The following is a 57,671-nucleotide window of genomic DNA, read 5'->3' on the forward strand; positions in this document are numbered from 1 at the left end:
ATATTAAATTATTTATTGTTATTTAACAATATTTTGACATTCTTTGCCTTCTGAAATTTGGGCAATATTATTTAATGTTGTATCCGAAATATTTAACAATGCTTCTTGGGTTAAAAATGCTTGATGACCAGTGAATAGCACGTTATGACATGATGATAAACGACGGAATACATCATCTAAAATAACATCATTGGATTTATCTTCGAAAAATAGATCACGTTCGTTTTCATACACATCCATTCCTAATGCACCAATTTTAGTTTGTTTTAACGCTTCAATGGCTGCTGTTGCATCTAATAAACCACCACGGCTGGTATTAATAATCATCACACCTTTTTTCATTTTGTTAAATGACTCTTTATTGAGCAAATGATAATTTTCTGGCGACATCGGACAGTGTAAAGTAATCACATCTGATTTAGCATACAGTTCATCTAACTGAACATACTGCGCACCTAACTCAACAACGATATCATTTGGATAAGGATCATAAGCTAAAATATTCATGCCAAATCCTTTTAGAATACGAATAACGGCTTGACCTATTTTACCTGTGCCAATAACGCCAGCGGTACGATTATGCATATTAAAACCAGTCAATCCTTCTAAAGAAAAGTTGGCATCACGTGTACGTTGATAAGCTTTATGTGTTCTACGATTTAATGTCATCATTAATGCAACAGCATGTTCAGCCACTGCTTCTGGCGAATAAGCAGGAACACGAACTACAGTGATACCTAATTTCTTAGCTTCAGCCAGATCGACATTATCAAAACCAGCACAGCGTAAGGCTAATATTTTAATCCCATAATGAGCTAATTTTTGTAATACTTGTTTATCCACTTCATCATTTACAAACACACATACAGCATCATATCCTTCAGCAGTAACCACTGTTTTATGACTTAATTTATGCTCATAATATTCAATTTCAAATCCAAAATGCTTATTTGCGATTTCTAGATGTTCTTTGTCGTAATGTTTACTGCTAAAAACAGCAACTTTCACAGTTTTCTTCATAATGGCTACTCCCTTTAAGATAAATTGATGTATTGTTTTGATTTTAAATGATGATTGAAACACATTGTCACATGCTAATTTTGACAACATTGAATGCTGAGTTTTGATTTATTTTGATTTAATTGGCTATTTTAGCCTTGAAAACTGGGCATCAACAAATCTATATATAGTAAAACGTTTTATGATGGCTTTAGCAATTACTTTTTTTATTATTATGCTATGATAGCACTTCACTAAAAACTCACCAATAATGTTATGTAATGAATAACCCGCAAAATTCTATTTTCAAAACTATTTTTAATACAAAAATGCTAATCTGCATTTTCACAGGTTTTGCGTCAGGATTGCCTTTTTATTTATTGATACAACTATTACCTGCATGGCTGGCTAGTGAAGATATCAACATAAAAACCATTGGCATTTTCTCTTTAACCCAGATGCCATATATTTTCAAATTTGTCTGGGCGCCATTTATGGATAATATTTCTCTATTCAAACTTGGGCGACGTCGAGGTTGGATGTTTATTTCACAACTAGTTTTACTCTTTTCGATTGCGATTTTAGGTTTTTTCTCCCCAACGTTAGATATTTGGTTAATCGCTAATATCTGTTTTATTATCGCACTCTTTTCTGCAACCCAAGATATTGCTTTAGACGCTTTTCGGCGTGAATTATTACTCGATAATGAACTTGGATTAGGTAATAGTATTCATACTAATGCTTATCGTATTGCCGGATTGGTACCTGGTTCACTATCATTAATACTATCAAGTTATTTACCTTGGAACAGTGTTTTTCTCATTACCGCATTATTTATGTTACCAGCGATTATTATGACATTACTGGTTAAAGAACCAATCAATCAAACTCCCAAGAATCATAGTTTAGATGAAATTATTATTAAACCTTTTAGTGAATTTATTACACGCCAAGGTGTTAAAAGTGCCGTATTGATTTTAGCTTTTATCTTTTTATATAAATTAGGGGACAGCATGGCAACGTCCTTAGCTACTCCATTTTACCTGAAAATGGGATTCAGCCGTTTTGATGTGGGTTGGATTGCTAAAAATGCATCGTTATGGCCAAGTGTATTGGGAGCTCTATTTGGCGGTATATTAATGATAAAAATAGGAATTAATCGCGCTTTATGGTGTTTTGGTTTTGTCCAGGTTATCTCTATTTTAGGTTTTGCTTGGTTATCGATCGAAGGCCCTTTTGATGAGATTAATACTCATCAAAAAATTTTATTAGCATTAGTAATAGGATTTGAAGCATTAGGTGTTGGCCTTGGCTCAGCAGCTTTTGTTGCCTTTATCGCTAAGACCACAAATCCATTATATACCGCAACACAGTTTGCGTTATTTACCAGTATTGCCTCTATTCCTCGAACACTTATTAATTCGACAACAGGAATTATGGTTGATTATTTAGGCTGGACAAGCTTTTTCGGTTTATGTACGATGTTAGCGATACCTGGTATGGTGTTATTATTAAAAGTAGCGCCATGGAATTTAAAATCTTAGGAGACTTTATGGACAAACTATCTCTAGCATTCGAGTTTAGACATGCTTGTAAACGATTCGATGAATCAAAAAAAATTAATCATACAGATCTTGAAACAATTTTAGAGGCTGGTCGTTTATCTCCTTCATCATTTGGGATGGAGCCTTGGCATTTTATAGTTGTCGATAATGCAGATATTAAAACTGAATTACGTGCTGCTTGTTATAACCAAGAGCAAGTTACTAGTTGTTCACACTATGTAATTGTACTTTACCGTAAAGCCAATAACTTTACTTCACAAAGTCATTATTTACGTCAAGCGGTAGCAAGAACGTTACCTGATCAAAATGATCAAACCGCCATTGATATTGCTTGCCAAGATTTTATTAATTTTACTAAATTTGGCTTAGCAAATGGCTTAACGGTAAATCATTGGTCAGAAATGCAAGATTACTTAGCGGCAGCAAATATGATGACTGCAGCGGCTTATCATGGTATTGATTCTTGTGCTATTGGTGGATTTGAACATGATAAAGTCATCCAGATTTTAGAAAAACATATTCCACAGTTTAGTGGTGAAACTTTTGGAGTTGGACTCTGTTTAGCATTTGGTTATCGAGTTAATGAGCAACAATCGCATATTCGTTGGTCACTTCAAGATGTGACGACTTATTTATCATAATCAATAACAAAATCTCTTCTGTCGCCAATTGGCTGCATGAAGATCAAGGCCTAAAAACTCATCATTAACGTATACAGTATTTCAACATCAGTTGATAACGACTGCAAAATAAATTCAATACTAGATAAAATATTACCTATTTGCGGATCACTAATATTTTTTAGGTAGAATTTAAAATTTTTTAACTCACCTTATTTTAGCAAGCAGAGCTTCCACAGTTTATTGTGAGAGTGTGATCTCATTATTTAATAAAAAATAATTTTTAAGATCTAATTGAAAACTTTAAAAAATCAAAATAAATAATATAAAACGTTTAAAAGTTAAAATTGATTTAAAAAATTGAAAATATGAAGAAACAAAAAACATTCAACAATAACTCGAATTATCAATGCTACCTATTGCTATGATAACCAATTTTTTTGCACGATATTGCTTGATAATGTTAGACTTATCAACTATAAATTGCGCTAACCGTATTTAAATTAGCCAGAATATCAGAACAAAGAAGGATATAACATGAACACCAAACATGCCCGTTTATTGATACTAGGGTCAGGACCTGCTGGCTACACAGCTGCTGTTTATGCTGCACGAGCAAATTTATCACCAGTATTAATTACTGGTACACAACAAGGTGGACAACTGACTACAACCACCGAAATAGAAAACTGGCCTGCTGGCGATCCAGAACTTACCGGACCAGAATTAATGATAAAAATGCAGCAACAAGCAGAACGATTTAATACAGAAATCATTTTAGATCATATTGATCGTGTTGACTTTAGCCAAAAACCATTCAAACTTTTTGGTAGTGATACCGAATATAGTTGTGATGCATTAATCATAGCTACAGGCGCATCAGCACAATATCTTGGTTTACCATCGGAAGAAGCGTTTAAAAGTAAAGGTGTGTCAGCTTGTGCTACTTGTGACGGTTTTTTCTATCGTAACCAAAAAGTTGCTGTTGTCGGTGGTGGTAATACTGCTGTTGAAGAAACCCTCTATTTAGCCAATATCGCTAGCAAAGTTCATTTGATCCATCGTCGTGATAGTTTTAGGGCTGAAAAAATATTAATGGATCGTTTAGCTGAAAAAGTGCAAGAAGGTAAAGTTATACTGCATACTCATCAAATTATTGATGAAATTCTAGGTGATAATATGGGAGTGACAGGTATTAGAATTCGTAGTAGCCAAGATCCCAATATTAGCGAAAAAATTAATGTAATGGGCGTTTTTATTGCTATAGGTCACAAACCTAATACTGCTATTTTTGAAGGCCAACTTGAACTAAATAATGGCTATATAAAAGTGCAATCAGGCACTCAAGGTAATGCAACTCAAACTAGCATTGAGGGTATTTTTGCTGCGGGTGATGTTATGGATCATATTTATCGACAAGCAATTACATCGGCTGGAACGGGATGTATGGCAGCGTTAGATGTTGAACATTATTTAGATAATTTAAAATAGAATCAACTAAATAATATGTCTTTAGATAAACAACGCCAAACTTATTTACTTAACTGGTTAAAACAACACACCAAAATACACAAGTCAGATTTACGTGCTTCGGTTTTGACTGGATTTATGTTAAGTATTTTAATGATTGCTCAAGCAGCTTTTTTGGCGATTATTTTACAAAGATTGATTATTGAACAGCAGTCTTTTTTGACTGTTATTCCTTACTTTTTATCTTTAATTTTCATTTTACTGGTTCGAGGATCGTTAATTTATTTTCGTGAAAAGATTAACTTTGCTTTAGGTCAAAAGATCCGTAAGCAAATTAGACAAAAATTAATCGATCAGTTTGAATTATTTGGTCCAGCTTATTTAAATCAAAGCACTACCGGAGCATGGAGTACGTTAGTTATTGAACAAGTCGATAATTTACATGATTTTTTTGCTCGTTATTTACCGCAAATGCGTTTAGCCAGCATGGTACCAATATTAATTTGTATTGCTATCTTCCCTTTCAACTGGGCTGCGGCCGTTATTTTGCTTTGCACAGCCCCCCTGATCCCTATTTTTATGATTTTAGTGGGAATGGGAGCAGCTGATATTAATCGACGCCATTTTAAAGCGTTAGCTTATTTAAGTGGCCATTTCTTAGATCGATTAAAAGGACTTAATACCATTCGTTTATTCAATCAAGGTGAACAACAAACGGAAGAAATCGCTCGTGCATCTGAAGATTTCCGAGTTAAAACCATGCAAGTGTTAAAAATGGCCTTTTTATCCTCTGCTGTGTTAGAGTTTTTTACCTCAATTTCAATTGCTATTGTGGCTGTCTATTTTGGTTTTTCTTATTTAGGCGAATTTGATTTTGGCGCCTATAATGGAACTGTTACTTTATTTGCTGGTTTTTTTGCATTAATTTTAGCACCTGAGTATTTTCAACCCTTACGAGATCTTGGAGTCTATTATCATGCTAAAGCCGAAGCTATTGCTGCTGCTGATAATATCGAAACTTTTTTAAATAAAAGTTTACCGCAACAAGTTGATAATGCTCAGCCAAAAACTAACTTGAATCAATTGCAAGCAAACAATTATCTAGATATTGGGGTTTTAAAAACAATTGAAGCCAAAGATCTGATCATACTATCCAATGAAGCTCTGCCGATTGTTGGGCCACTTAGCTTTTCATTACATGCGCCCTTTAAACTAGCCTTAATTGGCACTAGTGGTGAAGGAAAAAGCTCGCTCATGCAAGTATTACTTGGATTTTTGCCTTATCAAGGTTCACTCAAAATTAATGGTATTGAATTTAATCATTTAGATTTAAAAAGTTGGCAACAACAAATAAGTTGGATTGGCCAAAATCCTTATCTCATTAACGGTTCAATTCGTGAAAATATTCTACTTGGTAAACCCACAGCAACCACTAGTGAGCTTGATGAAGTGATAGCCAAAGCACAATTATCTGATGTTATCGCTAAACTGCCTGAAGGAGTGGAGACACAGGTCGGTGAAGATGCGGTACGATTATCAGTAGGACAAGCCCAACGTGTAGCACTTGCCAGAGCAATGCTAAAACCTTGCCAATTACTAATCCTAGATGAACCAACCGCAAGTTTAGATAAACAGACAGTAGAATTGTTAGCACCATATGATATTGCCACTAACAGTATGACCATAACTCATCAACATGATGATATGCATGATTTTGAGCTAGTTTGGAAACTGTCAAAAGGACAAATTAATGCCATTAAGGAGAGTTCATGCTAACGCTATTACGCCCTTATATTGCTCTTTATAAGCACTACTTTTGGCAAATCGTTATTGGACTTAGTTTATCTATTCTTACGCTATTTGCCAGTGTCTTTTTGCTCTCATTATCGGGATGGTTTTTAGCCTCTACAGCCGTTGTTGGTGTTGCCGGTTTATATACCTTTAATTACATGTTACCTGCAGCTGGAGTACGAGCAGCAGCAATTACCCGAACAGCATCACGCTATGTTGAGCGCTTAGTTGATCACAACACTACTTTTAAAATTTTAGCTTATTTAAGAACGTTAGCATTTAGAAAGATTTTACCACTCAGTGCTAACCAATTAGCTCAATATCAAAAAGCTGATTTACTTAACCGTTTTATAGTCGATATTGATGCACTTGATCATCTCTACTTAAAACTATTTTCACCAATTGTTACAGCATTAGTCATGATTTTGTTGCTGTTTGTCGGGCTAAGTTATATCAATTTACCCATTGCCTTAATTATTACTATCGTGTTAACAATTACCTTACTTGCTATACCTATCATTTTTTATCATGCAGGTAAACAGTTAGGAGAAACATTAGCTAAACAACAAAGTGAATATAGGGCGTTATTAATTAATTATTTACAAGGTCAAGCTGAACTAACGTTATTTAATGCGCAACATCGTTACCGTAAAAAACTAGATAAACTTGAATCAGACTGGCTTTTTCATCAACAACGCCAATCAACATTAATGGCACTATCAAGTGCACTCGTCGTATTGATTGCTGGTTTTTTAACTTTATTGGTACTGTGGTTAATCACTCAATATACATTATCTCCTTTAGTTGCCTTATTTGTTTTTGTTTGCTTGGCTAGTAGTGAAATTCTAGCGCCCATACCAGGAGCATTTATCTTTTTAGGACAGGTATTAACATCCGCAACACGCACAACAACCTTATTTAACCAAACACCTGATATCAAATTTATTGAACAAGGCAAAACTATCGATTTATCTATTGCTAAACTACAATTCGATGACATTAGTTTTAGTTATCCCAATCAACCTTTTGCTATTTTAAGTCACTTTTCATTAACCATAAATTCCGGTCAACATGTTGGTTTAATAGGTAAAACTGGCTGCGGCAAATCAACACTACTTAATTTAGTTACTCGCACATGGGATGCTAATTCTGGAAAAATTTTGATCAATGATATTCCAATTGATCAACTTGATGAAGCTACACTCCGCCAAATCATTGCGGTTGTACCTCAGGTTATTACTATTTTTAGTGATACACTTAAACAGAATTTGCTAATTGGTAACCGACAGGCATCTGACCAACAGTTGATCGATGTATTACATCAAGTTGAACTATCAAAATTGTTAGCGACCGATCAAGGTTTAAATTTACCATTAGGACAAGGTGGGCGCGCTCTATCAGGCGGCGAAATTCGTCGTATCGGCATTGCTCGAGCATTACTACATAACTCACCACTAATCCTAATGGACGAACCAACTGAAAGCCTTGACCAACAAACCGAACAACAGATCATCGAGCTGATTAAACAAATCTGTAAAAATAAAACATTACTAATGGTCACCCATAGATTAACCAATAATCCGTTGTTTGATCGAGTGATTGAATTGTAAGTTTTAGATTTAGATAACCGATTATTAATTAATATAGTAAAAGTTTATCTTCAAAATGACTTTTAATTAACTAATTGTGATTATTAAATACACCCCATACCATCTTTGGATGATATGGGGTGGTTTATTCCTATATAATCTATATTATTTTTTACTAAAGTGTATTTATTATGGCAATTAGCTAATCAATACATAATTAACATTAAGGTGTAACACAGACGGCCAAAGTTTTTGTAGCAATATCTTTACGATTAACATCTGCATCATCTGAATATACCACAAACCCAGTTCTTGAACTTTGTAAATCAACTGTCCAATAAAAAGTATTAGAAAAATTAGCGCCAACATAGTAAGTCATAAATCCCCACTCCGAGAAAAAACCAGCATTGATTGTGCGTTGATAAAGATTATTCGGTGATGATAGTGTTGCACCGACAGCACCTACACAACGATCGTCAGATAAAGTGCCTTGACAAGAAGCATTGGTTAAATCTTTAACTTGTGCAAGACGATAACCAATATTTTTGCACCAGTACAATGCTTGAGAATACGTACTATCAATACCACGCTGGACAAACCACTGTCGTAAAACAAAACCATATTTTACCACTTCTTTACCATTACTATCTTTACCAAATAATTCAAAAGTTTGTGGTCAATCAGATTGAGTTATCGGGTTAGGAAGACTTGTGTTCCATTGAGAAGTGGAAGCTACAGGGCCGGTTAATGTATGTAACACGAACACTAGTATTGTTTGAATTAGGTTTCATAGTTGCCGTAATGCCACTTCGCGTAACGGGTGTCCATGTCAAAGGCCCATTATAACCGCCAATGTCTAAATCAAAATATAGATGATCAGCACCAGTTGTAGGAAAATTTAAATGATAAGATGAAGGTGTCGTTGACTGGGTTAAAAAACCTTTATAGGTATTACACATCCATTCTGGACCTCGATAGTCTACAATATCACCATTAACCCTATCCTTTTCTCCACCATATTTTAAGTTAGGTTTAGCAAAACAAACGGATGGTGATGCTTTATTAGGATTAATATAATAGTCGACACTACCAGTACTAAAACTACTTCGATTAGGAATATCATAACGTGTAGTTAAATAACCAGCAGAACTACTCAATGATAGTTTATACGGAGAATTACAAATTGTTGGTATTTCATTACGAGGCACAGATTTATTATTTTTATCAACAATGGTTAAAGTTAAATCGCCGGTAGCTGAAATATTATTACTTCCTTGACCATCACCATCGCCCCAATAGTTATAAGGTGCACCAATAAGTGTATTCATTGCAATTTTATTAATATTGGTCGGAACTAACATACCTATATCAGCAAAACTATCACCAACACGGGGTAATTCAATTGGCGTTATCAATGAATCATTTGTTTCAGGTGTAATTCTTCTACCATCAGATAAGGTTATTGCCAATAGATTATTTGTATCAGTAATACGAGTACGACCTTTATCAAAAGTTAAATATGGTGCACTACCATGAATAACGTTAGATGTATATGCTGATAATGCATAACTACGTTGTGAAAAGGATAAAACTAAAACAACTGCTATAACTAAAAAAACGGTAAGAATAAAATAAATCTTATAAATTGAGGAAAAATTAAAATATTGAGAAATATAAAATTCTGATTCAATAATGAAATAAATTTAAATTATAGGTTGGGCAGATTTGGTCTTATAATGCATGGCGGCAATCCTGTCAATTAATATTATGTTTTATTTGTTTTTTTTAATTCCGTTCGACTAAATACTCGTCGAGTATTCCCTTTAAAATTACATAAAAGTATAGTGACTGAAGAATATCTATGCAAATTTTATTAAAAGCTAAATTTTTAACTTTTGTAAATATTATTAGTGAGATAAGCTGTTAAATCATATTTTCAACCGGTTAAAAACTCCGCTCCTCAACTTTTTTTGATTAAAATAGCTCTCCATAAAATTATTTTTGTGACTTTTTAAATATAAAGGGTTATTGCTGAGACACACTATTTTCAAGGCGATTTAGAAAAAATATGCTATACTACTGCTTTATTTAAAATAGTAGAGAGATTATTTTGCAACAATCATTACAAGATTTTATTATTGATAAAATTGATGACCTTAAAGGCAAAGATATTGTTACCCTTGATGTTCGTGGTAAATCAAGTATTACCGATTATATGATTATCTGTACAGGCACATCTAACCGTCATGTTGCATCAATAGCAGGACACTTACTTGATGAAGCAAAAAAACAAGGCCATCTTGTATTAGGAAGTGAAGGCCAAAATGATGCTGATTGGGTGGTAGTTGATATGGATTCTGTCATTGTACATATCATGCAAGAACAGAGCCGACAACTTTACGAACTCGAGAAACTTTGGAGTTAGTGACGTGAAAATACAGCTTATTGCTGTTGGCAATAAAATGCCCAATTGGGTAAACACTGCTTTTAATGATTACCAATCCCGTTTTCCCAAAGATATGCCTTTAGAACTAATTGAAATACCAGCTGGAAAACGGACTAAAAATGCCGATATTGTGCGAATTTTAGATAAAGAAGGCGAATTAATGCTAGCTGCATGTGGCAAAGGTAATCGCATTGTCACATTAGATATTCCAGGCAAACCTTATACGACCCACGATTTAGCAAAACAACTTGAACGTTGGAAAACCGATGGTCGTGATGTCAGTTTGTTAATTGGCGGTCCTGAAGGTTTGTCGCCAGCATGTAAAGTGGCGGCGGAACAAAGTTGGTCATTATCACCTTTAACATTGCCACATCCATTAGTACGAGTCATTGTTTCTGAAAGCCTTTATCGAGCATGGAGCTTAACCACTAACCATCCTTATCATCGTGAATAAATAAATTAGGTAAACACAGTAAAATGAGTGCAATTATTTTAGATTTGCAAATAGCTACAGACGATAACCAAAATTTGCCAACTGAAGAACAAATTATGCAATGGTTAAACGTGATTTTGCCTCAATTTATGGATAATGCTGAAATCACTATCCGAATTGTGGATGAACAAGAAAGCCAGCAGTTAAATAATACATACCGCCACAAAGATAAACCCACCAATGTACTCTCTTTTCCATTTGAATCACCGATTGAAATTGAGGTACCACTGTTGGGTGATTTGATTATTTGCAAACAAGTGGTGGAAGCCGAAGCCAAAGAACAACATAAATCGTTAACTTCACATTGGGCACATATGATCGTGCATGGTTGTTTGCATCTATTAGGATATGATCATATTCTTGACGAAGAAGCCGAAGAAATGGAAAATATCGAAATTGATATAATGCAACAGCTAGGATTTAATAATCCATATCAACCGATTGACGAATAACTGTGTTTAGTTATCATCATTGATGATAACTAAACTGAAGTAAAAATACTTAAATACAATAAATTAGTAAAGGAAAAAGCAAATGAGCGATGATAATCCCCGGAGATCCAAAAAAGGGTTTACATTATGGTTAAGTCAATTATTCAATTCAGAACCAAAAGATAAAGAAGAACTGATCGAAGTTATTCGTGAGGCTGAAGAAAACCAACTCATTGATCCTGATACCCTTGATATGATCGAAGGCGTAATGGATATAGCCGATCAACGCGTTCGTGATATCATGATACCCCGCTCTCAAATTGTAACAATCAAAGATAATTTCACCCTTGATGAATGTTTAGATATTATTTCTGAACATGGCCATTCACGTTATCCAGTAATTAGTGAAGATCGAGACCATATCGAAGGAGTACTATTAGCCAAAGATTTACTCATTTATATTCGACAAGGTGTCAACGATTTTGATTTGAAAAAGATCCTAAGACCAACTGTTGTCGTTCCTGAAAGTAAACGAGTTGACCATATGTTAAAAGAATTCCGCATGCAACGCTATCATATGGCGATGGCGATTGACGAGTTTGGGGGAGTTTCAGGCTTAATCACTATCGAGGATATTTTGGAACTTATTGTTGGGGATATCGAGGATGAATACGATGAAGTTGAAGATCGTGATATTCGCCGTTTATCACCATCAATTTATTCTGTCCGAGCTCTTACTTCAGTAGAAGATTTTAATGAAATTTTTGCTACCACGTTTAGTGATGATGAAATGGATACTATTGGCGGACTAGTCATGCAACATTTTGGCCGTTTACCAATTCGTGGCGAAACGATTACTATCGATGGTTATCAATTTAAGGTAACGATTGTTGATCGTAGAAGAATTATTCAACTACATGTCACCATTCCTGAAGATGCAACTATACCAAATCTAGAGCAGCAAGAAAATGCTTAAGCAAATTGTATTAAGTCTACTTTTTGGTGGAGTTGCGGTTTTTAGTTACGCACCCTTTCACATTTGGCCTCTTGCCTTTGTATCATTTGCTGGTTTTTTATGGTTAATTACTGATAAATCAAAAAAACGAGCCTTATTGATTGGCATTAGCTGGGGCGTTGGTTACTTTTTGTCTGGCATTCATTGGGTTTATATTAGTATTAAGCAGTATGGTGAAGTGCCAACATCAGTTGCTATAATTATTTTAGGGCTGTTAGTTACCTATTTAGCGCTATACCCAATGCTATTTGCTTGGCTATTGAGAGCCAGTGATCGCTTTGCAACTAGATTTTCGATAAAACAGCTTGTTTTACTAGCGCCGATTTTATGGCAGCTTACTGAATTTTTACGTGGTTATATCTTAACTGGTTTTGCTTGGTTAGAATTAGGATATAGTCAACTTGATAGTCCTTTACGCGGTTATTTCCCTCTCGTCGGAATTAACGGGGTAACGTTAATGCTGACAATGTGTTGTGGATTGTGTGTTTATTGTTTATACAATATCAAACGTTTTTCGTATAATAAGCACATATTTGGTGCTATTATCGCACTATTTTCGATCATTATTGCACCAATTCCATTCAATTTAATTAATTGGACTACCATTGATCACTCCCGCTCAGCTCATTTTACTTTGATTCAAGGCAATATTTTGCAATCAATTCGCTGGACTACCGAACAGTTGAATAAGACTTTACAAACTTATGCTTCATTAACTGAAAAGAACTTGGGCAAAGATAATATTATTATATGGTCTGAAGCCAGTATTACTGATTATGAGATAAATCAACAACCCTTTTTACAGTATTTAGATAATGAAGCAAGAGCTAATGGTAGTGAAATTGCGGTAGGTATTATTGATTATCGTATAGGTGATAATGGTTATCAAACCAATGCGGATATTTATAATACCTTGCTAGTTTTAGGTGAAAAGACGCCATATAAATATCCTAATACAAACCGATACCAAAAACACCATTTGGTACCTTTTGGTGAGTTTACACCGTTTGAATCTTTGTTAGAACCTATAGCTGATGTGCTTGATATCCCTATGTCTTCATTGCAAGCTGGTGCAGAAAAACAACCTCAACTTAAGATGAAGGGTTTTAAGTTTACTACTGCAATTTGTTATGAGGTAATTTTATCTAATTTGATACATAAAAATTTTACGTCTGATACAGACTTTTTATTGACCGTTTCGAATGATGCATGGTTTGGTGATAGTATTGGACCTAAACAACATTTACAAATGGCTCAAGCTAGAGCGTTAGAATTTGGTAGACCAATGATTCGTAGTACCAACACTGGCATTACTGCGATTATTGATCATCATGGTAAAGTTTTGGTGAAACTACCTCAATTCGAAACCAATATTTTAAATTATACATTATCCCCAACAATTGGTTTAACTCCTTATGCAAAGTTTGGCAATCTGCCTTACTATCTTATCATTTCGTTGCTATTTATTTCGTTTTTTATAAAAAAACGTCGTTAATTAACTTTTTTGGCATAAATATTGCTTATATATAATTGAAATTCAAAAAATTGTCTGTATTAAAATTTCATGAAAATCTAGTCAAAACTAGGTCTCGACTTGTTCTTTTAAACGATAAATATACGGTAAAAAGTACTTTTATGATGAAAAATAAGTTATAATATAAATCCTTTGTAAAAATATTAAATTTATTTAATATGATACAAATTAAACAGTAGGAGATGAGTATGAACAAAAAGACAAAATTAACCAAATTAGTGTTATCATTAGCAATGTTCGGCCTAATGAGTAGTACTGCCGTTGCTGAAGAATTAAGTGGTACATTAGCGAAAATTAAAGATAGTGGTGTGATTGTTGTTGGTCATCGAGAATCTTCTATTCCATTTTCCTATTATGGCGAGAAACAAGAAGTTATTGGCTATTCACAAGATTATTCTAATTTAATTGTAGATGCAGTTAAAAAAGAATTAAATATGCCAGATCTTAAAGTTAAATATTTACCGGTTACTTCTAAGACTCGTATTCAATTACTTAATAATTATACTTATGATTTCGAATGTGGTTCAACCACCAACAATCTTGAACGCCAAAAAACAGTAAGTTTTTCTGATAGTATCTTTATTGTTGGAACTCGATTCTTAGTAAAAGCAGATAGTGACATTAAAAGTATCGAAGATTTAAAAGGTAAAAATGTGGTAACCACAGCTGGTACTACATCTGAAGTGCGTTTAAATCAAATTAACAACAAAGATAATTTAGATATTCGTATTATTACGCCTAAAGATCATGGGGATGCATTTAATGCCCTTGAAACAGGTCGTGCTGCTGCATTTTTAATGGATGATGCACTTTTAGCTGGAGAACGTTCTCGTGCTATCAATCCTGCTGAGTGGAAAATTGTTGGTGAACCTTTATCTTATGAATCTTATGGTTGTATGTTAAGAAAAGATGATAATCAATTTAAACAATTAATGGATAAAACCATTGCTGATGCACAAAAATCAGGTAAAGCTTTAGAATCTTATAACAAATGGTTTACTCAACCAGTTCCACCTAAAGGTGCAAATATGGCTCTTGAGATTTCACCAAAAATGGTTGAGCTTTTTGCAAATCCAAATGATAAAGCGTTAGATTAATACTTTTCTTATCTTTCTAATCCTATGTACTAAATGTTTTTATATTTAGTACATAATCTAATTTAGTGAAATAAATATATTATGAGTTTTAATTGGACACTATTTTTTGAATCCACCCCTTATGGTGATGAAATTTACTTAAACTGGCTTTTTGACGGTATTATTATTACCGTTTCATTGGCAGTGACAGCTTGGATTATCGCATTCCTACTAGGATCAATAGTAGGAATTTGTAGAACTTTGGAAAATAAATTTTTAAATGGTTTTGCAGCAGGTTATATCCAACTTTTTCGTAATATTCCATTACTTGTTCAGATGTTTTTATGGTATATGCTTTTTCCAGAAATTTTATCTGGTAGCTTAAAAATATGGTTTATTTCTGGCATTTCACCTAATGTCAGCGCATTTATTACTGCGGCAATCGCTTTAGGTCTATTTACTTCTGCGCGTATTGCAGAACAAGTTAGAACTGGTATTCAAACTTTACCTATTGGTCAACGTTATGCTGCAATTGCGCTTGGTTTAACTAACCGACAAGCATATATGTATGTTTTATTACCAAATGCTTATCGCCGTATTATTCCACCACTAACGTCTGAAATGACCAATATCATTAAAAATTCATCAGTTGCCTCTACTATTGGATTGATAGATTTGATTGGCCAAATAGATCGCATTAACGATGCAACTAACAGCATTGTTGAAATATTATGTGGAGTAACGATTGCATTTATGTTGATAAACTATGCCGTACTAACCATTATGCGTTTTGTTGAAAAACAAACCCGCTTACCTAACATGAACCATGGAGGTTGATATGCAGATTTTGAGTTGGATTGCAGATATACCTTCATTGGTTTTAAACAATTACCATTTATTATTATCTGGATTATGGCTAACGACTAAGATTACCTTTACCGCTGTTGTATTCGGTATTTTTTGGGGTACAGTGCTAGCTTTAATGCGTTTATCAAATAATAAAATATTGAATATTTTTGCTAAGTGTTATGTCAATTTATTTCGTTCCATTCCATTATTATTAGTGTTGTTATGGTTCTATTTGGCATTACCTCAAGTTATTAAACATGTGTTTAATTTGCCACCTTATGCTGATGTTAGAGTTGTTTCAGCAATGATTGCATTTGCTTTATTTGAGGCAGCCTATTACTCAGAAATTATTCGTGCCGGTATTAATGCTGTTGCTAAAGGTCAGTATCATGCTGCTTATGCATTAGGTATGACCAAAAGTCAGGCAATGCATTTGATAATATTACCGCAAGCATTTAGATCAATGGTGCCGTTGTTATTAACACAAGGTATTATCTTATTCCAAGATACTTCATTAGTTTATGTTATGAGTTTAATTGATTTATTTGGTGCAAGTGTAACACAAATTGGTGTTGTCCAAGGTGGTACAGTTAAGTATTCAATGATTATTTTTGCAGCAATAAGTTACTTTATAATTTGTTATACTGCTTCTCGTTTAGTTAATTATTTCAAGAAAGGGATAAATCGATGATCTCCTTAGAAAATGTATCAAAATGGTACGGAAAATTTCAAGTGTTAAAAAACTGTACTACTAAAGTCGGTAAAGGTGAAGTTGTTGTGGTATGTGGACCATCTGGTTCGGGTAAATCTACACTAATTAAAACTGTAAATGGTTTAGAACCTATTCAGAAAGGTAAAATTATTATTGATCGAACTGAGATTACTAATCCATCGACTAATTTAGCAAAACTACGTTCAAAAGTAGGTATGGTGTTTCAGCACTTTGAACTTTTCCCACATTTAACAATTTTGAAAAATTTGACACTGGCTCAAGTTAAAGTACTTGGCCGTTCAAATGAAGAAGCTCGAGAAAAAGCACTTTCTCTTCTAGATCGTGTTGGTTTGTTAGCGCATGCGGATAAATATCCTGCTCAACTATCTGGTGGTCAACAACAACGTGTTGCAATTGCTCGTGCACTTTGTATGGATCCGATTGTTATGTTATTCGATGAACCAACTTCTGCACTTGATCCAGAAATGGTTAACGAAGTATTAGATGTTATGGTTGAGCTAGCCTATGAAGGAATGACAATGATGGTTGTTACCCATGAAATGGGCTTTGCTCGCAAAGTTGCACATCGAGTTATCTTTATGGATGCCGGTGAGATTATTGAGGATACATCTAAAGAGCAATTCTTTACTAATCCACAATCTGATCGTGCGAAAGATTTTTTAGCAAAGATAATCCATTAATAAATAAAAAGCACCAGCTATTGTGTTGGTGCTTACTTAATGCACTCGTTAATTCTATTACTATTTTGAATAATTTTTTATTTGTTGAACTAACCCGCTTTCTCGATGTATTTGACTTTTCACTACACGATCTAAAATTTTAGCATCAGCATAAATTGAAACTGTTTTTTTAGCCCTTGTTATTGCAGTATAGAGCAATGATCGATTAAGTAATGGTGAAAATTCTGTTGGTAGAATAATATTGACATGATCAAATTCAGAACCTTGGGATTTGTGGATCGTCATTGCATAGGCAGTTTCATGCTCCGGTAATCGATAGGGAGAAAAACCTTTAATAGAACCATCAGAAAAAGGAAAATAAACCCGTAATTTTGAGTGATCATTTTCAGCCGTAAGAGTGATACCAATATCACCATTATATAAACCTAATGAGGTACTATTACGTAAGATCATAATTGGTCGACCAATATACCATTGATCCCGATTATTTAATTTAATCAATTTGTGTTTGGCTAATAATAATTCAATTTGCTTATTTAACCCTCCTACCCCAAACTTACCTTCTCGTACAGCACAAAGTAAACGACACTCAGCAAATTTACTTAAAACATTGGCAATATCATTATTTTGATGATGTTTAATAGCATTTAGGTAATTTTTATAATGCGTTACACAATCATCTAAAACAGCTTGGTAAGTTTGACTTGAAGATAATTCATAATAACAAGCATCTGGTAAAGCTTTATTGGCTAACAGTTTTTTAACCGCTTGCAATTGACCTTCTTTAACGGCATTAGCCAACAAGCCTATTCCTGAAGACTCGTTAAAACGATAACTTTTTTTCAATAAACAGATACTATCGGTAATCATGCTTGCTGGTTGGTCTGCGATTGGAATAGTATAGCCAGTTAATTGACTTAGTTCATCAGCCCTAGATTGACTATATCCATTTAAAATAAAGTCACATAAGTCACCAAATACTGCACCTGCTTCAACAGAAGATAGCTGATCTTTATCGCCCAATAAGATTAAACGAGCACAATTAGGCAGAGCCTCAATAATTCTTGCCATCATATTCAGATCAACCATTGACGCTTCATCAACCACAAGAACATCAATATGTAATTTATTGTTTTTATTATAATCAAATGAGCGATTATCAGTTTTTGCACCTAATAAACGGTGCAGAGTCACGGCTTCAGTTTGAATATTTAATGATTCAAAAGATAACTGTTCAATTGCTCGACTGAGAGATTCGGTTAACCTTGATGCTGCTTTGCCAGTTGGTGCTGCTGCCACGATTCGCGTTGTAGGATCATTTAACACTATTCCTGCTAAGATTTTAGCTACAGTAGTTGTTTTACCTGTACCTGGGCCACCTGAAATAATGGCAATTTTACGAGTTAGCGCCACCGCAACCGCAATTTTTTGCCAATCAATAGTTGTATTATTATCAACAAATAGTTGGTCGAGAATATTTTTTAAGTCGATCGATTTACTTGATGTAACATTCAACTGTGGTTGATTAAAATACTGAGCAACATGACGTTCATCTAGCCACATACGTTGAAAATAAAGTTTATTTTCAATAAAAATAAGTGGTGCAAGTTTTTCTCCATCACTTACAACCTGTTTATTTGAAGCTACACTGAGTACATTAACCCAATCTTCAACGGTTGGAGTATTGAGTTCCTGCCAAAGTTGCGGATCGATAACTTGTTGATTAAGGTGAGTAATATCAAGGCATACATGACCTGACCTGACTTCTTGACTTAATGATATAATTAAAAAAGCAAAACGTTTACTAATAATTTCATCGTTGCCATCAACTTTATTGACCAAAAATTGTGCCAAATGAATATCGAGTAAACTGATCTGACTGTTTTGCTTAAATTGCTCGAACCAATTAGTTAACATAGTTTATACTTTGTTTTATGAGGTTTATAAACCATATATATCTTTTTCTTTATCATTTGGATAAGTGAGTTTAAAACCTAAATTAAGATCTTTAGTTTCATTTGGATTTAAAGTAAATCGCCAAGTTAATAATCCAGTTTGTTTATCATATTGAGCACCATCATATTTGTCATTATCTAGTATTACTAGTTTTATTTAAAATTACATGTAGCTGATCATTAACTACATTATCAATTGGCAATGTTTTGTTATTTTGACATCAATAGTATAAGCATACTTTTGTGAAAGATCATTACTAAATAACGAAGTAGTTGAAGTTTTTTTAACATTACGGTTGCAGATAGTGAAATTAATCTTATAAAAAATAATCATCTACAGTTTTTATGATAAATCATTATTCATTCAGTATTAGAATTAAATTAGAAATTAAAAATATTTATTTTTTGTTTAGTATATTGAACATTTATAAAAAATAATGTAAATTTTGTTACAGATAAGAAACAAATAGGAGGCGGTATGGATGGTTTCAATTATTTAAAAGCAGCCATAAAACGCAAAAATTTATCATTACAGATTGTTGCTGATGCATGTCAAATGACTAAAGGTTATTTGAGTCAATTGATTAATAATAAAATCAAAAATCCAAGCGCACAGAAATTACAATCACTTCATCATTATTTACAAATAGACTTAGCCAGTAAAAACAAAAAAGTAGGGGTGATTTTTGGAAAATTTTATCCACTGCATACAGGCCATATTTATTTGATTCAACGTGCAATTAGCCAAGTTGATGAACTATATATTATTCTTTGTTCCGATACCATCCGTGATATGGCGTTATTTGAAGAAAGTGCTATGTCACGCCAACCAACGATCAATGATAGGATTCGTTGGTTGTTACAAACATTCAAATATCAAAAAAATATCCATATTGAACTTTTAGAAGAAGATGGTATTCCGACTTACCCAAATGGTTGGAATGAATGGAGTGATCGAGTCAAAAAATTATTTAAAGAAAAAGGCATTAATCCTAGTTGCGTCTATTCAAGTGAACCACAAGATGTAACCATGTACAAAGATTTATTCGATTTAGACACAGTACTTATCGATCCTACTCGGCAATTTATGCAAGTTAGTGGTACTCAAATTCGTCAAGCCCCATTAAAAAATTGGCAATATATACCAACAGAAGTGAGACCATTTTTTGTGAGAACGGTAGCCATTCTTGGTGGTGAATCAAGCGGTAAATCGACATTAGTAAATAAATTAGCCAATATGTTTAATACCACTAGTGCTTGGGAATATGGCCGTGATTATGTATTTTCTCATCTTGGTGGCGATGAACGTGCATTGCAATATGCTGACTATGATAAAATTGCATTAGGGCATGCTCAATATATTGATTTTGCTATCAAACATGCTAACAAAGTGTCATTTATTGATACTGATTTTATTACCACTCAAGCATTTTGTAAAAAATATGAAGGTAAAGAACATCCTTTTTTACAAGCTATGATCAATAATTATCGATTCGATTTAGTTATCTTATTAGGTAATAACACACCGTGGGTTGCTGACGGATTAAGAAGTTTAGGCAGTCCCAAACAACGAAAAGATTTTCAACAATTACTGATCTCATTGTTAGAAAAAAATCATATCAAATACATCCAAATTGATTCACCAGATTATGAAGAGCGTTATTTGCGAAGTATTGAACTAGTCAATCAACTTATTAATGATGAAGAGTAATAATTATGAATAAATTAAGCCATTTTGCCATAGCTATTGGCCGCAATAAATTTTATCCATTGTTTTGTATTATCTGTGTCACCGGAGCATATATATATACCGATCCAATTAATGATTTCAATATACGCTATGCAGTATCATACGCTGGTGCATTTTTAGGATTGTTATGTGTAATCTTATTAGCTAAACGCAAAAATTTAGGTAATGTACTTGGTATGTTAGCGGTAATCGCTGAATGTTGTGCAAATTTCCTTGGTGGCAATATTGGAGCAGGTTTACCAACGTTTTACTATTTTGGCTCACATATTTATGGCATATTAACTTGGCAAAAAAATCTAGATAATAATAAAAGCGTTAAAGTTCGTACTTTAAGTGAAAATGCCTTTTTATATGCGTTAATATTCCTCATTGCGGCTGCTTTTTTCAATATTTATTTAACTAATGAAATCGGCGCAATAAATACCTCCTACCAACTTATTACTAACTGCTTTATATTCGGTCTAGGCGTAGTTGCTCAACTTTTATTAATGATGAGATATGCTTTCAATTGGTATTTATGGGTCTTATTAAATGTATTGGTTATTAGTTTAAATATTTATACTGACAATATTGTTATCGCAACTCAGTATTTAATTTATCTGTTTAATGCAGTATACGGTATTTGTGAGTGGAAACTTTCCGAACAAAAAGAAAAAGAGAAGAAAAATTAATTTTCGATAAATGAAAGAGAATAGTTAAATAGAAAAAGGAGCAAATAATCAAATTATTCGCTCCTTTTTCATTATTCTATATCACCATCAACAAGGGGAACAAATTTCACTTCACCTATATTCTGAGTAATAAAATTATCACCATCTCGCTCAATTAATTGTAACGTTTGCTGGTTTTTACCTACAGGTAACACTAGTCGCCCTTTGTCGGCTAGTTGTGTCAGCAGACTAGAAGGTACTTCGATTGCTGCTGCAGTTACAATTATGCCATCAAATGGCCCACGTTCTGGCCAACCTTGCCAACCATTACCATGCCGAGTTGAAATATTATGGATATCAAGTAACTTTAATCGTCGTTTTGTATTCCATTGTAAGCTTTTTATTCTTTCTACTGAAAAAACATGATTAACTAGTTTGGCTAAAACTGCTGTTTGATATCCTGAACCAGTACCTATTTCAAGTACCCTTGCATTAGGCGTTAAATTTAATAATTCGGTCATTTTAGCAACAATATAAGGTTGAGAAATAGTTTGACCACTACCAATAGGTAACGAGCGATCATCATAAGCTTGATGTGAAAGCGCTTCATCAACAAAATTTTCACGTGGTATTGAAGCTATAGCATCTAAGACACGATCATCTTTTATTCCCTGCTGGCGTAATAAGTCAATCAACTGCTGCCTTTTTAAACTTTGCATTTAAGTTACTCATTTCCAATAATCAATTCACGTAAAACACTTGTTGCATAACAACCCGAAGGTAAATAAAAACTGATGTCTAAGTTATTTTCATCTCGCCATTGCCACTCTAGTTGCTCAGGACGTAACAATATTGAGCGTCGCATCGTTTCAACCCGTTCCTTTCTAAATAACTCAGTAAAACAAGACCAATTTTCCAAACAACTTTGTTCGAATGTTAAAGCAATAGATTCAGTACCTAATCCTGAATCTCCCACCAAAGGAGCGGTAATATTAATCTCACCATTTTGTAAACGTTGTTGTAAAAGTGATAATTCCTCTATTTTGGACAAAAACCAACTATTACTTTTTGATAATTGTAATATATCCCCATCAATAACTGTATGCTGAATCTGGCGTTGAATTCTTTGACTGACTATATCATTAAAAATAGCACTACGTGCAGCAGAAAGATAAAAGCTTCTTTTTTTACGGTCTTTAACTGAAATTTCACCATTAGCCCACTTTATTGCTTGATTAATATTATTTTGTTCACGTCCAAATCGTTGTTCGCCAAAATAATTAGGGACACCATGCTGTTTAATTAAGTCTAATTTTAATTCAACTTCTTGTTTATCAGTCAAATTTCTTAAAACAATTTTAAATCGGTTACCTTTTAAGGCCCCTATTTTCAATTTTTTATTATGCCGAGTAACGCGTAATATTTGACAGCCAGTTAAATCAAATTGTGAAAAATCTGGGGTATTTTGCCCTGGCATATGCAAACTAAACCATTGTTGGGTAACAGCATGGCGATCTTTAAGGCCTGCATAACTGACATTTTTCGCTGAAATGCCAACATATTTAGCTAACTGTTCAGCCACAAAGACAGTATTACAATCTTTCTTTTCGAGATAAACTAAAACATGTTCACCTTCACCAGTTAAATCAAAACCTAGCTCTTCGATAACAATAAAATCTTCATATTGTTGCTTATATAAACCATGGCTTGTTGGTTTACCATAAAAATAATTGAGTTGTGCTAACACGTAATCGCCTATTGTCTAATTTGTCTCTATTTCTTTGCTAATAACACTACGGCTTCACAAGCTATACCTTCTTTACGGCCAGTAAAACCCAATTGTTCAGTCGTCGTTGCTTTGACACTAATCTGATCAAAATGTACTTGCAAATCTTCAGCAAGATTAACCCGCATTTGATCTACATGAGGTCTCATTTTCGGTTCTTGTGCAATAATGGTCGCATCTAAATTAATTAATTTATAACCTTTAGATTGGATAATACCATACACTTCTTTCAATAATAATCGGCTATCTATACCTTTGTATTTAGGATCTGTATCTGGAAATAATTTACCAATGTCTCCTAAAGCCAATGCACCAATTAATGCATCAGTAATAGCATGTAATACCACATCACCATCAGAATGAGCAACAAGACCAAACTGATAAGGGATTTTCACTCCAGCTAATGTAATTGGCCCTTCACCACCAAATTTATGGACATCAAACCCATGACCGATTCGCATAATCTACCTATATTAATTTTGATTAGTTAAATAAAATGATGCTAAGTTTAAATCTTCTGGTCGAGTAATTTTTATATTATCTCGACGACATTCCACCAATAATGGATGACCACCACAATACTCTATAGCCGATGCTTCATCAGTAATTGCAATATTATTTTTTAAAGCTTTATTTAAACATGTTTTAAGTTCACCCGCGTTGAACAACTGAGGAGTCGCAGCTCCCCATAAATAAGTGCGATCAACGGAATGATTAATGATATTTGGATTATCAGTATAAGCTTGCTTGATTGTATCACTGAGAGGAGTTGCTAATATTCCGCCTTTATTTTCCAGTAATACTCGATTAATTAATTTTGTAATATCTTCATGAGTCACACATGGCCTTGCGGCATCATGAACTAAGGCCCATTGGTTATCATTAACTAAATTTAAACCTGCTAAAACAGAATCAGCTCGAGTTTTACCCCCATAAGCCACTTTAACATTATCTTGAGAAGCGAGTTCAAGTGTATTAAAAAATTTATCCTCAGGGCTGATGACCACTACTACGCAGGAAATATTGGGATGAGTTAATAATTTTTGTAAAGTGTGTTCTAAAATGGTCAATTGACCAATTTTCAAATACTGTTTGGGTAATTGACTATCCATGCGACAACCTATTCCTGCGGCAGGAACAATTGCGATAATATTATTATATGTCACGTAATGCCTTATTGTTGTGAGTTGGAATCAACAATTATTCGATAAAAATATTCATTTGGTTTAACCATACCCAAATGACTTCGAGCTCTTTCTTCTATTGCCTCATAACCTTTTTGCAAATCGTCGACTTCCGCAAACATCTGTTCGTTACGAGCTTTCAACATATCATTTTCTCGATGCAGATTCTGTAACATTTGCACATTTTCTTGATAGTCATAAATGTTATTCTTCCCATACCACAATGAGTACTGTAAATAACCCAGCACTAGTAGTAATAAAAATGGAATTTTCCACCTAATCATAAGTTTAATTTATCTCTTAACTTAAATACATTTAACAGGTTTTGGTAAGCCTGCAAGTTTAGTTGCTTGTTTAGCTGGACCATCAGGAAATAACTTATATAAATACCTACTATTGCCCTTTTCTGGACCAAATTTTTTTTCCATTGCTTTAACCAATGCACGAATTGCCGGTGAAGTTTTATATTCTATGTAAAAATCACGAACAAAAAAAATCACTTCCCAATGAGCATCAGTTAACTCTATAGATTCTAAAGTAGCTAATTCAGGTACTAAATCAACAGTCCAATCCTGCCAATTTTTTAAATACCCTTTATCATCAGTGTCTATTTGATTTAACATTTTTCAAAACATAACTTAATATTTGCTGCGTATTATACTCGATTAATAAGATTGCAACACTAGTTTTGGCGAGTAAACAATCTAGTTTTGTTGAATTTCGCCTGAATTTGGCGAAAATTAAAGCAGTTGATGAAAAATATTAAATTAGCTATTTACAAATAAGTCCGTCTCCTTTAATATTCACAGCCATTGCGGAAGTGTGGCTGAGCGGTTGAAAGCACCGGTCTTGAAAACCGGCGAGGGGCGACCCTCCCAGAGTTCGAATCTCTGCGCTTCCGCCATCTTCTTCAAATATTATCTAAAAATCAAAAAGTTGAAATAGAATTTTTTTCAGTCTGCCATCTAGTATACCACTTTAGTTAAATAATCTTACAATCTTAAATAAGTTCTCATCTGCCAATATTTTAAGCCAATACGCACTAACTTATGGCTAAAACGGCTAAATTAGCCGAATTAGCAAAAAAATAATGAAATTTTTTTAAATTTAAAACACTAATTAAAAAAGTAAGTTTAGAGTAAAGCCTAACTCCTTTTTTATTCGGAATTTTATTGGTTTTTATTTAGCAATACATGTAATTTGTTATGTTGAGCGTAAAACTCTAAGTAATCACACTTCATGCTTATCTGGATACTTTTTTTGATCACCAGCCATAATTAAACCTGGTAGCTGATTCATTGCTCTTGGTGTAAACAACCGCATACTATCTGATCGTCTAGGCCAGACGTCTCCTATACGTTCATCTCTTTCTAATATAAGAACTGTGATATTTTTTTAGTCAGAAATGATGCTAAACACAGTCCAACTTGTCCAACACCAATAATTACACAGTCATAAGTCATGAATTATATCCTCTAATAGATATATGTTGGGTGAGCATGCATATATCAATTCAATGGTTATTTAATTGAATAAACTAGCTATATTAAATCTCTCATTCTTTTTTTTAAATGAAAATAATTGTCAAAGAATAAATAACTATTTGAAATATAGAAAGTTAAATAAATGAATAATTTTTTTTTATAAAATGAAGTCAGCTTATTTGTTCAAGACAATATTACTCACCCATTTATATAATGCCATTAACTTTTCACAATCTAATAACCAAACAAGAGATGGAGTAACACAATGGAAAATAATAAGGAAGTGGCTATGTCTGTGAATTTTTTACTCGGTTGTGGGGTAATTATACTACAGGTCAAACTCTAGTTATTGATGGTGGAATGTCTGCTTAATGAAACAGCATTTTGTGATGCTGTTCATAGAAGCAATGATTAAAATAAAAGATGTAAATGGAGTGTACGATGGAAAACAACACCGATGGCCGACAATTCAATGGTTTAACACGATATAAAAAATTGATTATTTTATCTGTTATTTTCCTGGTTTCAGGGATAGGATACTTCATTTTTTGGTACATGTTTACTCGGTTTACAGAATCTACAGATAATGCGTATGTTATGGGAAATCAAATTCCAATTCATACTCAAATAAGCGGAGGAATCTCCTCCATTTACGTTGATGATAATGACTTTGTGAGAAAAAAAGATGTTATCGCTCAATTAGAATCAATTGATGCTGAAAATAATTTTAGTTATGCAAAAAATGAATTAGCCAAGGTAATAAGAGAAATTCAACAGATCAAACTGACAACTGAAAAATTGTCAGCAAGTATTCAATTAAAACAAGCGACATTAGATAAATTAGAAAAAGATTTAGCTCGGAGAGAAGGCCTTTGGTCTCGTAATGCTATTTCAAAAGAAGAAATAGAGCATGCTAGGCAAGATGTATTAATTGCGTTAAATGACTTAAAAATTTCCAAGCAAGAGTTAGAAATTAATAATGCCCTATTAATGCAGAATTCATTATTAGAACAACCACGTATTCAGCAAGCCATTTCTAAACTAAAGGAAGCTTGGCTTAACTTAAAACGAGTAACAATTGTTTCCCCTGTCACTGGATATGTTTCGAGGCGCCAAGTCCAAGTTGGAACACAGGTTAATAGAGGAGAACGATTATTAGTTATTGTTCCTTTGGATCAAGTTTGGGTAGAAGCTAACTTTAAAGAAGTTCAATTAAAACACATTCGAATAGGACAAAAAGTTAAGTTAACTAGTGATTTTTATGGAGATGATATTAAATTCGACGGGGTGATTACAGGAATTGCTATGGGTACGGGAAGTGCATTTTCGTTATTACCAGCACAAAATGCAACAGGAAATTGGATTAAAGTAGTTCAGCGTTTACCTGTTCGTATTGAATTGAATAAAGAGCAAATTAAGGAATATCCATTACGAGTAGGGTTATCTATGTATGTAACAGTGGATACCAGTGATGTAAGTGGAAAATTACTTACTGATATTTCACCTCAAGAAATTAAATATCAAACAGATGTACTTGCTTACGACTTAGATGAATTCGAGCAACTAGTACGAGAAATTATGCAAAATAACTTAATTTTAGAGAGTAATATTCAGTGAATCATAAAATGTCACCATTATATCTATCAGGTGCAAAATTAATTGGGCTTATTGTTGCATTGGCAACAGTGGCCTTCTTACAAATTTTAGATTTAACAATTGCCAATGTAGCACTCTCTACTATTGCTGGAAACCTAGGAACATCAAGTAGCCAAGCAACATGGGTAATTACATCATTTGCCGTATCCAATGCCATTTCAATTCCTTTATCTGGATGGCTAGCTAAGTACTTTGGGGAAGTTAAGTTATTTTTATTTTCAATTTTTTTGTTTGTTTTAGCCTCTTGGTTATGTGGTGTCTCCAACAGCCTTGAAATGTTAATTATTTCACGAGTACTACAAGGTGCGGTTTCTGGACCAATTATTCCTCTTTCTCAAAGCTTATTATTAGCTAACTCTCCAGATTCCAAAAAAAATATGTCTTTAGCAATATGGTCGATGACTATTATTATTGCTCCCGTCTGCGGACCTATTTTGGGTGGATGGATAAGTGACAATTTATTTTGGGGCTGGATTTTTTTACTAAATGTGCCAATTGGTCTAATAGCATGGATAAGTATTAGAATATTATTAAAAGGACGAGAAACAGAAATAAGTAAATCTCGAATAGATACTATCGGGCTTGCTTTATTAATATTTGGTGTTGGTAGTTTACAGCTTATTTTAGATAGAGGAAAAGAACTGGATTGGTTTAATTCATCTGAAATTATTATTTTATCTGTGATAGCGTTAGTAACACTTTCTTTTTTTGTTCTTTGGGAAATGACATCGAATCATCCTATTGTTGATCTATCTTTATTTAGATCAAGAAATTTTACAGTAGGGACGATTTGCATAAGTTTGGCATTTTTGCTACATATAGGAACATTAGTTATGCAACCACAGCTATTACAACGAGTTTTTGGTTATACTGCAACGTGGGCAGGATTAGCATTGTCTCCCATCGGTTTAGTTCCTATCGTTCTTGCTCCAATAGTCGGTCGTTTTGTTCCTTATTTAGATATGAGGAAGCTTGTGACTTTTGGTTTCATTGTTTTTGCTTTGTGCTTTTTTTGGAGAGCTTACTCGTTTGAGCCTAATATGGATTTTTCGAGTTCTGCATGGCCCCAATTCTTTCAAGGATTTGCGATAGCTTGCTTTGTTATGCCTTTGAATATAATAATTTTAACTGATATACCTTCTCACAAGTTAGCGGCTGCAGGAAGTTTATTTAATTTTTTTAGAACATTATCTACTTCCATTGGTACTTCTTTAACAAATTCATTATGGGAACATCGTGAAGCAATTCATCACAACCAACTAACTGATCTAATGAATCAAAATATACAAACGCTAGAATACACATATCAGCAGTTTCAGTTGCAAGGTTTTTCTGAAACTCAAGCTTCGGCCAAACTAGCACAAAATATTACTAATCAGGGGCTGGTAATCGCAACCAACGAAATTTTTTGGCTATATGGAATTATTTTTATACTATTAATCATAGTTGTTTGGTTTGCAAAATCAACCATTACATCAAAGAATGAAATAGAAAAATAGTTGGTTAGATAAGTACGTAAGTCATAACAAGATTATAATATTTTGAAAAATAAATCGGATTAGCTACATGTAATGTACATGTTTTTTTCTTTGTTTATACCTATGCAAAAAATATCTTCATATGAAAGTGTAATACCAATTGAGCTAAACGCCTTATATAAACTCTCTTGGGCTGAAAATACTAAAGTAATGTAATGTGTTATGTCCATTATCATGTCACTGGGTGTAGGGCATTTTAGGATCGTTTGACTTAAATCAATTGCTTTTTGAGTGGACATCATTTTTTCTATATCCACTCCTATGCTTTCAACCTCATTTGAGAGTTTTATTGTAACCGCAGTTACAAAATTATTAGAGTGAGATATTGAACCTGCTATGTTTTTAGTCCATAAAACAGCTCCGTTGGAACTTTTTAGTCTCCAGTAATATTCTCCATCACGCAATAAGTTTTCTAATGCCGTAGCAGAACACACTCTACCAGCTAAGAACTCTATTTTTCTTCTTACTGGAAATTATTGAATATCTTTTTTTAATTTTAATGGTAAATCATCAAAATTATTAATATTAAAATTATCTACTGAAAATGGCTAAAAGATTGCGAAATATTTTGAGATCCTATAATAAAGTTTTTGGTGATAGGTTTAAAATAGCCAAAAATACGTTTGTATTGTTCTTGATTAACTTTATATATGATGTGTGTTATCCTTTAGTTAGTTTTAGTTAATCGAATTACGTATATATAGTCTTTACATATGGTTTATGTTACTGTTTTTGATGGCAAGGATGTTTATTTAGCAAGGATAAAATATCATGTTAGACAATGATTTGTTAGTTAAAGTGCACCGACAAAATTTATCTACATTGCTTTTTATAAACAATATCACGACGGATTGGCATCGTCACCCTTCTCTTCAATTGACAATATCATTGCACAATATGTCTTTTGAGCTAGAAACACCAGATGAAAAAAAAGAGGTGTTTGGTTTTATTATTCATTCAAATGTTCCCCATAAACTGCGCGCACCAGATGTCTGTTGTATTAATTTGCTTATTGACCCAGAAGATCCCTATTATCACTTATTATCGCATTTTACTGAAACTAATCCTGTTTATTTTCTTACTAAAGAAGAAGCATTAAAAATTGCCAGTTATTTTATGAAGTCTGTTACTATTAGCCAACCATTTGAGCTTTATCACGTCTATAAGTTATTATGTGAGTCAGATCCTAGTTGTTCATGTGATCAAGATAACCGCATTAATAAAGCAATCTCTATTATTTCATCATTACCCATAAAGCAAATTTCATCGAGGGAAATCGCCGAAAAAATACACCTTTCTGAAAGTCGCTTTCTTCATCTTTTTCGTTCTGAGTTGGGTATTAATTTCAGGGGTTACCTATTGTGGAAAAGATTGCAGGATGTAATTGATACACTCGACTCCCATACAACGCTGACAAAATTAGCCAATGATATGGGATTTTCTGATTCGGCTCATTTTAGCAGAACATGTTTATCTAGTTTGGGGCTGAGACCATCACAACTCAAACGAGCTTTAATAATTGATAATAAAGACACTATATGCGGAAAACATTACTGTTTGTACAGCGTATTTCAGGCATTACATACCTAAAATACACTGTATTATCGTTTATATACTACTAACTGAATATAAGATTCTTCGTTTCAGAAATATTGACCAAAGATTGCATTTGATTAATCGCAATACCATTGAGTTGTATCAAGCGTTCGGAAGCACTTATACTTTGATGAATTAAGACTGAGTTAATACTTTGCAGATTAGATAAAACGACTAATTACTCTAATGTAGCAACATTACGTATGTTTCCTTTTTGATAAGACACTCAAAATTTAGGTTTAACTTTGATTAAAAATAATATTATTTTACTCAAAATAAGTTCTATATTTGAACGTCCAATGGGATTTTATGGAGATTTTTACCGTGTAAATATTCTTAAGAATCAATATCATATATTTAGTGACAGGTAGCTTTTATTTTTTCTGCGCTTCCGCCATTTATTTTTATGGTAGAATCCACTGCAACGTAATAGAATCGACTAAAATCATGATAGTCATGAGGTTGCGTGTTTTTTTATTTCCACTTTTTCATTAATCTTATACTCATCCAGAGTAATTCATTTCATCCACGCTTAAAATGTATGCCAAAACGTCCACCGAAAAATACTCTAACTGTCTTGTATTTTTTTATTAAATTGGGTTATCTCCCTCTGCATAATTCAACGTATTATAAAAGTTTGGAGTTTGCTGATGTTCCCCTAAATTTTATATTTTAGGGGGAACAATCTTTGATGCATGATTGTTTATTATATAAAAACAATTTTGTATTATTCTAATGCTTTAATTGCATTGATAATTGCATTTACACCTGTTTCGACCTTACTACGCGGACAACCAATATTTAATCGTAAAAATTGATTTCCCTCAGGCCCATAGGTATAACCGGGCATAATAGCAACACCTTGTTCATGGATAAGGTTTTCTTGCAATTTTATATCATCGATGTTGAGCTTTCTTAAATCAATCCAAGCCAGATAAGTTGAATCAGGTATTGCATAATCTAGTTGTGGAAAAGCATGATTCAATTGTTTGGCGACAAAATCTAAATTGTTATAAAGATAGTTTTTTAATTCATGTAGCCAGATATGCCCTTCTTTATAAGCTGCAATGGTGGCAACGAGTGAAAGCACGGCAGGAGAAGAAACACCATCACAGGCCTTAATTTGATTTAGATAATTTTCTCTGGTTTTTTCGCATTGTATTAAACCATAAGCACCAGTTAAAGCCGGAATATTAAAGCTTTTCGACGCTGATGATAAAACCGCCCAACTATTTTTTCCATATTGACACCATGGATTATGAGAGCCTTTCCATACCATATCCATATGGATTTCATCACTAATAACATTGACGTGGTATTTTTCACATAATGCCGCGATGATCGCTAATTCTTCTTTTGACCAAACTTTACCTGTTGGATTATGAGGATTGCATAACAATAAAATTTTAACCTCTTTTTTCGCCAGTAATGTTTCAAGGTAGTTCATATCACAATACCAGCTATTATCTCTTTTGATTAAAGGGCAGGCTTCTATTTTACGTTTGTTACCAATAATTGTTTTATAAAATGCGTCGTAGGCAGGAGTATGAACGACAATACTGTCATTTTGTTGACTCCATAAGTTGATTAATTTTGCAACCATATAAATTACGGACGGGCCGTATACAATCATATTGGTATCAATTGTTGCATTAAATTGTGATGAGTACCAATATTTGATTGCATCAAGGTATTCTTCATTTTGCCAACGACTATAACCAAGTACACCATGGCTAATACGTCGATGTAATGCCTCTTCAATACATGGAGCTATTCTAAAATCCATATCAGAGATGGTAAAAGGAACTAAGTTAGCGATACCGAAACGGTCTTGCACATAGTCCCATTGTGTGCACCATGTACCTTTACGATCTATCGGGGTGTTAAAATCAAATAAGTTTGACAGAGCCATTATCGTATTCCTGTGTGATCTAAATAATAGTAGTGATAAATTGACATTATCACTACCTAATTTCACTATTTATTGAGTCAAATATTGTTGCAATTCATCTTTAACTAACTGAACTTGTGGACCTATCACGACTTGCAAGTTATGTTCATTAAGACGAACAACTCCAATGGCTTTATTGGCTTTCAACTTCTGGTCATCAACAATGTTAATATCTTTAACTGATAAACGCAGCCGAGTAATACAGTTGTCTAAAGAAACGATGTTATCTGCACCGCCTAATGCTTCTAATATTTGAGCTGTATTATAACCTGATTTGCTTGTGGTTGTTTGAGCATTGGTATTATTGTCGTTTTTACTTTCTACTTCTCGACCCGGTGTTTTGATATTGAAGTGTAAAATGAAGAATTTAAACACAAAGAAGTAAACCACAAACCAAACAGCTGCAATAACAGGAACCCAGTACCATTTTGTACTTGTACCATGTAAAATACCGAATACGACAAAATCGATAATGTTACCATCAGTATTACCAATGGTAACATCAAGTAACGACATTACCATAAAGCCGATTCCTGTTAATAAAGCATGAATCACGTATAAAACTGGGGCAATAAACAGAAACAAAAATTCTAATGGTTCAGTGATACCACCTACAGTACAGGCAACAACACCTGAAATGAGGAGCCCTTTAATTTTGCTTCTATTCTCAGGTTTAGCACAAACATACATTGCTAATGCGGCGCCAGGTAGTCCGCCTAGGAATGATGGCATTTTTCCTTGGGATAAAAATCGCGTTGCACTTTCAGAAAACCCAGTCGTTGTTGGGCATGATAATTGAGCTTGGAAAATGGTTAGTGCGCCACTTACTGTCTCATTACAGACCTCCATAGTGCCGCCAGCATCAGTAAAACGAATCAACGCAACAAGAATATGATGCAAACCAAAAGGCAATAACAAACGTTCGCCTGTACCAAAAATAAATGGACCAAATGCACCAGCACTATTAACAAGATAACCCAAACCACTAATAGCTTTTGCAAAAAAAGGCCACACGATAGGAACAAATAAACCTACGACGCCTAAAGTTAACATGGTAATAATCGGTACAAAACGATTACCACCAAAAAAAGCTAATGCATCGGGTAGACGAATTTTTCTAAAACGTTCATGTAAAAAATATACTATAATTCCTACTAAAATAGCACCTAAAATACCCGTATTAATGGATTGAATACCAAGTACAGATTGAATGTCGTTGGCTCTTAATATATTAGGATCGTTTTGAGGTAAAATACCAACTATAGTAAGGTAGAAGTTAATACTTAAGCTTAATACGGTATAACCAACAAAACCTGAAAATGCAGCAACGCCCTTATCTTCTCTAGCGAGCCCTAAAGGAATGGCAATGGCAAACATTGCAGGAAGAAAGCTAAATGAGAATGATCCTATTTTGCTCATCCAAGTAAAAATAGCAATACATACATGATTATCTAAAAAAGGTAATAGTTCTCGAACATCTTGGCTGGCAAGTGAACTCCCTATGCCTAGCATAATTCCAGAAAAAGAAAGTAGAGCGACTGGTAACATAAATGTTTTACCAAGGCTTTGAAAAAATTCCCAAAAAGTGACTTTGGTTGCTTTATTCGTCATAATTTTACCTAAAAGTTAATTGATTCCACTTAAATTAACATTTTCTTTACATTTAGGTAAAACGTTTTATCAACTATAAATGAGATTTATGTCACAAAATTAGAAAATATATTTAACTGTAGGAAATTCAACTTAAAATGACTAAAATAATCATCAGTTCTGAACTTAAGTGAATTTAATACGATGCGGAAACCCACAATTAATGACGTAGCCAAGCATGCGAATGTTTCTGTTACTACTGTTTCACTCGCATTAAGTGGAAAAGGGCGAATATCTGATGTGACTGTTCAAAAAATTAACCAAGTAATAGAACAGCTCGGTTATGTTCGTAATAAAAATGCAGCAAGGTTACGCAGTGGTCAATCGGCAATTATCGGTGTTATTGTTCGTGATATTAGAGACGCTTTTTATGCAAGTATTATTACCGGTATCAATGAAGTTTTCTCTAAGCAAGACTATATTCTTTTTTTGTTGCAATCAGATATGACAAAAGAAGGATTATTGAAAAGCGTCAATTCACTCATTGAACAAGATGTATCAGGCATTATTTTGGGGTATAGCGGAATACTGACCTATGATATTAAGACAATAACTGATAAGCACAAAATTCCCTTAGTCATTGTTGCTCAATCAAGTAGTTTGAGTAATATCTCTCAAATTTGCTCTGATAATCGATTAGGCGCAGAGTTAGCAACGGAATACTTTATTGGCAAAGGATATCGTCAAATAGCTTACTTAGGTGGAAGAACAAATTCATTAACGCGAGCAGAACGTTTAGCTGGATTTGGTCATATTCTTGCAAAACATGGATTAAAATTTAGATCTGAATGGATAATACCTAATGAACGGCCAGAATTATTGGATGATGTTAGCTTTTTACTTAAACAGCATCCCAACGTTACCGCTTTTTTGTGTCATGATACGTCTGCAACCCTATCTTTAATTTTGAGTGCATCTAAATTCGGTCGAACAATTGGTAAAGGGGGATTAGTGAGCTATTTGGAACCACAGGTAGAAATAATGAGTTTCGCTACTCAAGCCGAAATACAGATGGCAAAAAGTTTAATCAGTTACGTTGACAATAAACCGATTGAAATTGGTCGTCAAGCCGCCTATACGTTACTGAGAAAGCAATTCACTATCGCACAAATTATTATCTCACCCGTATTAGTTATTGATTAGTGGTTATTTTTCTCATAATTTTTTATTTGTACTTTATTATGTTCAAGTCCTATATTATTGAAAACACAACAAGCTTGAATTCAAAAAATAAAATAAAAAAACACTTGATGCTATGAATAAATCTCCATAAGTTGTGATTATTTTTTATTCATCTTATATTTCATTAATGTCTATTTTCTGTTTATTACCTTTGCCTGAAAGTATAACATCTTAATGTAAAATTAGTTCGCATTGTTTACAGTATTAGATGAAAATACTGTAATAAATATGCATAAAAACTCAAGATTAATACCTTATCATTGAGGTTGTTAATAATATAAATAAAAAGACGCAGATCTGATTTGGATTAAATTTCTAATTATCATGTGTGATACATTATTCGGTGGTCAACAATCGCTGATTACTATCAATATGTCTGATTACCAAGAAGCACACACTGTCTCTCAACTCAAAGGATCGCCTCATGGCTATGTCGGATATGGTCAAGATGGTGTTTTGACTGAAGCTGTCAGAAAACGGCCTTATAGTGTGGTTTTATTTGATGAAGTTGAAAAGGCACATGGCGACGTGCTTAATTTATTCTATTAAGTTTTTGACCGTAGATTTATGCGAGATGGAGAAGGTCGAGAAATTGATTTTCTCAACACATTAATTATTATGACGTCGAATTTGGGTAACGATGAACTTATGGCATTTTTTTGATAAATGCCTGATGCAGATCTAGCTACACTAGCATGAATTATTACGTCCAATTATTCGAGAACACTTTCAACCAGCACTACTTGCGCGTTTTCAAACTGTTATTTTCACACCGCTAGCAAACGATTCATTACGACATATTGTGAAAATGAAATTAGACAAAGTGGCTTCACAATTATAAAAACATTATAAAATCGATTTTAATGTGGACGAACAACTCTATGATCAATTGGTTGCTGCGTGTTTATTACTAGATACTGGAGCAAGAAATATTGATAGTATTTTGAATCAACAAATTTTACTGGCGGTATCAAGCATTCTCTTGCAAAGAGATAGTCATCATCCTGATACAACACAAACATTAATTCTCGATTTTGATAAATAATGAAAGATAATTTACGACAATTATTAGATGAGTACGTTGAAAAAGAAGCTCAATTTAATTACGTCCATAATTTAGATCCCGATAATGCTTTTACTTTAAAAACACGAAATCAGATGTTGTGGTTTTATATAATATCATAACCATGAAAAGCAAATTTATGATCAACTCTTAATTCATTCTCATTGTAATGTTATTTACTCTTCTTCTCTGTAGTATCACTTCACCATTTATTTGTAAAAATAATTGAGGGGGGTGTATACCATCACATTAATGTTTGGGGATTAATAACCTGTTCTCGTTTGTATGATTATGGATAGAGGAGTTAGCTATGCTTAAGGCTCATTCTAACTAAAAAACTATTGCCTAAATAGACATACTAATACAAAAGTATAACATCCTATTTAGGCATTAAAGTTCATGATGCACTAGAAATAACAAAATAAATATACATTTAATAGTACTGTAACAGTCTTTGATTAAAGGTTAATATTTAAATCTTCTTGCAACTGTTTTGCTTTCGCAACTGCTGTTGACTTTAATTTTGATGAAGCTATTTCATGCAGACCTTCCCATTTAGCATCTTTGATGTAACCACGCAATGCAGCTTCTTTCAAATAAGCGGAATACTGTAAAGATATATCTAAAATACGATTTGTCCAGACTGGTATTTTTTCCCCTCGACTAATTAGATTACCAACAAAACGAACACATTCAATTAAAATAGGCCAAAGTAATGGTAAAAATTTAATTTCTTTTTCTAATGACCTAATAAGTTTTGCAGGACTTACAATGGGATTTTTTAAAAATAGTAAAATTGCTCTACGAACAGTTTCTTCATCAATGTGACTTGTTAAAACATAATTTTCAGCAAAATAGGCACCTTCGCCATCTTGAGCGAGAAGTCCAATAACAACCATCAATAAAGTATTCGATAATGCTGGTATTTTTGTACTAGACAATGGGCCATCTTCATTTTTTAACCAATTTCGATATTTGCTGACCAGTAAGGCTTTTTTATCATTATCCCAATGCAAATAAACACTTTTTTGGCTATCCGTTGTAAATTTAGGGTGTTCTATGGGGGCTGGATATGCTTGACATTGCCCTTCTTCTAAATCATAAAACCAATTTGTTTTTACTATATGAAAAACTCGGTCATTAATATCTGGTAGTTTCAATGTAAAAATGAAAGCGGAATTAGATTTGCTTTGCTCAAATAAATCAATTGAGATAATAGCGCCATCATCAAGTACCGGAATGTTTTTTTCTTTTTTAGGCCAAATTTTATCAAAATCAGTTACATTAACTTCATTAGATTTTTTTGATTTAACAAATTTAATGTCTGGTAATTGAGTAATAATATATTTTGCTACATTGATTACTCGTGAACTGCCTGTTTTTTCAGCTAAAGTTCTCAAACCTAAAAGATCCAGTTGATTTGGCGACGCAAGTCCATTGGTAACAGCAAACTGAACTTCGGGTAAAAATTCTGCTATAGCATTTACAATTTCATCAGTTCCCACTAGTAATCTCGGCGCTTTTAAAGAGGCTAAAATTAATTCGTCTAAAATTGGCCATACAACAGATAAAAGCCCTTGCTGAGCAATATTTGACAGCGTTGCAACTAAGCTAACTAATTTAGAAGGAGTGCTATTTATCCAGTCTAGTAAGAAAACATCAGCAATTCCTGGTATAAGTAAACCTCTTTCCCATGCCTCATTCACGGCTAAGGCTATATCAGCTATAGCACGGGGTGATGCTGAACGCTGTGCAGCGAGAATATTCATTGCAACACCAGCAGTTAACGGTATTTGTCTCTTAGCAATTTGCCTAAAAATGAGTCCTTTTCCATGCTCCATTTCATTGAATGAGGAAACACTCAGTCGTATAGCAGCATCACCCCAGAGCGGAAACACAGAAAATGCACTAGTAGTCAAATCACCTAAAGAATCAAACCTTTTAGGAAAGTATTGTAATGATGGGGTGGTTGGAATTTTTATATCCCAAAAATATTCCTCATTATAATCTAATAAAACTTCTTTTACTGGGCAATTAAGATAAGCTAAAACTATGTCACTAGCGTTAATAGGGATTTTTTTACCTGATTGTAAAATGACATCAACCTTTAACGTTTTTAATAAGTTTAAATTTTTACTACTTTGTGTTTTGGTATCCAAACGAGTTAAAGCTAAAAATATATCTGCTTCAAGTGCATGAATTTTATTTTTCTGATATTTTTCTAGTCGCTTACAAAAATCATCTACTGTAATTGAAAGATCACTCTTACTAGGAGTTGATAAAATACAAGGCAATTGATCTAAATTTTTGCACACTACATAATTACGAGCATGCAATACTTCATGTACCATATCTTTCTGATCTGCTCCCCAATAGCCTTCAGGTTCGATTCCTTTCACCCAACAAGCAATCAAATTAAGTAGTACATCAACAGATGTTGGTTTCACCCCCGCCAAACTTGTTCTAGCCGATTGAGGATCGTTATAAGCGATCTTATTTGCAACAGCTAGAAATCTTTCAACAACAGTATCACAAACGAACTCTCTTCGATTAACCAGTTCACTGGCAAGCTCTGTTAATGCTTGAGGTGTAACTTCTCCCCAATCAAATTGAGGGCATGTCCATAAAGATGGTGTTTTTTGCCAAAGATGTTTAATGTCCTGTGTATGACTTTCTTCAATTTGTGCATAATTGAGTTGCCAATGGTTAGCCAATTGACGAGCTAGCTTTGCAATAGATTTATCTTTATCGTCACACCATATCGCCAGCCATGGTGTGAGTTGCTCTACATCACTAAGGGCTTTTCTTGTCATTGCTGTTTTTAAAACTAACTGTTTTGTTGATTTAACCTTTGCGGAGAATGAAGCTATCATTACCTCATTTAAAAGTTCATCATCAACATTTTTTATCAATATAGGCGCAATTTTTGCAATTACATCTGATTCACCTTTGGCAAGTAAAGGAATCAAAACAGCTGTTCTTTCACATAACGTTGTAGTACTTATCCCTAACCCCTCTATTGCACTAACCCAAACCTTTCTATCCCCAGGTCGACTGGCAATATCTAACGCAAAAAAGATAAACTCTATTGCATCGTGTTTTGAGAGCCAACCTTGCTTAACACCTTCGATAAATACAGAAAAGAATGGTCCCGTTGCAGGTACATTGACGGCAATCCCTATTTTAATATGCTCAGAAAATCTGCGTTTTATTTGTTCTTGTGTTGGTAACTCTTGTGTCGATACTGCTCTAGAATAATCTTCAGCAGGTAATCCCATGGACAAAGCAGCATAAACGGCCCAATCTTTCATATATTCGTAGCTTTCAGGAATAGCTAAATTTAACTGATCAACAAGTTGAACGGCAATATCACCAAATACACTTGAAGAGTGTTCAAATACTCTTCTTCTGGATACGCAAGCTTTGCTGATAAAGTTAGTCGCATATTTTTCACCTTTATCCTTAATAATAGGCAGTAATAAGGGCCTATCAGCAAAATAAGCAAACTCTAAAGCACGGGTGATAGAAACACCAATCCTAATAGCATACAATGTGATATGTTTGAGATTGCATTCAATATATCCTTCATTGCTGTAATCGCTGTTTGCCTCTCTTTTAATAAGACGCTCCCAGTCTCCATTTTTTAGACCATTCAGCGCTATTTTTTGTTGTTCTTTTGTGCCTAGTGGTTGCTGTAATATGGTATCTATAGTTACTTTTTCCCATCCCAAAGAGTTAAAAATAGCAACGGCTTCTTCAAGCTTAGAGTTCATAAATACCTTCCTTGATTTGTACAGCTAAAACATGCTTACAAGGGCCTTTTTTCTGTTGATTTTTAAGATACCAAGTACATGTACATTGTGGATTGCAATTCAGTTGATTTATAGGAATAGACACACGATAACTATCATCTGTAGAATTGACTATCCATGTCATCTCATCAATTTTTTCGATCCGATCAACTAATTTATGCGCACCAATAAGACGTGGATTATCTTTTAAAACTCGGTTCGGATCTTCTGGTAATTCGCGATGAAAATAAGAACCTTCATATGCATCAAACCCAAGTTTTCCAGAAACGGCAAGATAAGCTAGTGCGCGCTCAATGCGATAAGCCTCTAATGCAGAAGCATTTGACAATTGTTCTTTATTAATAAGCGCATCAAACTGTAAAAGATCATTCACTATTTTTGAATCTTTTTGTTCTGCTGATGAAACTAAAGATGTTAACAATGCTCCTTCACCAGAATATCCTTGCCATGTTTCAGCTGTTAAGCTGAGTGTTAAACGAGCACCCAAAAGGCTTACTTCAATCATGCATGGCCCCTGCTCGTTATTTTGCAAACAGTAAAAGGTTAAACTTTTAATATTAGTTATTAGTCGCTTAAGTGCATTGAGACGATGCAAGCCAGATATATAAACACTATGCGTATCGCTTCTAGACATTAATTTAATACCTGAACGCGATAATACAAGCCAACCAAATTGATTTTTACTCGTTACATTAGGTAGAGTACTCACAAACATTTGTGCTTGAGGTCCTTTTATTGTAAAAACTGGCTTCATGTTTTTATGGATTTCAGCGATATTGCCTAAAGCTCTTATCCACCGATTAGGCATTTGAACAGGCCGTTGTAAAATGATTTTATCTAACCCTTTGAGATGATTGCCTTTATCCTCTATATGCCGTGTTACTAACCCTTGATCACCTATATTTAAATGAAGTCTGTCTTTACTATTAACCTTAGCAAGAGCTTGTCTTAAACCAATACCAATATCAACATTAGTAGTACCTCGATAAATCTCTCCATCAAGGCCTTCTCTTAATAAATCTAAACGTGCATATACCCCATTACAGGCAGAAAAACACTCTGCTCTTACACGATCACCTTGCGCTGAAAGTACCGGATCTTTTTGAAACTCAGGCTTATACTGGAAATAGTTCGTAGAAGTAATGTCTGCTAATACAAGCAATCCTCTTGCAATAATTTGAGGATAAAGAGCAAAACCAGAAAAAAATACCGGATGATTAACAATACCTGTTGGCGTCAATGCAGGAGAAAGCGCTAAAGCTAGTGCTCCATCAGTAAAATTTGATTGCTGAAAAAAAGCTCGCACGTTTTTTCCTAAATAAAAAAATTAAAACAAATACTACATATTATATCTGTTACGATTATATTGTTTATTAATAATTAGTTTATCAAAAAACACCAAAAAAGTGAGTTTTTTAATTGAGTTATTAAAATGGCAATATAATTAAAAAATTGAATAATTATTTAATTAACTAAAATCTATTTTTTTCATCGAATGTGATAACACAAGATGTTGCGGCAATTTGCTCTGCTAATAATTTAATAAATGTCGATTTGCCAGAGCCGTTATGACCAACAATACCATAGACAAGCCCTGGTTGAAATTGAGTCGTTACATGATTAACAACAAGGGTATCTTGAATTTGGTATCCAATATCTTGAGCAATAAGCATACTAATTTAATTATCCATCCAATTACGCTTTAAAGTTATCCTATCTACCTATTCTGATACTATTTTCCCATTGTTCGACTTGCATAAAATGCATTTAAAAATGCCAATACTATTGAGCCGATTACAACTGGAAAATAACCAAATTTTTGTGCAAGATAATAACTTAGTGATATTACGATAAATCCACATATAAAACTTGGCGCTGATTGAGCATTACAAGCAGTAGAACGTGCCTGTGAACTATCTGAGTTGTCCATTATGATGGCAGTAATCGCAATAGACATTAAAGGTAAACTAAAGAAGTAAAGAAAACAGGCTAAATAGACATTAAAAATATTAACATAACCTAACGAGATCGGGATGAATGCAAGTAAACCAAAAGCATGAAAAAGTAATGAATATGTTAAACTTTGTTTCCTAGATAATCGCTTGAGGATTTTTGCAACTAATATAACAGCCACTAAGCTAACAATGGATCCAAATACTTTTAATAAAATAGCAATATCTGATAATGCCCAACCATCATCGACAAGTATTGGTGATAATAGATTATAAGCTGGTAAGAAACTAAACGGCATAAGTATCAAAATAATTAACCAATTAATTCTACCTTTCCAGATGATAATCAGATCTTTCCAATATTTAGGATCCATATTTTCATATATTGGTTTATTTTGACAGTAACGGTACTCTTCAAAAAAGAAAAGTTGAATTAATGTAAATCCAATTAAAATAGCAATTAATAATAAACAACCCATCCAACCAATATAGGCATAAAGTAGTAAAATTACTCCGCCACCTAAAATATTACCTATCATAGAACCACTGGTTTTGATACTTGAAATTAGATAACGTTGCTGAACTAAAAAAATATTACAGGCTAATCCTGATATGGCTAATTCTTGAGTTGCAGTCATGGTCGAAAAAATAAAAATGATGGGTAAAATGATATAAAACTGTTTTATAGGATCTAACAAAGCTATAAAGATTAAGCATACTAACATTAGCGTTAAAGAGATAAATAACCAATTGCGATAATGAGATATTCGTCTTTTTAAATATTTATCAATAACAGGTGCCCATAAAATTTTTAAACCAATTGGTAACATCATTAAAGGAATAAGACTTAATTGGTCTAACTCCATACCATCTTTTCTTAGGATTAAAGCTAAGGCGATTGTCAAAAAGCCAATACCAACATATTCTGTAATATAAAGACTTACAAATAATAACCATACATTTTTAGGTAATTTAATTGTTGCTTTGTCATTCATTTACTAATTTTCCTTTTGCAGTACCTATTTTGTGGTCATAATATTTTCATTAATACCATTCTTTAGTAGTAAAAAATAAAACAAATTTAGACCTTTCGTACATATAATATTTAACTGATTTATCAATAGTTTATTTGTGCAGAAATACCTACTTGTCGTGGTTGCTGATAAGTGCTATATCGAGAAGATGAGGACATAAGGCTTATTTTTTCATGCGCATTGAAAACATTATCAGCATAAAGCATGATTCGACCTTGTTTAAAGTTATAAGCTAAATAAGCATTTGCTTGGTAATAACTATCAATTTTCGATGTCCTATTATTTGATGCATCAGTATAGTAACTATCCACAAACGATGCATTTAATCCGGTTTCCAGCCCATATGGTAGGTTATAGTAACCGCCTAGATTAAATGTATAACCAGGAGCACGCGTTAGCTTATTGCCGTTATAATTTTTACTGTCGCTGTATTTTTCTATTTTGGTTTTAAGTAAGCCCAAACCAGAGGTTAAATTTAAATTTTGTGTTGCTTGCCATTCAATATTAAATTCAGCGCCATAAGTTATAGCTTTATCGGCATTAGCAATAGTTGTTCCTAGTGGATGAGAATACTCAATTTGCATATCTTTATAGTCATTATAGAAAATATTGGTATTAACTTTTAGGCGTTTATCTTCTGAAAGCCAACGATGATAAATCTCGTAGTTCCAAAGATATTCAGGTGAATAACTGTAGATTTTAATAGGAGATGTAAAGGTAATACCTGCACCACCAGGATTGTAACCGCGAGCAATTTTGGCACCAATTCTCTGATCATCACTGATTAAATAAGCAATATCAAATTTTGGTAAGAAAACATCTGTTTTACTCTGATAATTTAAAACATAGTTACTACCGCCGTTGCGAGTATGTTTTTCTTGTTCATAACGAGCAGACAGATTTACTTCGATAATATCTATTGGTTTAAAGGTAAATTCCCCTAAAACCGCTTTAGTGTTTGTAACGTCATGATAAAGGTTGCGAACCCCTAATAAAATACTGTCATCTTGTGGTGCCTTTAAATAAAATAGACCCAATAAACCTTTATATGAACCATCGTTGTATCTTAAAATTGGCTGAACTTGCCACTGATGACCTTCCACTCTTGATGGTGCGCCAGAAGGTAGCGAAAAACGGTCACGAATATAATTAGAATAAACAGTTTTATTTTCAAATTCCCATGTATCATTAAATTGATAACCTGCATCCCATATTGTGCTCGAAGTACGAGTTTTATGAACCGGACGATATGTATCACGAATAATTGTTGGTTTAAATTCACCTTGAGGATTTCGTGAATCTACATGTTTAAAGGTCAAACGACTATAAAAATCGGGTACAGCCGAAGGTAACCAAAGTAATTTAGCATTAGTTGTGGTGGCTTTAAACTTCCTTGAATCTCCTGCTGGATGATAATTTGCTATATGTTCGTACGACTTGCGACCTTTCTGATCAACCGTAAAGCGAAAAAGTAATTGCTCATCAATTAATGGACCAGATAGCATTGCGGCTAATTGGCGTTTATTTTGATTACCATAGTCCGCTTTAGCGGCTGCCTCAAATTTATTGATGGGATCGTTACTCTGCATAACTATAGCGCCAGCTATAGAATTACGGCCTTGAGAATAACTCTGTGGCCCACGGTAAACTTCGACTTGTTTAATATCCCAAAGTGATTTTGTGCCAAATGCTAATTCATAATAATTCGATGAATCACCATCAACCTGAATATTAACTCTAGGACGAACGCCGGCTAAAAAGGACACTGCACCATGAGCTGAAGTACCCTCTACGCCGCGAATTGTGGGTACATCATTACCTAATCCTGTATCTAACACATTTGATGTTTGTTTCAGTACATTTAGTAGAGAATAAAAATCGGGACGTCTTTCGATATCCTTATTGGTTATAACACTTAAACTTGAACTAGTTTGTAATTCACTACGTTGTACCCCTTCACCAGTAACAGTAATTGTCTCCAATTTATCTTTTTCATTATCTTCCTTGATATCTTTAATTTTATTTTCAGCTAGAACAATAGAGCTATAACAGCTTATAAGGCACAAGCTAAATAAACTAAATTTTGCAGTTATTTTTTTCATCCGAACACGCCATAATTGATAATGATTTTCATTTGCAATAATATAGATTGGAAAATAAGCTGTCAAATTACTGTTTAAAAAAAATCAATATTATTAAATTAACTTGATTTTATTCAGAAGGAATAACTAAAATTTATAATCAAGTTAAATGATATATAAAATAAAAAACCCTAGTTAAACTAGGGTTTGATATGTAGACAAATGAATTAATCTAAATGATTAACTATTTTTTCTTAGCTTTACTTTGATACTCAGCATAATACTCTTGAGCAAGTTTTCGCATTGATAAACCAATCGCTGCATATTGATATTCATTTAAGTTGGCTAATGAAGCTCGAGCCGAAGGATGCTGTACAGCAAATCCTTTACCTGGCAATAAAACAACGCCAGCTTCATCGGCAATTCTAAATAACATTTCAGATGGATTTTTATTTTTTAAGATCCATTTAGCAAATTTGTCATCATAAAGCTCACGACAAATATGTTCTAGATCAATTAAGGTATAGTAATCAACACTATTTTCATCAGTATGATGCGCAAGTCCTAAATGTTGATATAACGAAGCCGCTCGACGACGGATCAATGATTTTAATGCTGCTTTATAACTTTGATCGGTATCCATCATTTCACACAATGCAAATAACACCATTTGTACTTGTTGTGGAGTTGAAAGCCCAGCGGTATGATTTAGTGCAACTGCACGACTATCGGCCACTAAACGATCAATAAATTTTAAATTTTCAGGATCAGTTACAATAGAACTATAGCGTTTATCTAAAATTTGTCTCGTTTTGCTAGGCAATGCCTTAATTTTTTTATCGAATATATTATCACGTGCTGTAGCAATAACACCTAAACGCCAACCAGTTGCACCAAAGTATTTAGAAAATGAATAAACTAAAATTGTATTTTTTGGACAAATAGCAAACAAAGATTGGAAATTATCGGCAAATGTGCCATAAACATCATCAGTTAAAATAATTAAATCAGGACGTTTTTTCACAATATCAGCAATGATCTGCAAGCTTTTATCATCAATTTTTACTGATGGGGGATTAGATGGATTAACTAAGTAAAAAGCTTTAATAGTAGGATCTTCTAATTTACGTAATTCAGCTTCTGGATATTGCCAATTGGCATCAGGATCAGAATTAACTAATACCTCTACTAATTGATAATCATTAAGCTCTGGAATTTCTAAATATGGTGTAAAAATAGGTGCGCCAATCGCAATTTTGTCGCCTTTTTCGATTAAGTTATTTTCTTTCATAGAATTGAAAATATAAGCCATTGCTGCAGTACCACCTTCAACGGCAAACAGATCAAGATCATCACGACCAAGATATTGTGCTCCCATTTGTGTAAGCACATATGCTTTAACTACCTCTTCGCTAAAGCGTAACATTCTATCTGGTACAGGATAATTACAACCTAAAATACCTTCCACCATCTCTTGTAAAAATGCATTTTCATCTAGGCCGAGCTGATCGCGAATATAAGAAAATGCTTTACCTAAAAATGACACGCCAGGTGTTTGATAATTTTGACGAACAAAATGTTCAAAACGACCAGTTAAACCAGCCTTAATTGGCATACCACCAACACCTTCATTCATATATGAAAATGACATTTCGGATTCTTGTAGCGCAAAAACACCAAGTTGAAAAAATGCTTGTCGTGGCCATGTTGCCAAAAAATTAGGATTACCACGCCCTGCATTTAACATCACACGGTCAGTATGGCTTTGTGCTAGTTTAATTAAGTTATCTTTCAATTCAAAAGGACTTAAATTCGCATATTTTGCATATTCATTATTACTTTTCATAACTATGTATCCTTAATTTGAGATGTCAATTAAACAAAAGCAACAACTAATGGTCCCAATAATGTTAGGAAAACATTAGCTAAAGCATAGGTAATAGCAAAAGAATTGGTAGGCGTTGAGTTACCAGCTTTATTAAGTACTTCACCAAAAGCAGGATTCGCACTGCGAGAGCCAGCTAAAGCTCCAGCAAATACCGCTGAATTTTTATAACCTAGTACATACTTGCCAAAATAAATGCCAAGTAACATCGGCAATAAAGTCACTACAACACCAATTAAGAATAATGAAAGACCTTGATCTTTAATCGTATTAATGGCTTGTAAACCTGAGCTAAGACCAACCACTGCTACAAAGCCAGCTAAGCCAAAATCTTTAAGTAGTTGCACAGCTCCGGTTGGAATATTTCCAACAGTTTGATGCAAGGAGCGATACCAACCAAACAATAATCCTGATAATAATGCACCACCACCTGCACCTAAAGTGATTGGAATATCACTGACTCGGATCACAATAAGACCAATTATAAGTCCAACAACAAGACCTAACCCATGGAATATCCAATCAGTTTTTTCACTTTTGGTAATCGGCGCACCAATTCTATCTACTACACGCCTTAAATCACCATCAGTACCATAAATAGTAATGACATCACCTAATTTAAATACCATATCATTGTTTAATGGCAATGGTTGTCCATCACGATGAACAGCAATTAAATAAATACCATGCTTTAACTTCATCACTTCGTCAGATGAAAGCACTTGCGTTAAATTTTGACCGACATATCGAGTATTACGCATTTCAACATCTTGGGTATTCATCACCACATCCATACCCTGTGCTGAATTCACTTCTTCACCCAATAAATCAGCTGCAGCAATCATGGCATCCCGATGACCAACAACCAAAATAATATCTTTGGCTTTTAATAAAGTTTCAGGTGCAGCTTCAATAATACGATTGCCACGTTTGATTCGCTCAATACTAATACCATTAATCACCTTTTCTAAACTTTCAACGGTTTGATTAACCTTATTAGTAATACGATATAAGCGACCAGTTACATCAGATAAAGCAAAGTTTTGACCACTACCTAATAAAAGTGAGCCATGTAATTGTTCTGCTTCGGCCTTAATTGCATCGTCGTTAATTTCTCGCCCCATAATTTTCGGCAAAATGTTAACACAAACAATAATAGCGCCAAGTGAACCGAAGATATAAGTCACTGCATAACCAATGGTTACATTACTTTGTAATCGGCTTAACTCTTCTGGGCTTAAGCCTAGCTGAGTTAGCGCATCAGATGCCGTACCCATAATGGCAGATTGTGTTAATCCTCCTGCAGCTAAACCAGCAGCAAGGCCTTTATCTAAATTGAATAATTTGGCTAAAACTACTACCGTTACAAAACCAGCAACAGCAATAAATAACGCTAAAAAGATTTCACGCAGAGTTTTAACTCCTAATGAACGGAAGAATTGTGGTCCACTTTCGAACCCGACAGCATAAATAAATAGGGCGAAAAGCACAGCTTTAACGCCAGCATCGACAGTAACACCAAATACACTTAATGCCACTGCCACCAATAATGAACCAGCAACCCCACCTAATTGAAATTTACCGATTCGAATTCCACCAATCAAATACCCTAAACTTAAAGAAAGAAATAAAAGTATTTCGGGTGAATGCTTAAGTCCATCTAAAATCCAATTTGAAAGCCATTGAAACATAATAATTGTCCTCAAGTGCTAAGATTTATGAAATAGAAAAAGATAGAAAAGAAAAGATTGGAACTTGAATAATATTCATACTAATTTATGAATATGGATATATTCTAAACTTCAATACCAAGAATAGATAGTTAATTTTAACGATTAATATTATTGCTAGTAAATAATAAAATGTTTTTATAGAAAGTAAAGGGAGATAATATTGGCGCATTTGATTATTATGAATAAGCCCAAACCAATTTTGGGCCTACCGATATTTCATTAGAAAATAAAAATATTTTTTAGATAAAATTCTTATTTAGCTCTGAAAAGGCCTTCTCTAATTTTAACATCAAGATTATTTACCCAACGATTGTAATTACGGTGAACTTTTCCATTGCTACCTTGTAAATTTGGACTAACAGACACGTAATTGATTGAATAACTTGTCGCTGAATAAGGGATATCAACTACAACTTCAAATTTACGGTTGAATAAATGACCCCTAATAGTATTGCTATTTAAGACTTCCATTTTCCAAGTACCGAATGCTGCTTTACCTTTTGTTCCACTATCTAAAATAGCTTGTTTAACCTGCGCTTTAGTTAAACCATTAACTGGGGTGGTAATATTGTTTGGTGCTTGATATTTACCTGCACAACCAAACAATAGTGAAACTAAGAAAAATGCAGCAATATATTTAAAAAATTTCATTGTTTACTCCTTTAAGATTATTTTTATTAACGTTTTTTACATATTAGTAAAGTGTGACCAAATCCGAGTCCATCAATATCTTTCTCAACATGAAATCCAGCTTCATTTAGGCATTTATAAAATACCTTAGAGTGATAAAAGCGGCTATTACCATTTGCTAAACAGGAAAAATAGAGAGAGGAAGCATTTAAACTTAAAGCCCCGGCTGCAAAATTTTGGCGATCCCAAAAAAGATCCATAATACAAACATATGCACCATCATGCATACTACGGTGGATTAATTTTAATATCTGAGTAATTTGATCCGAATTAAAGCAATCTAGAAACTGACTCATCCACCATACATCTGCTTGATTGGGTAAAATATCTGTTTCTAGTAAGTTTACAGCAATACCATCGATACGATTTTCAAGGTTTGCTTGTTTAACGTTTTCTTTAGCTACTGCTATTTGCTCAGGCAAATCTAAAATTGTTACTTGAGTTTCAGGCAAATGTTTAACTGAATAAATCGCCCATTTACCAGTATTACCGCCAACATCATAAACATGCTTGGGTTTTAATTCCATAATATGAGTTAAAGCAACAGGAAAAGAGTGATCGGAATAAAAGTGATCAAAATCAAACCAACTTTTTTTCGCTTGTTCGGGCAACGACTGCAACATAGGGTAAATCGTGTTTCCATCACCAAAAACTTTAAGACCGCTTGGTTCGCCTTTTTCAAGTGCTTCTTGAAGAAAAAACATACTTTGGTAGCAAATATCTTTGGAAAAATTTAAGTTAACATCGGTCATTTTATCATGCAATAAAAAATGTCCAACTTTACCTAAAATATAATTGGAGTCTTGCTGATAAATGACACGCATACTAAGTGCAACATCCAACAAAAGTTCAATTGCATAAGGTGATAAAGATACTTTTTTAGTTAATTCTTCTAAATTAATACCTGTTTTACCAGACTGATCTATATGAAACAAAATTCCTTTGTTTTTAAGACAGATAATGGCTTGAAATAAAATAGGAGCAAAAGCAATTTTTTGAGCTTCTGTGATCGCTTCTAAGGCTGTATAAATTTCCTTATTAAATCCATATTTGATGTTTTCTTGTCCTGCCAATGTATTGCCTTTTTATAGTTTTACTGTATTGTATAAATAAATCGAAAATTTTCTGTAATTATCGACTTAATAATATTACAAAAACTTACTAAGTAAAGAACTAATTAAAAAAACATTAATATGAGATTTTCTTTTTCAATCGAAAATTGGTTTGCTTTATCTGCTGGTTTATCTTCTAAATCTGACTGGGAATTGTGGTCTAAACAGGAAAGTCATAATTGGGATTTACCATTACCCAAACTCAATAAATTGCCTATGATGCAAGCAAGAAGAATGAGTATTCCTTCACGTCTCGCTGTTGAAGTTGGTTTAGAGCTGATTGAAAATAACAAGTTGGATTTGGCAATTTTTTCAAGCCGACATGGTGAACTAGAAAGAACGTATAAAATACTTACCTCACTTAATCAAGCTAATGATATTTCGCCTACTGATTTTGCACTTTCAGTACATAATACTGCATCGGGATTGTTCACGATTAATGCTAAACAATCTATCCCCATCACATCACTAAGTGCTAATAATGATGGTTTTCAACAAAGTTTGATAGAAGTACTACCAATATTGCGACAAAAAGATAAAAAAGTACTATTAATTGATTTCGATGGAATTGTTCCTAAGCCTTATCTAAATCATATTAATCAATTAGTTCCTTATTATGCAGTAGGTTATATCTTAACTAATGGCGATATGTTTACTTGCCAAAGTGTTGATAAAATGTCTAAACAAAATCCAATTAACTACCCACAATCACTGATATTTTTACAAGCTTATCTTAAAAAAAAACAGAATTTTATCATACAAGGATTATCACAAGACTGGCAATGGGCAATAAATACATGAACAAGCGAAAATTCTACACCATAAACCAGTGGTGGCGATTATTTGCGACCGCACTGGGATTTATTATATTTGGCCTTTATGGATTATTCGTTTTATCTTTAATATGGTTTAGTTTATTAAGATTATTTGTGTGGAATAAACAAAAAAGAAACCTTATTGCTCAGTATAGTATCAGTGTTAATTTTAAAGTTTTTTTATGGATAATAAAGTCATTAGGTATTTTCAACTATCAATTTAATGGTATTGAAAAATTAAAACAGGATGAAGGATGTTTGATCGTTGCCAACCACCCTTCCTTGTTAGATGTTGTCCTTCTGGCATCCGTCATGGGGCGATGTGATTGTTTAGTTAAAGGTGCATTACTTAATAATATTTTTATCAGTCGCATAATAAAAACAGCAGGCTATATACTTAACGGTGAATCAAGCCGAATATTAAAACAATGTTATGAAATCCTATCTAATAAAGGTAGAATTTTGATATTTCCTGAAGGGACTAGGAGTATACCTAATCACCCTATTAAGTTACAAAGAGGCGCAGCTAACATAGCATTAAGATGCCATGCTGATATACGAATCATACATATTGAATGTAATCCACCATGGTTGATAAAACAACAAAAATGGTATGACATCCCTGAAAAAAAAGCGAGATTCAATATTACAGTAGGTGAAAAAATTATAATCGATGACTTTCTAGACGAAAATACCACTATTGCAGCAAGAAGTCTTACAAGACACCTGACAACGTTGTTAACGCTAGAACAAAAAAAAGAGTAAGAGACAAAAAGGGAAATTAAATGGAAAAACTACATCACGATTTAAAAGCATTAATAATCGAAGTTCTTAATTTAGAAGAGATCACACCTGAAGATATTGATACACAAGCGCCATTATTTGGTGATGGTTTAGGCTTAGATTCAATAGATGCATTAGAACTAGGTCTTGCTATCAAAAATCAATATGGTATTGTTTTATCATCAGAAAGCGAAGAAACTAAAAAAGCATTTTACTCAGTCAAAACGCTAGCTGATTTTATTATTTCTCAACAGTAATTAAGGAAGATTTTTAATGGATAAGCAACAAATTTTTCAACAAGTACAATCAGCGCTAGTGCAACTTTTTGAATTATCTGCCGATGAGATTAAACCAGATTCTAAACTTTTTGAGGAATTAGACTTGGATAGTATTGATGCAGTGGATTTAGTCGTTCATTTACAAAAAAAGATTGGCAAAAAAGTTGATCCTGAAACTTTTAAATCAGTAAGAACGGTTCAAGATGTTGTTGATGCTGTATACAATTTGCTAAACACTAAATAGTATAATGTATAAAGTTAGGTTAATAATAAAAGCAATAACAGGCTTAATCCTTTTTTGCTATCCATTAGTTATTTACTTATCTTTAAAGTATCAAGTTATTAATTTCGCAGTTTTGAGTATTGCTGCATTATTAGTACTTCGGCTAATTACCTTACCTAATTTAATATCAAATATAGGTTGGTTAACCAAAGTAACAACTTGTTTAGGTTTGCTATTGGCGTTAATCAGTTGGATATTTAATAAATTTCAATTTTTGCTCTATTACCCAGTAGCAACTAATATTCTATTCTTAATATTTTTTGGATATTCATTATATCAACCACAAAATATTATTGAAAAATTCGCTAGATTAAAGGACGATAATTTACCAGTAAGCGCCATAAACTACACCAGAAAAGTAACTATCTGTTGGTGTTTATTTTTTATTTTAAATGGTTCGATTGCATTAGCAACTTGTCTTATTAACGATATGTATTGGTGGACCATGTACAACGGATTAATAAGCTATATTCTCATCGGAATATTAATGGGGGTGGAATGGATTGTTCGTCAAAAAGTAAAACATTAGTTTTATTATCCGAGCAGTTATCACGACCTGATAATGAAATTATTGCCTTCAGAAAACAACTAGCTTTAACAGTTAGTAATCTAAAACAACAAATTAGCATAACTGTTAATAAATTAGATAATCATTCTGAAAAAAATTGGGTTTTATACATGGATGATAGTTTTAATTTTATTGCAGGATTTCTTGCTCTTCTCTATTCAGGAAAACATCCTCTTTTACTAAATCCTAATCATCTAGAGTTCTCCTATGAAGCTATATTAACCGATATCGATATCGATATCAATATTAAAAATACTAATTTGCCAAATAACTTACCGATTATCAATATCAGTAATATCGATCAACAGGAAGTCCCTAAATCAATAAAGTTCAATAAGTTGGAATTTTCACAAACATTATTTACATTATTTACTTCTGGATCAACAGGCTTACCCAAACCAATAAAAAAATCAATTTCTCAACTTGAACAAGAAATTGAAATACTGGCAAATAATTTAACAGTTTTAACAAATGACCTATTTATTGCCTCTGTTTCACATGAACATATGTACGGATTAACTTTTAAGATAATGCTTCCTTTGAGCTGCAAAATACCTTTTGTATGTGAAACAATACTCTATCAAGAACAATTAGCAACTTACCAATCTAAAAAAATAACTTATATTACAACGCCATCAATTATTAAAAATTTAGATAATAATTTATCTTCAATTAATTGTACTTGCGTATTTTCCTCTGGTGGTGAACTTAGTTTTGAAAACGCTCAGTTTTGTTTACAAAATTTCAATGTGTTACCGCATGAAATTTATGGTTCTAGTGAGACAGGTATTATAGCCAAAAGGCAACAACAATCGGTTAACACGCCTTGGGAACTTTTTTATCCATTACAAATAAAATTTAATTCAGATCATCAACCATTATTAATATCACCGTTATTAAACCAACCTGAACTGCTAAATGACAAATTACAAAAAATTGATGACACTAAATTTTATTTACAAGGCCGCATGGATAAAATTGTCAAAATTGCTGAACAGCGGTTATCCCTAACCTATATTGAGAACCAAATAAATAAACTTATAGTAGTTGAACACGCCATTGTTATTCCACTAGAACATAATAATAGAACTGTATTAGGCGCAATCATCAAAATAGCATCGCCTTATAGAAAAGAGTTAGATAACCTAAATCATTTTAAACTTACACAATATTTTCGACATTTACTAAAAGATACATTATCATTAGTCGAAACACCTAAAAAATGGCGTTTTATTGAAAATTTTCCGAAAAATTCACAAGGTAAGTGCACTTATACTGATTTAAAAACATTATTTGATGCAGCAAATAAGTTATGAAAAAAGAGTTAGCCAACGAAATAAATATTACTAAAACCGAAACAGAAGCTAATATTGAAATCACCATTCCACCAGATCTTTTTTGGTTTAAAGGGCATTTCCCTACTCAACCTCTATTACCGGGGGTTACCCAACTTAATTGGGTGATTGATTATGCCCGAAAGTTATTCAATCCTAACTTATCAATAGTATCAATTGAAGTTATCAAATTTCAATCACCAATATTACCTAATGATAATCTAAAATTAACGCTAATTTGGGATGAAGTTAATCAAAAACTAAAATTCACTTATAGTTTTATTCATAGCAATAACAAAATAGCAAGTACTGGAAGGCTTACGCTATGTCAGTAATAGCACCTTCCCAGTCTGAGAGTTACTGCTTTATTATTCCTTGTTACAACCATAGTAATGCTTTACCGAGTGTTTTACAAAATATTGAGCAATATCAACTTACCTGTTTTCTAATCGATGATGGTAGCTCGAATGAACAAGCACAAAAACTGATTGACATTACCAAGCAATATCCATGGGTCAAGTTGGTTCGGTTAGCTAAAAATGAAGGTAAAGGTGCAGCTGTAATTTGTGGATTTAATCATGCATCAGCTCAAGGTTTTGATTATGCCATCCAGATAGATGCTGATGGTCAACATGACAGTCAAATTGTTAAACAGCTTATTGAACAATCTCAATCAAATCCGAATGCGTTAATATCAGGTTGTCCGGTCTATGATGATTCAGTTCCCAAACATCGACTTATTGCACGTTATATAACCCATTTCTGGGTATGGCTCGAAACGCTATCTTTTAATATTAAAGATAGCATGTGTGGTTTTCGTATCTATCCATTAAAACAAACCTGTAAACTCATAAAACAACATCAAATTGGTAAAAAAATGGATTTTGATACCGACATAATGGTGCGATTATATTGGCAAGGTACCGATTCGATTTTTGTACCGACACAAGTAACTTATCCTGTTGATGGTATCTCTCACTTTAAAGCATTCAAAGATAATCTATTAATTTCTTGGATGCATACTCGACTATTTTTTGGTATGTTGCCTAGGATTCCAGCATTAATAAAGCGGAATCGGCTTAAGAAAAATCAAGATACACACTGGTCCCAAACCGAAGAACGCCGAGGTTTATGGGGTATCCAACTAATTTTAATGCTATATCGATTGCTAGGCAGACATGCAGCTCAAATAATCATGTTCCCAGTAATTAGTTATTTCTGGTTAACAGGTAAAAAACAACGACAAGCCTCTAAAGCATATTTAGAAAAAATCCTCAAGCAATATTCAAATGTACCATTGATTCAGAAGACAAAACTAACTTCATTCCGACATTTTCAACATTTTGGTGAATCACTGTTAGATAAACTTGCCAGTTGGCATGGTGATATCAAACTTGATGACATCTATTCACCTAATAAAAATGAATTTTTAAGGCTAGTTTCTGAAAAAAAAGGAATTATCTTAATTTGTTCGCATTTAGGTGATATTGAAATGTGCCGAGCACTAGCGGAATTATCGCATAATGTGACAATTAATGCCTTAGTACATAAAAATAATGCAGTACGATTTAATCAAGTATTAAAACAAGTTAATCCAGCTTCAATTATCAACCTAATTGAAGTTGCAACATTAGGGGCGGATACCGCCATAATACTGCAACAAAAACTAGAAGCAGGTGAATGGGTCGCCATTGTTGCTGATAGAACTTCAATTAATCCTTATCAAAGAGTGCCTGAAAGCACTATTATTTGGGCTAATTTTCTTGGCAAATCGGCACCTTTTCCTAAAGGGCCATTTGTATTGTCTTCAGCGTTAAAATTCCCAGTTTACTTTTGTTGGGGATTAAAACCCAATGGTCGATTCCAAATATATCTAGAGCATTTTACTGATGAGCTAAAGTTATCAAGAAAAAATAGACAAGCAGAACTAGAACAAACCGTGCAATATTACGCCAATCGACTAGAATATTATTGTTTACTATCACCACTTGATTGGTTCAATTTTTTTGATTTCTGGCAATATAATCCACCTGAAACGTTTGGTAAAAAAGATGAATAATATTAATCACTGCTGTATCACCATCGATTATACCCCTTCTTTCCATGACACCGATGCCATGGGCGTTGTTTGGCATGGTAACTACCTTAAATTTTTTGAAAAAGCCCGCGAAGCACTTTTTCGAAAATTCAACTATGGTTATAAAGAAATGGTTGATTCGGGTTATGTTTGGCCTATCGTAGATGCCAAAATCAAATATACAGCACCAGCTCTAGCTGAACAAACTTTAGAAATTTTTGCCAAATTAGAAGAGTATGAGCATCGAATAAAAATAAGCTACCTGATAAAAGATAAAAAAACCGGCAAAAAAGCAACCTCAGGCTACACAACTCAAGTTGCAGTTTCTGCAACCAATCAGGAAATGAGTTTTGTCACTCCTGACATATTTTTGAAATGTTTTGGAATAATCAAATGAAAAAAAAACTAGTTATCTTAGCTTCAACGCTGCTATTAACTTTTTCAACATTATCGAACGCAATAACTCTAAATGATTTACAACAGTTATTTAGTAAAAAC

The 57,671-nt window shown here is 33.4% G+C and carries 52 protein-coding genes, 1 tRNA gene and 2 pseudogenes (1 of these 55 running past the window's edge); 32 read left to right on the forward strand and 23 right to left on the reverse strand.

Features of this window, described 5'->3' with window-relative positions:
* Positions 1–18: 18 nt before the first annotated feature.
* Positions 19–1,008 carry a 2-hydroxyacid dehydrogenase gene (locus B6C99_RS07740; protein ID WP_086359380.1) on the reverse strand — a complete coding sequence of 330 codons (990 nt, stop codon included), beginning with the start codon at positions 1,006–1,008 and terminating at the stop codon, positions 19–21.
* A gap of 272 nt (positions 1,009–1,280) precedes the next feature.
* Here B6C99_RS07740 and B6C99_RS07745 point away from each other — a divergent pair, with 272 nt between their 5' ends.
* From B6C99_RS07745 to cydC, 5 genes are all read left to right on the forward strand, one after another.
* Entirely contained in the window at positions 1,281–2,543 is a 1,263-nt protein-coding gene (locus B6C99_RS07745; RefSeq protein WP_086359314.1) for an AmpG family muropeptide MFS transporter, read from the forward strand.
* Positions 2,544–2,551: 8 nt separating this feature from the next.
* Positions 2,552–3,205: an NAD(P)H-dependent oxidoreductase gene (locus tag B6C99_RS07750; protein WP_158092458.1), complete on the forward strand. Its 654-nt coding sequence runs from the start codon at positions 2,552–2,554 to the stop codon at positions 3,203–3,205.
* Between the two features lie 516 nt (positions 3,206–3,721).
* The gene (gene trxB / locus B6C99_RS07755; protein WP_086359316.1) at positions 3,722–4,675 is read left to right on the forward strand and encodes a thioredoxin-disulfide reductase; all 954 of its coding nucleotides are present in this window, start codon (positions 3,722–3,724) and stop codon (positions 4,673–4,675) included.
* Positions 4,676–4,690: 15 nt separating this feature from the next.
* Positions 4,691–6,430 carry a cysteine/glutathione ABC transporter permease/ATP-binding protein CydD gene (cydD, locus tag B6C99_RS07760; protein WP_086359317.1) on the forward strand — a complete coding sequence of 580 codons (1,740 nt, stop codon included), beginning with the start codon at positions 4,691–4,693 and terminating at the stop codon, positions 6,428–6,430.
* On the forward strand, positions 6,424–8,055 hold the full coding sequence (cydC, locus tag B6C99_RS07765) for a cysteine/glutathione ABC transporter ATP-binding protein/permease CydC (protein WP_086359318.1): 1,632 nt from the start codon (positions 6,424–6,426) through the stop codon (positions 8,053–8,055). Before cydD ends, cydC begins: the two co-directional genes overlap by 7 nt.
* A gap of 202 nt (positions 8,056–8,257) precedes the next feature.
* Here cydC and B6C99_RS07770 read toward each other — a convergent pair whose 3' ends face one another.
* Both B6C99_RS07770 and B6C99_RS07775 read right to left on the reverse strand, forming a co-directional pair.
* Positions 8,258–8,665, reverse strand: coding sequence for a hypothetical protein (locus B6C99_RS07770; protein WP_086359319.1), 408 nt, complete (start codon positions 8,663–8,665; stop codon positions 8,258–8,260).
* A gap of 67 nt (positions 8,666–8,732) precedes the next feature.
* Complete coding sequence (locus B6C99_RS07775) at positions 8,733–9,503, reverse strand: hypothetical protein (RefSeq protein WP_086359320.1); 771 nt, start codon at positions 9,501–9,503, stop codon at positions 8,733–8,735.
* A 638-nt stretch (positions 9,504–10,141) separates the two neighbouring features.
* Here B6C99_RS07775 and rsfS point away from each other — a divergent pair.
* The 9 genes from rsfS (at position 10,142) to B6C99_RS07820 (ending at position 17,291) form a co-directional block, all read left to right on the forward strand.
* Positions 10,142–10,459: a ribosome silencing factor gene (gene rsfS, locus B6C99_RS07780; protein ID WP_034902136.1), complete on the forward strand. Its 318-nt coding sequence runs from the start codon at positions 10,142–10,144 to the stop codon at positions 10,457–10,459.
* 4 nt (positions 10,460–10,463) lie between these two features.
* Positions 10,464–10,934 carry a 23S rRNA (pseudouridine(1915)-N(3))-methyltransferase RlmH gene (gene rlmH / locus B6C99_RS07785; protein WP_086359321.1) on the forward strand — a complete coding sequence of 157 codons (471 nt, stop codon included), beginning with the start codon at positions 10,464–10,466 and terminating at the stop codon, positions 10,932–10,934.
* Between the two features lie 23 nt (positions 10,935–10,957).
* Entirely contained in the window at positions 10,958–11,425 is a 468-nt protein-coding gene (ybeY, locus tag B6C99_RS07790; RefSeq protein ID WP_039128837.1) for an rRNA maturation RNase YbeY, read from the forward strand.
* 82 nt (positions 11,426–11,507) lie between these two features.
* Positions 11,508–12,380 carry a CNNM family magnesium/cobalt transport protein CorC gene (gene corC / locus B6C99_RS07795; protein WP_086359322.1) on the forward strand — a complete coding sequence of 291 codons (873 nt, stop codon included), beginning with the start codon at positions 11,508–11,510 and terminating at the stop codon, positions 12,378–12,380.
* Positions 12,373–13,914 (forward strand): apolipoprotein N-acyltransferase, encoded by a 1,542-nt coding sequence (gene lnt, locus B6C99_RS07800; RefSeq protein WP_086359323.1) that lies wholly within the window; start codon positions 12,373–12,375, stop codon positions 13,912–13,914. The genes corC and lnt overlap by 8 nt, the downstream gene beginning before the upstream one ends.
* 227 nt (positions 13,915–14,141) lie before the next feature.
* A complete protein-coding gene (locus B6C99_RS07805; protein ID WP_086359324.1) occupies positions 14,142–15,050 on the forward strand; it encodes a glutamate/aspartate ABC transporter substrate-binding protein in 909 nt (302 codons plus the stop codon).
* Positions 15,051–15,131: 81 nt separating this feature from the next.
* On the forward strand, positions 15,132–15,866 hold the full coding sequence (locus B6C99_RS07810; RefSeq protein ID WP_086359325.1) for an amino acid ABC transporter permease: 735 nt from the start codon (positions 15,132–15,134) through the stop codon (positions 15,864–15,866).
* Between the two features lies 1 nt (position 15,867).
* Positions 15,868–16,569, forward strand: a complete 702-nt coding sequence (locus B6C99_RS07815) for an ABC transporter permease subunit (RefSeq protein WP_086359326.1) — start codon at positions 15,868–15,870, stop codon at positions 16,567–16,569.
* Entirely contained in the window at positions 16,566–17,291 is a 726-nt protein-coding gene (locus B6C99_RS07820; protein WP_086359327.1) for an amino acid ABC transporter ATP-binding protein, read from the forward strand. Before B6C99_RS07815 ends, B6C99_RS07820 begins: the two co-directional genes overlap by 4 nt.
* Before the next feature lie 60 nt (positions 17,292–17,351).
* Here the strand turns inward: B6C99_RS07820 and recD are convergent, their stop codons facing one another.
* Positions 17,352–19,208: an exodeoxyribonuclease V subunit alpha gene (gene recD / locus B6C99_RS07825; protein WP_086359328.1), complete on the reverse strand. Its 1,857-nt coding sequence runs from the start codon at positions 19,206–19,208 to the stop codon at positions 17,352–17,354.
* 516 nt (positions 19,209–19,724) lie between these two features.
* On the opposite strand from recD, the gene nadR reads away from it, so the two are divergent.
* Complete coding sequence (nadR, locus tag B6C99_RS07830) at positions 19,725–20,957, forward strand: multifunctional transcriptional regulator/nicotinamide-nucleotide adenylyltransferase/ribosylnicotinamide kinase NadR (protein WP_086359329.1); 1,233 nt, start codon at positions 19,725–19,727, stop codon at positions 20,955–20,957.
* 5 nt (positions 20,958–20,962) lie between these two features.
* Positions 20,963–21,667: a nicotinamide riboside transporter PnuC gene (gene pnuC / locus B6C99_RS07835; protein ID WP_086359330.1), complete on the forward strand. Its 705-nt coding sequence runs from the start codon at positions 20,963–20,965 to the stop codon at positions 21,665–21,667.
* 71 nt (positions 21,668–21,738) lie between these two features.
* Here the strand turns inward: pnuC and B6C99_RS07840 are convergent, their stop codons facing one another.
* The 6 genes from B6C99_RS07840 to B6C99_RS07865 are packed head-to-tail and all read right to left on the reverse strand — an operon-like array spanning position 21,739 to position 25,239.
* Complete coding sequence (locus B6C99_RS07840) at positions 21,739–22,365, reverse strand: protein-L-isoaspartate(D-aspartate) O-methyltransferase (protein WP_086359331.1); 627 nt, start codon at positions 22,363–22,365, stop codon at positions 21,739–21,741.
* Positions 22,366–22,370: 5 nt separating this feature from the next.
* The gene (gene truD / locus B6C99_RS07845) at positions 22,371–23,393 is read right to left on the reverse strand and encodes a tRNA pseudouridine(13) synthase TruD (protein ID WP_086359332.1); all 1,023 of its coding nucleotides are present in this window, start codon (positions 23,391–23,393) and stop codon (positions 22,371–22,373) included.
* Positions 23,394–23,419: 26 nt separating this feature from the next.
* Complete coding sequence (gene ispF / locus B6C99_RS07850; protein WP_086359333.1) at positions 23,420–23,893, reverse strand: 2-C-methyl-D-erythritol 2,4-cyclodiphosphate synthase; 474 nt, start codon at positions 23,891–23,893, stop codon at positions 23,420–23,422.
* A 12-nt stretch (positions 23,894–23,905) separates the two neighbouring features.
* Entirely contained in the window at positions 23,906–24,610 is a 705-nt protein-coding gene (gene ispD, locus B6C99_RS07855; RefSeq protein WP_086359334.1) for a 2-C-methyl-D-erythritol 4-phosphate cytidylyltransferase, read from the reverse strand.
* Positions 24,607–24,900, reverse strand: a complete 294-nt coding sequence (gene ftsB, locus B6C99_RS07860; RefSeq protein WP_086359335.1) for a cell division protein FtsB — start codon at positions 24,898–24,900, stop codon at positions 24,607–24,609. Before ftsB ends, ispD begins: the two co-directional genes overlap by 4 nt.
* A 21-nt stretch (positions 24,901–24,921) precedes the next feature.
* Positions 24,922–25,239 carry a TusE/DsrC/DsvC family sulfur relay protein gene (locus B6C99_RS07865; RefSeq protein ID WP_086359336.1) on the reverse strand — a complete coding sequence of 106 codons (318 nt, stop codon included), beginning with the start codon at positions 25,237–25,239 and terminating at the stop codon, positions 24,922–24,924.
* Between the two features lie 193 nt (positions 25,240–25,432).
* Between B6C99_RS07865 and B6C99_RS07870 the strand changes: the two genes are divergently transcribed.
* From B6C99_RS07870 to B6C99_RS07880, 3 genes are all read left to right on the forward strand, one after another.
* Positions 25,433–25,520: transfer RNA gene (locus tag B6C99_RS07870), tRNA-Ser, on the forward strand.
* A gap of 1,021 nt (positions 25,521–26,541) precedes the next feature.
* Positions 26,542–27,717: an efflux RND transporter periplasmic adaptor subunit gene (locus B6C99_RS07875; protein WP_086359337.1), complete on the forward strand. Its 1,176-nt coding sequence runs from the start codon at positions 26,542–26,544 to the stop codon at positions 27,715–27,717.
* Between the two features lie 8 nt (positions 27,718–27,725).
* Complete coding sequence (locus B6C99_RS07880) at positions 27,726–29,255, forward strand: DHA2 family efflux MFS transporter permease subunit (protein ID WP_086359338.1); 1,530 nt, start codon at positions 27,726–27,728, stop codon at positions 29,253–29,255.
* A gap of 59 nt (positions 29,256–29,314) precedes the next feature.
* Here B6C99_RS07880 and B6C99_RS07885 read toward each other — a convergent pair whose 3' ends face one another.
* Complete coding sequence (locus B6C99_RS07885) at positions 29,315–29,749, reverse strand: 4'-phosphopantetheinyl transferase (RefSeq protein ID WP_256363505.1); 435 nt, start codon at positions 29,747–29,749, stop codon at positions 29,315–29,317.
* A 316-nt stretch (positions 29,750–30,065) separates the two neighbouring features.
* Here B6C99_RS07885 and B6C99_RS07890 point away from each other — a divergent pair, with 316 nt between their 5' ends.
* Positions 30,066–30,884 carry a helix-turn-helix domain-containing protein gene (locus B6C99_RS07890; protein ID WP_086359340.1) on the forward strand — a complete coding sequence of 273 codons (819 nt, stop codon included), beginning with the start codon at positions 30,066–30,068 and terminating at the stop codon, positions 30,882–30,884.
* A gap of 28 nt (positions 30,885–30,912) precedes the next feature.
* On the opposite strand, the pseudogene B6C99_RS13690 reads toward B6C99_RS07890, so the two are convergent.
* From B6C99_RS13690 to malX, 3 genes and pseudogenes are all read right to left on the reverse strand, one after another.
* Positions 30,913–31,101, reverse strand: a pseudogene (locus B6C99_RS13690) (KilA-N domain-containing protein); the annotation flags it as partial.
* A gap of 516 nt (positions 31,102–31,617) precedes the next feature.
* Positions 31,618–32,802, reverse strand: coding sequence for a MalY/PatB family protein (locus B6C99_RS07900; RefSeq protein WP_086359341.1), 1,185 nt, complete (start codon positions 32,800–32,802; stop codon positions 31,618–31,620).
* Positions 32,803–32,871: 69 nt separating this feature from the next.
* Complete coding sequence (malX, locus tag B6C99_RS07905; RefSeq protein ID WP_086359342.1) at positions 32,872–34,452, reverse strand: maltose/glucose-specific PTS transporter subunit IIBC; 1,581 nt, start codon at positions 34,450–34,452, stop codon at positions 32,872–32,874.
* Between the two features lie 183 nt (positions 34,453–34,635).
* On the opposite strand from malX, the gene malI reads away from it, so the two are divergent.
* Positions 34,636–35,634, forward strand: coding sequence for a Mal regulon transcriptional regulator MalI (gene malI / locus B6C99_RS07910; RefSeq protein ID WP_086359343.1), 999 nt, complete (start codon positions 34,636–34,638; stop codon positions 35,632–35,634).
* 357 nt (positions 35,635–35,991) lie between these two features.
* Positions 35,992–36,718 (forward strand): annotated as a pseudogene (locus B6C99_RS13695) (AAA family ATPase); the annotation flags it as partial.
* 476 nt (positions 36,719–37,194) lie between these two features.
* Here B6C99_RS13695 and B6C99_RS07920 read toward each other — a convergent pair.
* From B6C99_RS07920 to B6C99_RS07960, 9 genes are all read right to left on the reverse strand, one after another.
* The gene (locus B6C99_RS07920) at positions 37,195–40,509 is read right to left on the reverse strand and encodes a hypothetical protein (RefSeq protein ID WP_086359344.1); all 3,315 of its coding nucleotides are present in this window, start codon (positions 40,507–40,509) and stop codon (positions 37,195–37,197) included.
* Complete coding sequence (locus tag B6C99_RS07925) at positions 40,499–41,854, reverse strand: SWIM zinc finger family protein (RefSeq protein WP_086359345.1); 1,356 nt, start codon at positions 41,852–41,854, stop codon at positions 40,499–40,501. Before B6C99_RS07925 ends, B6C99_RS07920 begins: the two co-directional genes overlap by 11 nt.
* Positions 41,855–42,020: 166 nt before the next feature.
* A complete protein-coding gene (locus B6C99_RS07930; protein WP_086359346.1) occupies positions 42,021–42,221 on the reverse strand; it encodes an ATP-binding cassette domain-containing protein in 201 nt (66 codons plus the stop codon).
* Positions 42,222–42,280: 59 nt separating this feature from the next.
* Complete coding sequence (locus B6C99_RS07935; RefSeq protein ID WP_086359347.1) at positions 42,281–43,495, reverse strand: MFS transporter; 1,215 nt, start codon at positions 43,493–43,495, stop codon at positions 42,281–42,283.
* A gap of 122 nt (positions 43,496–43,617) precedes the next feature.
* Positions 43,618–45,636, reverse strand: a complete 2,019-nt coding sequence (locus B6C99_RS07940) for a TonB-dependent receptor (RefSeq protein ID WP_086359348.1) — start codon at positions 45,634–45,636, stop codon at positions 43,618–43,620.
* A gap of 223 nt (positions 45,637–45,859) precedes the next feature.
* Complete coding sequence (locus B6C99_RS07945) at positions 45,860–47,461, reverse strand: bifunctional aspartate transaminase/aspartate 4-decarboxylase (protein ID WP_086359349.1); 1,602 nt, start codon at positions 47,459–47,461, stop codon at positions 45,860–45,862.
* Positions 47,462–47,490: 29 nt separating this feature from the next.
* Positions 47,491–49,191, reverse strand: coding sequence for an aspartate-alanine antiporter (gene aspT / locus B6C99_RS07950; protein ID WP_086320577.1), 1,701 nt, complete (start codon positions 49,189–49,191; stop codon positions 47,491–47,493).
* Positions 49,192–49,485: 294 nt separating this feature from the next.
* Positions 49,486–49,884 (reverse strand): hypothetical protein, encoded by a 399-nt coding sequence (locus B6C99_RS07955; RefSeq protein WP_086359350.1) that lies wholly within the window; start codon positions 49,882–49,884, stop codon positions 49,486–49,488.
* A gap of 26 nt (positions 49,885–49,910) precedes the next feature.
* Positions 49,911–50,978 (reverse strand): class I SAM-dependent methyltransferase, encoded by a 1,068-nt coding sequence (locus B6C99_RS07960; protein WP_086359381.1) that lies wholly within the window; start codon positions 50,976–50,978, stop codon positions 49,911–49,913.
* A 138-nt stretch (positions 50,979–51,116) separates the two neighbouring features.
* Between B6C99_RS07960 and B6C99_RS07965 the strand changes: the two genes are divergently transcribed.
* The 10 genes from B6C99_RS07965 to B6C99_RS08010 form a co-directional block, all read left to right on the forward strand.
* A complete protein-coding gene (locus tag B6C99_RS07965) occupies positions 51,117–51,836 on the forward strand; it encodes a beta-ketoacyl synthase chain length factor (RefSeq protein ID WP_086359351.1) in 720 nt (239 codons plus the stop codon).
* A complete protein-coding gene (locus B6C99_RS07970; RefSeq protein ID WP_216819423.1) occupies positions 51,833–52,615 on the forward strand; it encodes a lysophospholipid acyltransferase family protein in 783 nt (260 codons plus the stop codon). Before B6C99_RS07965 ends, B6C99_RS07970 begins: the two co-directional genes overlap by 4 nt.
* Before the next feature lie 20 nt (positions 52,616–52,635).
* Positions 52,636–52,890, forward strand: coding sequence for a phosphopantetheine-binding protein (locus B6C99_RS07975; protein ID WP_086359353.1), 255 nt, complete (start codon positions 52,636–52,638; stop codon positions 52,888–52,890).
* A gap of 16 nt (positions 52,891–52,906) precedes the next feature.
* Positions 52,907–53,155: an acyl carrier protein gene (locus B6C99_RS07980; RefSeq protein ID WP_086359354.1), complete on the forward strand. Its 249-nt coding sequence runs from the start codon at positions 52,907–52,909 to the stop codon at positions 53,153–53,155.
* 112 nt (positions 53,156–53,267) lie between these two features.
* Positions 53,268–53,723, forward strand: coding sequence for a hypothetical protein (locus B6C99_RS07985; RefSeq protein WP_143413919.1), 456 nt, complete (start codon positions 53,268–53,270; stop codon positions 53,721–53,723).
* Positions 53,693–55,078, forward strand: coding sequence for an AMP-binding protein (locus B6C99_RS07990; RefSeq protein WP_086359356.1), 1,386 nt, complete (start codon positions 53,693–53,695; stop codon positions 55,076–55,078). The genes B6C99_RS07985 and B6C99_RS07990 overlap by 31 nt, the downstream gene beginning before the upstream one ends.
* Positions 55,075–55,431, forward strand: a complete 357-nt coding sequence (locus B6C99_RS07995) for a hypothetical protein (RefSeq protein WP_086359357.1) — start codon at positions 55,075–55,077, stop codon at positions 55,429–55,431. Before B6C99_RS07990 ends, B6C99_RS07995 begins: the two co-directional genes overlap by 4 nt.
* Complete coding sequence (locus B6C99_RS08000) at positions 55,422–57,155, forward strand: glycosyltransferase (RefSeq protein WP_086359358.1); 1,734 nt, start codon at positions 55,422–55,424, stop codon at positions 57,153–57,155. Before B6C99_RS07995 ends, B6C99_RS08000 begins: the two co-directional genes overlap by 10 nt.
* Positions 57,148–57,570, forward strand: a complete 423-nt coding sequence (locus B6C99_RS08005) for a thioesterase family protein (protein WP_086359359.1) — start codon at positions 57,148–57,150, stop codon at positions 57,568–57,570. Before B6C99_RS08000 ends, B6C99_RS08005 begins: the two co-directional genes overlap by 8 nt.
* Positions 57,567–57,671: the 5' portion of an outer membrane lipoprotein carrier protein LolA gene (locus tag B6C99_RS08010; RefSeq protein ID WP_086359360.1), read on the forward strand. The gene runs 501 nt beyond the window's last position; 105 of the gene's 606 nt are visible here — the first part of the coding sequence; it begins with the start codon at positions 57,567–57,569; the stop codon falls past the right edge of the window. Before B6C99_RS08005 ends, B6C99_RS08010 begins: the two co-directional genes overlap by 4 nt.

The sequence above is a fragment of the Gilliamella sp. N-G2 genome (assembly GCF_002142215.1).
GTDB lineage: Bacteria > Pseudomonadota > Gammaproteobacteria > Enterobacterales > Orbaceae > Gilliamella.

Excerpts from the sequence above, each read along its gene's own strand:
- ybeY (WP_039128837.1), top strand. The coding sequence starts at position 10,958 with ATGAGTGCAATTATTTTAGATTTGCAAATAGCTACAGACGATAACCAA.
- B6C99_RS07990 (WP_086359356.1), top strand. The coding sequence starts at position 53,693 with ATGGATTGTTCGTCAAAAAGTAAAACATTAGTTTTATTATCCGAGCAG.
- B6C99_RS07890 (WP_086359340.1), top strand. The coding sequence starts at position 30,066 with ATGTTAGACAATGATTTGTTAGTTAAAGTGCACCGACAAAATTTATCT.
- lnt (WP_086359323.1), top strand. The coding sequence starts at position 12,373 with ATGCTTAAGCAAATTGTATTAAGTCTACTTTTTGGTGGAGTTGCGGTT.
- cydC (WP_086359318.1), top strand. The coding sequence starts at position 6,424 with ATGCTAACGCTATTACGCCCTTATATTGCTCTTTATAAGCACTACTTT.
- ftsB (WP_086359335.1), bottom strand. The coding sequence starts at position 24,900 with ATGATTAGGTGGAAAATTCCATTTTTATTACTACTAGTGCTGGGTTAT.
- B6C99_RS08000 (WP_086359358.1), top strand. The coding sequence starts at position 55,422 with ATGTCAGTAATAGCACCTTCCCAGTCTGAGAGTTACTGCTTTATTATT.
- B6C99_RS07900 (WP_086359341.1), bottom strand. The coding sequence starts at position 32,802 with ATGGCTCTGTCAAACTTATTTGATTTTAACACCCCGATAGATCGTAAA.
- ispF (WP_086359333.1), bottom strand. The coding sequence starts at position 23,893 with ATGCGAATCGGTCATGGGTTTGATGTCCATAAATTTGGTGGTGAAGGG.
- B6C99_RS08005 (WP_086359359.1), top strand. The coding sequence starts at position 57,148 with ATGAATAATATTAATCACTGCTGTATCACCATCGATTATACCCCTTCT.
- cydD (WP_086359317.1), top strand. The coding sequence starts at position 4,691 with ATGTCTTTAGATAAACAACGCCAAACTTATTTACTTAACTGGTTAAAA.
- B6C99_RS07970 (WP_216819423.1), top strand. The coding sequence starts at position 51,833 with ATGAACAAGCGAAAATTCTACACCATAAACCAGTGGTGGCGATTATTT.
- B6C99_RS07875 (WP_086359337.1), top strand. The coding sequence starts at position 26,542 with ATGGAAAACAACACCGATGGCCGACAATTCAATGGTTTAACACGATAT.
- B6C99_RS07880 (WP_086359338.1), top strand. The coding sequence starts at position 27,726 with ATGTCACCATTATATCTATCAGGTGCAAAATTAATTGGGCTTATTGTT.
- B6C99_RS07980 (WP_086359354.1), top strand. The coding sequence starts at position 52,907 with ATGGATAAGCAACAAATTTTTCAACAAGTACAATCAGCGCTAGTGCAA.
- B6C99_RS07865 (WP_086359336.1), bottom strand. The coding sequence starts at position 25,239 with ATGTTAAATCAAATAGACACTGATGATAAAGGGTATTTAAAAAATTGG.
- malI (WP_086359343.1), top strand. The coding sequence starts at position 34,636 with ATGCGGAAACCCACAATTAATGACGTAGCCAAGCATGCGAATGTTTCT.
- aspT (WP_086320577.1), bottom strand. The coding sequence starts at position 49,191 with ATGTTTCAATGGCTTTCAAATTGGATTTTAGATGGACTTAAGCATTCA.
- B6C99_RS07820 (WP_086359327.1), top strand. The coding sequence starts at position 16,566 with ATGATCTCCTTAGAAAATGTATCAAAATGGTACGGAAAATTTCAAGTG.
- B6C99_RS07810 (WP_086359325.1), top strand. The coding sequence starts at position 15,132 with ATGAGTTTTAATTGGACACTATTTTTTGAATCCACCCCTTATGGTGAT.
- B6C99_RS07995 (WP_086359357.1), top strand. The coding sequence starts at position 55,075 with ATGAAAAAAGAGTTAGCCAACGAAATAAATATTACTAAAACCGAAACA.
- malX (WP_086359342.1), bottom strand. The coding sequence starts at position 34,452 with ATGACGAATAAAGCAACCAAAGTCACTTTTTGGGAATTTTTTCAAAGC.
- B6C99_RS07935 (WP_086359347.1), bottom strand. The coding sequence starts at position 43,495 with ATGAATGACAAAGCAACAATTAAATTACCTAAAAATGTATGGTTATTA.
- pnuC (WP_086359330.1), top strand. The coding sequence starts at position 20,963 with ATGAATAAATTAAGCCATTTTGCCATAGCTATTGGCCGCAATAAATTT.
- B6C99_RS07945 (WP_086359349.1), bottom strand. The coding sequence starts at position 47,461 with ATGAAAAGTAATAATGAATATGCAAAATATGCGAATTTAAGTCCTTTT.
- B6C99_RS07920 (WP_086359344.1), bottom strand. The coding sequence starts at position 40,509 with ATGAACTCTAAGCTTGAAGAAGCCGTTGCTATTTTTAACTCTTTGGGA.
- B6C99_RS07815 (WP_086359326.1), top strand. The coding sequence starts at position 15,868 with ATGCAGATTTTGAGTTGGATTGCAGATATACCTTCATTGGTTTTAAAC.
- B6C99_RS07805 (WP_086359324.1), top strand. The coding sequence starts at position 14,142 with ATGAACAAAAAGACAAAATTAACCAAATTAGTGTTATCATTAGCAATG.
- B6C99_RS07965 (WP_086359351.1), top strand. The coding sequence starts at position 51,117 with ATGAGATTTTCTTTTTCAATCGAAAATTGGTTTGCTTTATCTGCTGGT.
- B6C99_RS07745 (WP_086359314.1), top strand. The coding sequence starts at position 1,281 with ATGAATAACCCGCAAAATTCTATTTTCAAAACTATTTTTAATACAAAA.
- B6C99_RS07955 (WP_086359350.1), bottom strand. The coding sequence starts at position 49,884 with ATGAAATTTTTTAAATATATTGCTGCATTTTTCTTAGTTTCACTATTG.
- trxB (WP_086359316.1), top strand. The coding sequence starts at position 3,722 with ATGAACACCAAACATGCCCGTTTATTGATACTAGGGTCAGGACCTGCT.
- B6C99_RS07930 (WP_086359346.1), bottom strand. The coding sequence starts at position 42,221 with ATGCTTATTGCTCAAGATATTGGATACCAAATTCAAGATACCCTTGTT.
- corC (WP_086359322.1), top strand. The coding sequence starts at position 11,508 with ATGAGCGATGATAATCCCCGGAGATCCAAAAAAGGGTTTACATTATGG.
- B6C99_RS07940 (WP_086359348.1), bottom strand. The coding sequence starts at position 45,636 with ATGAAAAAAATAACTGCAAAATTTAGTTTATTTAGCTTGTGCCTTATA.
- B6C99_RS07975 (WP_086359353.1), top strand. The coding sequence starts at position 52,636 with ATGGAAAAACTACATCACGATTTAAAAGCATTAATAATCGAAGTTCTT.
- nadR (WP_086359329.1), top strand. The coding sequence starts at position 19,725 with ATGGATGGTTTCAATTATTTAAAAGCAGCCATAAAACGCAAAAATTTA.
- recD (WP_086359328.1), bottom strand. The coding sequence starts at position 19,208 with ATGTTAACTAATTGGTTCGAGCAATTTAAGCAAAACAGTCAGATCAGT.
- B6C99_RS07750 (WP_158092458.1), top strand. The coding sequence starts at position 2,552 with ATGGACAAACTATCTCTAGCATTCGAGTTTAGACATGCTTGTAAACGA.
- B6C99_RS07840 (WP_086359331.1), bottom strand. The coding sequence starts at position 22,365 with ATGCAAAGTTTAAAAAGGCAGCAGTTGATTGACTTATTACGCCAGCAG.